The sequence below is a fragment of the Veillonella sp. genome (assembly GCF_032470285.1).
Classification (GTDB): Bacteria; Bacillota; Negativicutes; order Veillonellales; family Veillonellaceae; genus Veillonella.
In genome coordinates, this window is record NZ_JAWEKP010000005.1 from 57,672 (window position 1) to 115,342 (window position 57,671).

At 38.4% G+C, this 57,671-nt stretch carries 58 protein-coding genes and 3 tRNA genes (1 of these 61 only partly in view); 12 read left to right on the plus strand and 49 right to left on the minus strand.

Features of this window, described 5'->3' with window-relative positions:
• Positions 1-291: 291 nt before the first annotated feature.
• The 5 genes from E7B10_RS07200 to E7B10_RS07220 all read right to left on the minus strand — a co-directional run bounded on the left by E7B10_RS07200 (position 292) and on the right by E7B10_RS07220 (position 2,909).
• Positions 292-522: a hypothetical protein gene (locus E7B10_RS07200; RefSeq protein WP_024062174.1), complete on the minus strand. Its 231-nt coding sequence runs from the start codon at positions 520-522 to the stop codon at positions 292-294.
• A complete protein-coding gene (locus E7B10_RS07205) occupies positions 519-698 on the minus strand; it encodes a hypothetical protein (RefSeq protein ID WP_024062175.1) in 180 nt (59 codons plus the stop codon). The genes E7B10_RS07200 and E7B10_RS07205 overlap by 4 nt, the downstream gene beginning before the upstream one ends.
• Positions 699-955: 257 nt before the next feature.
• A complete protein-coding gene (locus E7B10_RS07210; protein ID WP_287510906.1) occupies positions 956-2,299 on the minus strand; it encodes a phage/plasmid primase, P4 family in 1,344 nt (447 codons plus the stop codon).
• Positions 2,300-2,360: 61 nt separating this feature from the next.
• Positions 2,361-2,600, minus strand: a complete 240-nt coding sequence (locus E7B10_RS07215; protein WP_024062177.1) for a hypothetical protein — start codon at positions 2,598-2,600, stop codon at positions 2,361-2,363.
• A gap of 96 nt (positions 2,601-2,696) precedes the next feature.
• Positions 2,697-2,909 carry a helix-turn-helix transcriptional regulator gene (locus E7B10_RS07220; RefSeq protein WP_101928970.1) on the minus strand — a complete coding sequence of 71 codons (213 nt, stop codon included), beginning with the start codon at positions 2,907-2,909 and terminating at the stop codon, positions 2,697-2,699.
• Positions 2,910-3,105: 196 nt separating this feature from the next.
• Between E7B10_RS07220 and E7B10_RS07225 the strand changes: the two genes are divergently transcribed.
• The 3 genes from E7B10_RS07225 (at position 3,106) to E7B10_RS07235 (ending at position 6,252) form a co-directional block, all read left to right on the plus strand.
• On the plus strand, positions 3,106-3,723 hold the full coding sequence (locus E7B10_RS07225; protein ID WP_024062179.1) for a helix-turn-helix transcriptional regulator: 618 nt from the start codon (positions 3,106-3,108) through the stop codon (positions 3,721-3,723).
• Positions 3,724-3,755: 32 nt separating this feature from the next.
• A complete protein-coding gene (locus E7B10_RS07230) occupies positions 3,756-4,913 on the plus strand; it encodes a site-specific integrase (protein WP_024062180.1) in 1,158 nt (385 codons plus the stop codon).
• A gap of 151 nt (positions 4,914-5,064) precedes the next feature.
• Positions 5,065-6,252, plus strand: a complete 1,188-nt coding sequence (locus E7B10_RS07235; RefSeq protein WP_227065429.1) for an MFS transporter — start codon at positions 5,065-5,067, stop codon at positions 6,250-6,252.
• Between the two features lie 111 nt (positions 6,253-6,363).
• Here E7B10_RS07235 and E7B10_RS07240 read toward each other — a convergent pair whose 3' ends face one another.
• The 4 genes from E7B10_RS07240 to E7B10_RS07255 form a co-directional block, all read right to left on the minus strand.
• Positions 6,364-7,611 carry a serine dehydratase subunit alpha family protein gene (locus tag E7B10_RS07240; RefSeq protein WP_287507453.1) on the minus strand — a complete coding sequence of 416 codons (1,248 nt, stop codon included), beginning with the start codon at positions 7,609-7,611 and terminating at the stop codon, positions 6,364-6,366.
• Between the two features lies 1 nt (position 7,612).
• On the minus strand, positions 7,613-7,984 hold the full coding sequence (locus E7B10_RS07245) for a RidA family protein (RefSeq protein WP_227065433.1): 372 nt from the start codon (positions 7,982-7,984) through the stop codon (positions 7,613-7,615).
• Positions 7,985-8,116: 132 nt separating this feature from the next.
• Positions 8,117-8,914 (minus strand): hypothetical protein, encoded by a 798-nt coding sequence (locus E7B10_RS07250; RefSeq protein ID WP_287507455.1) that lies wholly within the window; start codon positions 8,912-8,914, stop codon positions 8,117-8,119.
• Positions 8,914-9,858: a glutamyl-tRNA amidotransferase gene (locus E7B10_RS07255; protein WP_287507458.1), complete on the minus strand. Its 945-nt coding sequence runs from the start codon at positions 9,856-9,858 to the stop codon at positions 8,914-8,916. Before E7B10_RS07255 ends, E7B10_RS07250 begins: the two co-directional genes overlap by 1 nt.
• A 245-nt stretch (positions 9,859-10,103) precedes the next feature.
• On the opposite strand from E7B10_RS07255, the gene menA reads away from it, so the two are divergent.
• Entirely contained in the window at positions 10,104-11,006 is a 903-nt protein-coding gene (menA, locus tag E7B10_RS07260) for a 1,4-dihydroxy-2-naphthoate octaprenyltransferase (RefSeq protein ID WP_287510902.1), read from the plus strand.
• 142 nt (positions 11,007-11,148) lie between these two features.
• On the plus strand, positions 11,149-11,967 hold the full coding sequence (locus E7B10_RS07265) for a MetQ/NlpA family ABC transporter substrate-binding protein (RefSeq protein ID WP_004698373.1): 819 nt from the start codon (positions 11,149-11,151) through the stop codon (positions 11,965-11,967).
• A 39-nt stretch (positions 11,968-12,006) separates the two neighbouring features.
• Here the strand turns inward: E7B10_RS07265 and E7B10_RS07270 are convergent, their stop codons facing one another.
• The 4 genes from E7B10_RS07270 to E7B10_RS07285 are packed head-to-tail and all read right to left on the minus strand — an operon-like array spanning position 12,007 to position 15,074.
• Positions 12,007-12,402, minus strand: a complete 396-nt coding sequence (locus E7B10_RS07270) for a cytidine deaminase (RefSeq protein ID WP_004693640.1) — start codon at positions 12,400-12,402, stop codon at positions 12,007-12,009.
• A 10-nt stretch (positions 12,403-12,412) separates the two neighbouring features.
• Complete coding sequence (locus E7B10_RS07275) at positions 12,413-13,714, minus strand: pyrimidine-nucleoside phosphorylase (RefSeq protein WP_287510900.1); 1,302 nt, start codon at positions 13,712-13,714, stop codon at positions 12,413-12,415.
• A 53-nt stretch (positions 13,715-13,767) separates the two neighbouring features.
• On the minus strand, positions 13,768-14,430 hold the full coding sequence (gene deoC, locus E7B10_RS07280) for a deoxyribose-phosphate aldolase (RefSeq protein ID WP_004698377.1): 663 nt from the start codon (positions 14,428-14,430) through the stop codon (positions 13,768-13,770).
• 14 nt (positions 14,431-14,444) lie between these two features.
• Positions 14,445-15,074 (minus strand): 3'-5' exonuclease, encoded by a 630-nt coding sequence (locus E7B10_RS07285; protein WP_004693647.1) that lies wholly within the window; start codon positions 15,072-15,074, stop codon positions 14,445-14,447.
• Between the two features lie 187 nt (positions 15,075-15,261).
• Between E7B10_RS07285 and pyrF the strand changes: the two genes are divergently transcribed.
• Positions 15,262-15,981 (plus strand): orotidine-5'-phosphate decarboxylase, encoded by a 720-nt coding sequence (pyrF, locus tag E7B10_RS07290; protein WP_287510894.1) that lies wholly within the window; start codon positions 15,262-15,264, stop codon positions 15,979-15,981.
• The gene (gene pyrE / locus E7B10_RS07295; protein WP_077708189.1) at positions 15,978-16,565 is read left to right on the plus strand and encodes an orotate phosphoribosyltransferase; all 588 of its coding nucleotides are present in this window, start codon (positions 15,978-15,980) and stop codon (positions 16,563-16,565) included. The genes pyrF and pyrE overlap by 4 nt, the downstream gene beginning before the upstream one ends.
• A 184-nt stretch (positions 16,566-16,749) precedes the next feature.
• Here pyrE and E7B10_RS07300 read toward each other — a convergent pair whose 3' ends face one another.
• The 13 genes from E7B10_RS07300 to E7B10_RS07360 form a co-directional block, all read right to left on the minus strand.
• Complete coding sequence (locus E7B10_RS07300) at positions 16,750-17,112, minus strand: transcriptional regulator (RefSeq protein ID WP_077708188.1); 363 nt, start codon at positions 17,110-17,112, stop codon at positions 16,750-16,752.
• A 9-nt stretch (positions 17,113-17,121) separates the two neighbouring features.
• Positions 17,122-17,697, minus strand: a complete 576-nt coding sequence (locus tag E7B10_RS07305; RefSeq protein ID WP_008602778.1) for a DUF1700 domain-containing protein — start codon at positions 17,695-17,697, stop codon at positions 17,122-17,124.
• On the minus strand, positions 17,684-18,013 hold the full coding sequence (locus tag E7B10_RS07310) for a PadR family transcriptional regulator (RefSeq protein ID WP_077708187.1): 330 nt from the start codon (positions 18,011-18,013) through the stop codon (positions 17,684-17,686). Before E7B10_RS07310 ends, E7B10_RS07305 begins: the two co-directional genes overlap by 14 nt.
• 359 nt (positions 18,014-18,372) lie before the next feature.
• Positions 18,373-19,470: a S1C family serine protease gene (locus E7B10_RS07315; protein WP_004698370.1), complete on the minus strand. Its 1,098-nt coding sequence runs from the start codon at positions 19,468-19,470 to the stop codon at positions 18,373-18,375.
• Between the two features lie 666 nt (positions 19,471-20,136).
• Entirely contained in the window at positions 20,137-20,826 is a 690-nt protein-coding gene (locus tag E7B10_RS07320; RefSeq protein ID WP_004693664.1) for a response regulator transcription factor, read from the minus strand.
• Complete coding sequence (locus E7B10_RS07325; protein ID WP_077708186.1) at positions 20,823-22,163, minus strand: sensor histidine kinase KdpD; 1,341 nt, start codon at positions 22,161-22,163, stop codon at positions 20,823-20,825. The genes E7B10_RS07320 and E7B10_RS07325 overlap by 4 nt, the downstream gene beginning before the upstream one ends.
• A gap of 449 nt (positions 22,164-22,612) precedes the next feature.
• The gene (locus E7B10_RS07330) at positions 22,613-23,965 is read right to left on the minus strand and encodes a pyruvate carboxylase subunit B (protein WP_008602782.1); all 1,353 of its coding nucleotides are present in this window, start codon (positions 23,963-23,965) and stop codon (positions 22,613-22,615) included.
• 544 nt (positions 23,966-24,509) lie between these two features.
• Positions 24,510-24,836 (minus strand): hypothetical protein, encoded by a 327-nt coding sequence (locus E7B10_RS07335; protein ID WP_004698343.1) that lies wholly within the window; start codon positions 24,834-24,836, stop codon positions 24,510-24,512.
• Complete coding sequence (locus tag E7B10_RS07340; protein ID WP_278466870.1) at positions 24,823-25,998, minus strand: glycosyltransferase family 9 protein; 1,176 nt, start codon at positions 25,996-25,998, stop codon at positions 24,823-24,825. Before E7B10_RS07340 ends, E7B10_RS07335 begins: the two co-directional genes overlap by 14 nt.
• Positions 25,999-26,070: 72 nt before the next feature.
• The gene (locus E7B10_RS07345; protein WP_278466872.1) at positions 26,071-27,018 is read right to left on the minus strand and encodes a hypothetical protein; all 948 of its coding nucleotides are present in this window, start codon (positions 27,016-27,018) and stop codon (positions 26,071-26,073) included.
• 8 nt (positions 27,019-27,026) lie between these two features.
• Complete coding sequence (locus tag E7B10_RS07350; RefSeq protein WP_004693677.1) at positions 27,027-27,965, minus strand: phosphodiester glycosidase family protein; 939 nt, start codon at positions 27,963-27,965, stop codon at positions 27,027-27,029.
• A gap of 11 nt (positions 27,966-27,976) precedes the next feature.
• Entirely contained in the window at positions 27,977-28,780 is an 804-nt protein-coding gene (locus E7B10_RS07355) for a polysaccharide deacetylase family protein (protein ID WP_004693679.1), read from the minus strand.
• 68 nt (positions 28,781-28,848) lie between these two features.
• Positions 28,849-29,412 (minus strand): nitroreductase family protein, encoded by a 564-nt coding sequence (locus E7B10_RS07360; RefSeq protein ID WP_004698371.1) that lies wholly within the window; start codon positions 29,410-29,412, stop codon positions 28,849-28,851.
• A gap of 169 nt (positions 29,413-29,581) precedes the next feature.
• Between E7B10_RS07360 and E7B10_RS07365 the strand changes: the two genes are divergently transcribed.
• A complete protein-coding gene (locus E7B10_RS07365) occupies positions 29,582-30,373 on the plus strand; it encodes a carbon-nitrogen family hydrolase (RefSeq protein ID WP_004698326.1) in 792 nt (263 codons plus the stop codon).
• Between the two features lie 101 nt (positions 30,374-30,474).
• Here the strand turns inward: E7B10_RS07365 and E7B10_RS07370 are convergent, their stop codons facing one another.
• Complete coding sequence (locus tag E7B10_RS07370) at positions 30,475-30,687, minus strand: hypothetical protein (protein WP_008602789.1); 213 nt, start codon at positions 30,685-30,687, stop codon at positions 30,475-30,477.
• Positions 30,688-30,899: 212 nt separating this feature from the next.
• Here E7B10_RS07370 and E7B10_RS07375 point away from each other — a divergent pair, with 212 nt between their 5' ends.
• Positions 30,900-32,273: a phosphoglycerate transporter PgtP gene (locus tag E7B10_RS07375; RefSeq protein ID WP_004693689.1), complete on the plus strand. Its 1,374-nt coding sequence runs from the start codon at positions 30,900-30,902 to the stop codon at positions 32,271-32,273.
• Between the two features lie 110 nt (positions 32,274-32,383).
• Here E7B10_RS07375 and E7B10_RS07380 read toward each other — a convergent pair whose 3' ends face one another.
• The 4 genes from E7B10_RS07380 to E7B10_RS07395 form a co-directional block, all read right to left on the minus strand.
• Complete coding sequence (locus E7B10_RS07380) at positions 32,384-33,025, minus strand: hypothetical protein (protein ID WP_008602791.1); 642 nt, start codon at positions 33,023-33,025, stop codon at positions 32,384-32,386.
• Between the two features lie 183 nt (positions 33,026-33,208).
• Positions 33,209-33,294: transfer RNA gene (locus E7B10_RS07385), tRNA-Leu, on the minus strand.
• Between the two features lie 12 nt (positions 33,295-33,306).
• A tRNA-Phe gene (locus E7B10_RS07390) sits at positions 33,307-33,382 on the minus strand.
• A gap of 21 nt (positions 33,383-33,403) precedes the next feature.
• Positions 33,404-33,479, minus strand: a tRNA-Asp gene (locus tag E7B10_RS07395).
• 335 nt (positions 33,480-33,814) lie between these two features.
• On the opposite strand from E7B10_RS07395, the gene E7B10_RS07400 reads away from it, so the two are divergent.
• Positions 33,815-34,435 carry a DUF2939 domain-containing protein gene (locus E7B10_RS07400; protein ID WP_215676311.1) on the plus strand — a complete coding sequence of 207 codons (621 nt, stop codon included), beginning with the start codon at positions 33,815-33,817 and terminating at the stop codon, positions 34,433-34,435.
• Positions 34,436-34,672: 237 nt separating this feature from the next.
• Here E7B10_RS07400 and E7B10_RS07405 read toward each other — a convergent pair whose 3' ends face one another.
• The 18 genes from E7B10_RS07405 to E7B10_RS07490 form a co-directional block, all read right to left on the minus strand.
• A complete protein-coding gene (locus E7B10_RS07405) occupies positions 34,673-35,050 on the minus strand; it encodes a PaaI family thioesterase (protein ID WP_012863941.1) in 378 nt (125 codons plus the stop codon).
• Positions 35,047-36,198: an o-succinylbenzoate synthase gene (gene menC / locus E7B10_RS07410; RefSeq protein ID WP_012863940.1), complete on the minus strand. Its 1,152-nt coding sequence runs from the start codon at positions 36,196-36,198 to the stop codon at positions 35,047-35,049. The genes E7B10_RS07405 and menC overlap by 4 nt, the downstream gene beginning before the upstream one ends.
• A 7-nt stretch (positions 36,199-36,205) precedes the next feature.
• On the minus strand, positions 36,206-37,690 hold the full coding sequence (gene menE, locus E7B10_RS07415; protein ID WP_287507059.1) for an o-succinylbenzoate--CoA ligase: 1,485 nt from the start codon (positions 37,688-37,690) through the stop codon (positions 36,206-36,208).
• Between the two features lie 216 nt (positions 37,691-37,906).
• On the minus strand, positions 37,907-38,749 hold the full coding sequence (gene menB, locus E7B10_RS07420; protein WP_004693709.1) for a 1,4-dihydroxy-2-naphthoyl-CoA synthase: 843 nt from the start codon (positions 38,747-38,749) through the stop codon (positions 37,907-37,909).
• A gap of 4 nt (positions 38,750-38,753) precedes the next feature.
• Complete coding sequence (gene menH / locus E7B10_RS07425; RefSeq protein ID WP_118091010.1) at positions 38,754-39,614, minus strand: 2-succinyl-6-hydroxy-2,4-cyclohexadiene-1-carboxylate synthase; 861 nt, start codon at positions 39,612-39,614, stop codon at positions 38,754-38,756.
• Positions 39,611-41,500: a 2-succinyl-5-enolpyruvyl-6-hydroxy-3-cyclohexene-1-carboxylic-acid synthase gene (gene menD, locus E7B10_RS07430; protein ID WP_287511232.1), complete on the minus strand. Its 1,890-nt coding sequence runs from the start codon at positions 41,498-41,500 to the stop codon at positions 39,611-39,613. The genes menH and menD overlap by 4 nt, the downstream gene beginning before the upstream one ends.
• Before the next feature lie 40 nt (positions 41,501-41,540).
• Positions 41,541-42,683, minus strand: a complete 1,143-nt coding sequence (locus E7B10_RS07435; RefSeq protein ID WP_287511233.1) for an isochorismate synthase — start codon at positions 42,681-42,683, stop codon at positions 41,541-41,543.
• 262 nt (positions 42,684-42,945) lie between these two features.
• Positions 42,946-44,208, minus strand: coding sequence for a phosphoribosylamine--glycine ligase (gene purD, locus E7B10_RS07440; protein ID WP_287511235.1), 1,263 nt, complete (start codon positions 44,206-44,208; stop codon positions 42,946-42,948).
• Positions 44,209-44,353: 145 nt separating this feature from the next.
• On the minus strand, positions 44,354-45,883 hold the full coding sequence (gene purH / locus E7B10_RS07445; protein ID WP_287511236.1) for a bifunctional phosphoribosylaminoimidazolecarboxamide formyltransferase/IMP cyclohydrolase: 1,530 nt from the start codon (positions 45,881-45,883) through the stop codon (positions 44,354-44,356).
• 24 nt (positions 45,884-45,907) lie between these two features.
• Complete coding sequence (gene purN / locus E7B10_RS07450) at positions 45,908-46,531, minus strand: phosphoribosylglycinamide formyltransferase (RefSeq protein WP_004698011.1); 624 nt, start codon at positions 46,529-46,531, stop codon at positions 45,908-45,910.
• Positions 46,524-47,585: a phosphoribosylformylglycinamidine cyclo-ligase gene (gene purM / locus E7B10_RS07455; protein WP_287507592.1), complete on the minus strand. Its 1,062-nt coding sequence runs from the start codon at positions 47,583-47,585 to the stop codon at positions 46,524-46,526. The genes purN and purM overlap by 8 nt, the downstream gene beginning before the upstream one ends.
• Positions 47,572-48,990, minus strand: a complete 1,419-nt coding sequence (gene purF, locus E7B10_RS07460; RefSeq protein ID WP_008602814.1) for an amidophosphoribosyltransferase — start codon at positions 48,988-48,990, stop codon at positions 47,572-47,574. Before purF ends, purM begins: the two co-directional genes overlap by 14 nt.
• An 11-nt stretch (positions 48,991-49,001) precedes the next feature.
• Positions 49,002-49,730: a phosphoribosylaminoimidazolesuccinocarboxamide synthase gene (purC, locus tag E7B10_RS07465; RefSeq protein WP_004693728.1), complete on the minus strand. Its 729-nt coding sequence runs from the start codon at positions 49,728-49,730 to the stop codon at positions 49,002-49,004.
• Positions 49,731-49,849: 119 nt separating this feature from the next.
• Positions 49,850-50,341, minus strand: coding sequence for a 5-(carboxyamino)imidazole ribonucleotide mutase (gene purE, locus E7B10_RS07470; RefSeq protein WP_287507595.1), 492 nt, complete (start codon positions 50,339-50,341; stop codon positions 49,850-49,852).
• 433 nt (positions 50,342-50,774) lie between these two features.
• Positions 50,775-51,215 (minus strand): hypothetical protein, encoded by a 441-nt coding sequence (locus E7B10_RS07475; protein WP_004693734.1) that lies wholly within the window; start codon positions 51,213-51,215, stop codon positions 50,775-50,777.
• 11 nt (positions 51,216-51,226) lie between these two features.
• Entirely contained in the window at positions 51,227-51,673 is a 447-nt protein-coding gene (locus E7B10_RS07480) for a hypothetical protein (RefSeq protein WP_278466919.1), read from the minus strand.
• A gap of 27 nt (positions 51,674-51,700) precedes the next feature.
• Positions 51,701-52,276 (minus strand): xanthine phosphoribosyltransferase, encoded by a 576-nt coding sequence (locus tag E7B10_RS07485; RefSeq protein WP_004693737.1) that lies wholly within the window; start codon positions 52,274-52,276, stop codon positions 51,701-51,703.
• Positions 52,277-52,530: 254 nt separating this feature from the next.
• Positions 52,531-53,436, minus strand: coding sequence for a LysR family transcriptional regulator (locus E7B10_RS07490; protein ID WP_004693739.1), 906 nt, complete (start codon positions 53,434-53,436; stop codon positions 52,531-52,533).
• Between the two features lie 267 nt (positions 53,437-53,703).
• On the opposite strand from E7B10_RS07490, the gene E7B10_RS07495 reads away from it, so the two are divergent.
• Both E7B10_RS07495 and E7B10_RS07500 read left to right on the plus strand, forming a co-directional pair.
• Positions 53,704-57,444, plus strand: coding sequence for a phosphoribosylformylglycinamidine synthase (locus tag E7B10_RS07495; RefSeq protein ID WP_287511237.1), 3,741 nt, complete (start codon positions 53,704-53,706; stop codon positions 57,442-57,444).
• A 165-nt stretch (positions 57,445-57,609) separates the two neighbouring features.
• On the plus strand, positions 57,610-57,671 hold the 5' portion of the coding sequence (locus E7B10_RS07500; RefSeq protein WP_021147764.1) for an FprA family A-type flavoprotein. The gene runs 1,174 nt beyond the window's last position; only the first 62 of its 1,236 coding nucleotides appear in the window; its start codon is at positions 57,610-57,612; its stop codon lies beyond the right edge, outside the window.

Genomic DNA, 57,671 nt, shown 5'->3' on the forward strand with positions numbered 1-57,671 from the left:
TCTTATTTATTCCCATGCTGCTGAAGCGTTCAACCTTTACGATTGCGGTACTACTGTATTTGATTATCCTAATTATACCACATTTTACAAAAAATCAATAGAGGGGGTATATTTCTATAAACCTATACCTTACCTATGCTTGCGGCCTTTTTCTTGATACAAAATAAATCTGTTTTCGGCCTTGATTATCTATTTTTTCTTTATATTTTAGGGTTCTATCAGTCCTCAATAAATTAATGATAGGATTGAGGCGGACATATTCCGCCTCGTTGCTACACGAAAAATGTATCTTCATAACTCTTTCCTACTTAAAACAGCCGTTACAATCAACTGCTTATTATTAAAAATATGCTCACAAGTAACTGTAATATCTAGCATATTACCAAATTCATCTTGTATAATATTAAATTCTGCTTTAGTCAACGCTAACAAGGTTACTTTATTAGTATACCCATTCACAACCGCGCTGATCTTATCTAAGTGTTCTTTTTTAAGGCCTGTTATCTCATCAAACTCATTCATAATAATTCCCCCACATTTCGCTTTAACTCTTCAACAGCGTCATTATAACCAGTTCTATAACTCATTACTGCAATATGCGCGATTGCCTCAACAAGATCTATTTTATTGTTTTTTAAATTCTCAAATACACAATCAACAATTTTATTTAAACTATCGGATTCCATGTTATATTTCATGATATTTACCTCCTATTTGTCACTGGTTTGCAACTGGTAATGCAATAGCACAAACACAGCATTTATGCCTTTGTAACAAAGTAACTAGTTATTAGAGAAAACTTTATAATATATTTTGTAGAATATATTTAATAAAATATCCTATAAATATAAAAATATTAGTTACAATAGTTACACTATACTGTAAAAATAGATATTATCTATATTTACGATGTAATAGGTAAAATATTAAAACGTGTTATATACATATTACAGTTTTATTTTTTCTGATATGAGCGCTTACCACGTAATACACCAGCCCCAATCTGAATACTTTCATATCCTAAACGATATAATTCACGCCCAAATGTATTATTTGCCAACGGCTTATATCCATTCTCCTTACACCACTCTTTATAGAGGTTATAGACTTGTACTGTAGTCAAATCTGATATAGTTTTAATCGCTGCTAGCCACTCAAAATTACTACCCGTATCAATACGCCAACCGTTTTCATTCATTTCACTAACAAATAGCGCTACTGGGTTCGTATCAGTCATATGTTTTTGAGTTGCTGCTTGTATTAATTGTGGTATATGGATCCCATTAATAATATTAGGCGCCTCTTTCAGTACTCTATTCAGCAGCACTGATAAACCACCACTTTTAACAATTTCTTGCACTATATTAGGTACTGCCGTAGCCGTTCCCCTAATACGCTGCGTAAATGGTATAACAATAAGTCTATCGGCCATGCCTTGCGATGTATCTGTAATACGTGGTACTGAATTAGCTGAAAATAATAGTTTTTGTGTTACTACAAAGGCAAACATAAGGCCAAATTTAGGATTTGCATGCACAGGCTCGCCACTCACCACCTTTTTAAGAATAGCGCTTTCCAATAATGCACTGGCCTCTATATCGTCACCCAAATTAACCATTTTCCCGTAAAGACTACCGATATATTTATCATCACCAAATTTTACAAGCCCTAAAACACTAATATTTTTCCGGCCGTAAAATAACTTTAGCAGGCTAAGAAATGTACTTTTACCGTTGCCGCCCTCACCAAACAAAATAAAGAATTTTTGTAGATGATTGTCAGGCCATAAACCATATGCAATGATCTGATAAATAAATGTATGCATTTCTTTATTATCACCAAAGAGATTTTTCATAAATGTATCTAGCACATCATTTTCTAGGGCTTTAGAATCATACTTAACAGGTATGTAATTTCTTAATATCGTACCAGGCGTTTTCTGTAGTACTTCACCAGTCCTTATATTAAGAAGGCAATTCAAACACCCTACTATATGAGGATCAGTAATATAACAATCGCTAATTATACTTTTGATATACTCCCATACCTCTTTACGTGCATTGGTTTTCAATTCTTTATCTTCAAGAATGATAAGCCTATTACATTCCGATTTACTAAATGGTTCGTAATTATTATTTTTAGGGTTATAAAAATATATATCTACATCATCAGGCGGCGCACCGTCTAACAAATTTTCATTAATAATACGTTTTAAATGATATTTTTTAATTAAATAGTCCCCCATTTTATTATGTAAAAACTTCTTACCGTCATAAAACGATGATTTTTTAATACTCAAAAAAGCCGTCCCCCCTTTATGTTCCCTTATCAATTTGATATAATAATAGAAAGGTATTTTACTATACCTCTTTAGTTAAATATTGGTTATGAGTAGACTTGAAAAAGTCATCAAAATCATCTAATTTAACTAATTTACATTTAGGCCCAATATCAACGAATGATTTTTTGTATTTAGCGGTACGTTTCATTCGTTGAATTAGCCTATACACTTGCATGCGGCTTAAATCATAAGCCTTGCCAATATTCTTATACTGTATGTATCGTTGATCTATTGGCGTTACACTATCAACAATTTTCATATATTAACCTTTCCACGCTGCCTATTATGGCGGCGTTTTTCTTTTACCTTAATACAACGCTTTGAGATGATTATATGAGGTTTGATTTGCGTCATATTAAATATTAAATAATTCTGTAAAACTAATAGGTTCATTTAATTCAGTCTCAAGTACATTATGGAGTATTTTCATTTCATCTCTTGTAAATTGAGTTTCATGATTTTCTTTTCGGCCATATGCTTGTGCAGTAATTCCTATAAATTCCCCCATTGCCTTTTGAGATAAGCCACACCGATTACGATATCCGATCAGCTTATTAAATTCTTTCATCAATTCACCTCCTTTTTGATTTATATACAATTCTATTATTTTAATTTTAGAGTTATACATAACTCTAATTAGATACTACTAAAAATATCGTAAATTGTAAAGTACATATTTCTATTTTAACCAAATTTGCATTATATATAACTCAATTATTGATAAAACAATAATTAACATATATAATCAAAATAGAGGTGATTATATGATTATTAGCAATTTAAAAACAATACTAGCAAATAAAAATATATCTGCTACCGGCTTAGCTAAAATGTCAGGAGTCAGCCGTACTGCAATAAATCAGCTAGTAAATAATATTAGTGGTGGTATACAGTTTGAAACAGTAAATAAAATCTGCTCTGTTTTAAATATAGGACTAAATGACTTAATCTCTTTTGCTCCTTTTGACATTAATATAGAGGCAAGAAATCCCAGCTTTAATAATAGTTCTATACTAATTGACCTAGAGTTACATATGACAAAATACGGTAAAAGCAATATTCCTTTATTTATGGGTGATACATTTACACATATATTCTTTTTGAACGTAGAATATAAGGAATATGGTGATATTATGCCATTTTTTGAAATATCCTTTGACAAAAAAGAAGATATATTGCTATATCAAGAGTTAATGTCAACTGCACCTATACAAATCAATACTTATATTATTGAGCAATTAGAAAGTAAATTAAGATCTGCAATAGAAACCGTATATAATGATGAGTTTGATATTTCTATACCTATGGAATTCCAAACACTCTTTACAGACGGTAAAGTATCACCGGTAAATTTGTATACGCTATTGAGCCTTATAAAATAGTACTGTATTCCGCCCTATGAAAGGCGGTTATTATGTGGATAGAAGAAAGAGCCACAAACACAGGAACAAAATACATATATTATGAACGCTATAATTGCCCTATAACAGGCAAATTAAAACGTGTTAGTATTTCTTTAAATGGAAATAGTCCTACATACAAAAAACAAGCCTCTAAGCTGCTACATGAAAAAATAGCGCAAATATTAGACGGCTATGAACAAGACAAATATATAACGCTGCATGAGGTGGCGCATTTATGGCTAGATCATACCAGGCCCACTGTAAAACTAGCTACCCACGTAAACCATAATACCCACGTTAAAAAGATTTTTAAGTATATCCCTACTGATATACCAATCATCAAAGTAACGCCTATTATGATTGAGGAGCTAGCAAATAAAGTATATTATGTAGAAAATCGTAGCTATCACTATAGCAAGTCATTAATGACAACGGTTAGGGCTATTTTTCGTTATGCTAAGCGTAGAGGCCTAGTAAAAGATATTCAGGACATAGAGGACATCAAAATAATAAAAAAGCCTTTTAGCCGCGATGATGTGGCTAAAAAGCAAAATAAATTTCTTGATAATATGGAGTTAAAAGAGGTTCTAAGGCAATTAAACGATATAAGCCCTAGAATATCCCTATTAGTAGAATTTATAAGTCTTACAGGTCTAAGAATTGGCGAATTATTGGCCTTACGTCATTGCGACTATGACAAAGGAAAAGCTACTATTAATATTAATGGTACATTACAGTATCATTGTAATAATAGTAGCGAAATAAAGCGCGGAACGCCTAAAAACATTTATTCTGTTAGAGATGTAAAGCTATGCAATAGGGCCGTTCGCATACTAGAACGGATCACAATAGAAAATAAGCGCCGTTCTTTATGGTTCAATGGCTACCATGAACAAGGCTATATTTTCACTGCTAAGCGTGGCAATCCTTATGACATGCAATATATCAATAAAATATTAAAACGTGTATCTATAGGCGATAAACACATCACCACGCATATATTTAGACATACTCATATTAGTATCTTATCAGAATTAGGCGTACCACTAAAAGCAATAATGCAGCGTGTAGGACATAATGATCCTGCTACTACATTAAGCATATATACTCATGTAACACAGGCAATGAATGAGGACGTTATAAACAAGCTAAATGCTAGAAATGGCTAGGCTTGCCCCATAACTTGCCCCATAGAGATATTGAAAATCAAACAATGCAAGTATTTACGCGTTTTTTAGGTTCTACTCCCTAATTCTCTGCCATATAAAATATATAAAGCGCTAACCATGGTTAGCGCTTTTTTGCGAAGGGACCACTACTATGAAAAAATATTACCCTTATCTCATTACGGTGAGTCATATGATTAACGACTCCTGTCAAAGTGTATTACCTGCCCTCTTGCCATTATTTATCTACACTTATGGACTTAGTTTAGAGCAGGCAGGCTTTCTCATATTAGCCAATACAGCATTATCTTCATTGTTACAGCCATTATTAGGTTATGTCTCTGACAAGATCAATCAGCCACGGCTAATCGCCTTAGGTGTTCTGCTCTCAGCTTGTAGCACAGGTGCCATGGGTTTTGTAACCTCTTATGAAAGCTTGCTTGTTTGTGCTACCTTAGCTGGTGTAGGCTCCTCTATCTTCCACCCTGAAGGAGCGAAAATCATGAATCGCCTGGGAGGTGGTAAAAAAGGTAAAGCCATGGGTACCTTCGCCATCGGTGGTAGCTCTGGTTTTGCCATCGGTCCACTCTTTGCGGGCTCTATTGCCTATACAGTAGGACCTCACGGACTGGCAGCTTTCACCATAGTAGGTCTTATCATCTCAACGGTTTTATTCGCCCTCATGCCACGCATAGTAACTCACGCACGCACTATCGACCAAGCGGTAGCTATGGAAAACCCTACATTAGTGGCTAAGCCGCTAAAAAATTACTGGAAATACTTTGGTATCTTGTTTATTATCATCCTAAGCCAATCAGTAAACTTCCGCGTTATCAATGCATTTATTCCTATCTTCTGGACTCGTGAACTCGGCACTAGCCCAGAACAAGGTAGCTTTGCATTAACCATATTCTTTAGTATCGGCATCTTCATGACATATATTGGCGGTCTATTAGGCGACAAATATGGTCCCATCAAAATCATTAGACTATCCCTATTGATTTGGTTGCCAGCCATGTTCCTATTAACAGAAGTGCCAACCTTCTCCCCTGTTATCATGATGCCTATAGCCTATATGTTACTACTCATGATTGGCGCGGCTAAAGCTCTTAGCTACAGCCCAGTTATCGTACTAGGTCAAACCTACCTTGCTAAAAGCATCGGCTTTGCGTCCGGTATTACCCTCGGGGTGAGCCAAACTATCGGCGGTATCATCGCACCTGTAGTAGGTAACCTTGCGGATACCTATTCTTTACCTGCCGCTATGATGACACTCGTACCATTCCTAGTAGTAGGTCTTGGGGCTTCATTGATACTTAAAGATCCTAAAAAATTACAATAAACAAAAAAGAACCCTTCACGTGAACTGTACCCCAAAAATTGGACACAATTTTTGAAGGTACAGACCAACGAAGGGTTCTTTTTATATTCAGCTAACCACGTCACTTGCAGTTTAGTGTTTTAGCATTTCATTCAATATAACTACGTCCGTTTCTTTCATACCTTGTGCCACAGCACCAATACTGCGGATAGTTTCATCAACGGAGTATGCTACAAGGCCATCGCCTTTTTGGTAGTTTTTGTTAAGGCGAGCTTGTTTATATCCAATAAAAGCGCCATCAAGGGAGATTGCAATTTTTCCTGCACAGGATGGTTTCGCCCCATCACATACGATACCAGATAAACTTGCAAGACCATTTACAAGAGTGTTCTCGATTATATCTTTACTATCACCCTTCAAGAAGGCAATACCTGCTACACTTACCACACCAGCAGATACAACGCCACAGTATGCAGACAATTTACCAATACCAGATTTAACGTAAAGCGTTAGCAAGTTAGCAAAGACGAGAGCGCGATACAATTCATCTTCACTTTTACCAAGTTCCTCGGCAGTCGTAATGATTGGCACAGATACGGTTAAACCTTGGTTACCGGAGCCAGAGCAAATAACAACAGGCAATGGACAACCACTCATACGCGCATCAGAGCCAGCTGCGGCACGAGCCTTACATTTCGTTTCGAGAGATGGATTTTCTTCATCTAACAATAACAATTGTCCAATATTAGATCCATAATCATTGGATAGACCTTCCTTAGAAATTGCAGTATTATACTCAACTTGCTGTTTAATTTGAGGTAGGATACCAGAAATATCACCTGTTAAAGCAAATTCGTAAATGCTATCGAAGGTCATGGCATATTCTGTTTTAGCCGCTTTCTTAATTTCATTGACTGTTTCAGAGACAATCTCACCATCTACTGATACATAGGTTACATTCGTATGGTCATTTTCAATGCGAACAACCGCTGTATGTTCATCTGTTTCTGCAGTGATTTCTATATATAAATTATCTACGCCTTCAGCAAGTGAAACGGTACAGAAGTTGGCATCAAGCAATGTGCCAAGCCATTTGCGATCTTCGTCTGTAGCAGATTCCAATACTTCTAGTTCACGCTCTGGATGACCTACAATAGCACCTAGTGTAGCGGCCGCCGTTAGGCCTTTTCGACCCCCAGAATTTGGAATGACTACAGATTTTACATTTTTGATAATATTCGCGCTGCATCTTGCGTGAATATGGTTAGGAAACTCATCTAAAACAGAGACTGCCTTCGCAGCCGCATAAGCCAATGCAATTGGCTCAGTACAACCGAAGGCAGGACGCATCTCTGACTGTAACAAAGAAATATAATCCATCTTATACTTCCGCAATAATTTCCACTTCCACAATAACGCCTAATGGAAGGTCTTTTACTGCTACACATGAACGAGCTGGTTTAGAAGTGAAATATTTAGCATACACTTCATTAAATGCTTTGAAATCACCAATATCAGCTAAGAAGCAAGTTGTTTTAACAACCTTGGAAAAGTCTGTACCAGCTTCAGTCAATACGGCTTCAATATTTTTGCATACTTGTTCAGTTTGCTCTACAATGCCCCCTTCAACAATTGTACCAGTTGTAGGATTGAGTGGAATTTGACCAGAAGCAAATAATAAACCGCCAACCACTTTAGCTTGAGAGTAAGGGCCTACTGCTGCTGGTGCTTTGTCTGTAGAAATTGTTTTCATGATAAATCTCCTTTTATAAATAAATATAAATTAATATGACTATATTTAAGGCGCGAAACTCATGTTGATGCCTCGATATATATGACTTACCTCAATATATCACATATAAAATAAAAGTACGTATATAACCAATTATTTAATTGATTTGAATGCATTGTCAAATATTGGTTTGAAATAATCACGTTGTACATCAGTTGTTATACCTACATACAACACTGGCTTTCCTGGCTTCAACACAAATGCAGCATTTGCATAGAGTGGAGTTTGTACACTTCCATCTGCATATAACAAGCGAGAGCTTGCTGCATATGTTTGATATTTTGTGCCACCCACCGGATGTACTTGTTCTGCATTTTCTACGGTTAGAGTTTTAAGTGTTTTAGGCATAATCGTTGCTTTTTGGGGATCACGACTAGACACATTAATAGGTCCATTCAAAGGAACTACTGTTGTGCTAGTGGGAATCTGTTTATTTATTGTTCCTAATAGAAGTTGCTCTGTTACAGGATCAATTTGACCTTTATCAAGAGCGGCCATTGCCGCTATAAACATAGGGTCATTAGCCTTTTCTTTAGCCACTTGTTGCGCTATTTGTTTAACATCTACAGCTACTACGAATGCATCTTTTTGACCAGTTTTATCCTCACCTTGTAGCTGATATATGTCGTAGCTAATTCCCATCTGATCCAATATAGCTAAAGCTTGTTGATTACTTTGTCTTGTCATTTGATGCGTGTTTGGCTTTGCATTTTCTTTAGCAATTATATCTTTTACAATACCTAATGTATTAGTATTAGACGCCGTAGCTAGTGTAACATTATTAGGAATCGACATTGTTCCTGCCAAAGTGTTTACATCCTTAGCACTAGCAAAACTTGTAACAGCACCAACTAAACAAGTTGCTAACACGAGAGTTTTTAATGGTTTCATTATTTATTTCCTCCCTTTAGAGCTTTTAAGCTATACATTGATTCCAATTGTTTAGTCCAATAATCGTGACTTGTATCTTCTGTTACTAGTAATTGTATAGTGAGCCCTTCATCTTGTGGTAACATATACAATCCTAGAGAACCAGGTAGCATAAATCCATCATAATTTAAACTGCCACGTATAGACATCGCCTGCATTACACCAAATTTTGAAGTATATGGTCTAGCAGAAAAGTCTGTAGCTTGTACAGAAAAATTAGGAATAATCTTTTTTAGAACATCGACTACTTCTTGTGTAGCTAGCTGGTCCTTAGGAGATAACTTTTTACCTTCTATGGCCATTAGATTTAACTGTGTATTCATATCATGATTCACTCTAGTATTGAATTTTTCCATAACAGGTTTTAAGGACTTTTGATCTAAACTTATCGGCTTCAAACTAGTAATAAAATTTTCTGCATTAGATCTTGAATATGGTTTAGCATCAGGAAGTTTCTCCGCTTTTTTATCTGCCATAACGGAATTAACTATTTGTGTTGCTACATCACCAGAATAGTTAATAATATCTTTATTCACATTATAATTTACCAACCATGCTGTATGATGACCTAAAGCACTATCACCAGATAGTTGATACAAGTTGTATCCATCTATAACCTTCCCTTGGAATGGTGGCACCTCTGCATGGTACACTTCTTTTATATGCTCACCAAGCCTTTTTGCTGCTAGCGCATTAACTTCATTTACCATTACATTTTGTTCTTTTGTTCTCAAATTAGGATTTGTGGAAACTGAATCTATAACAGATGCTTTAACACCATTACGAGTCTCTACGTTCATACCATAACCTAAATCTACCGTATCAGCACATGCCACTGCCCCCATACCCACAGTTAAACAGGTGGCACAAGCCAATGTCATCAACTTTTTATTGAGAGTTCTCATAAGACACCTCACCTTTTTAACAATACACTATGTATAGATTGTTAGATAATCCGTGCAGTATATATTAAGAGTTTAAAAGATAATCATCTATACTGCATATATTAATTATTATACTATATCGACATATATAACTGTATAGTATAATTTACAAGCTTACCTTTCTGCTATACAATACATAAATAGACATGTAAAGATGATATATGTATGAGAAATGGAAAGGAGTGCACACTCGGTGTGCTTTTAACATGATACAAGAATTAATTCCCCTCACTAGGCCTCGCACATTAGCTGCTGCATTAGGGCCTACCATTTTAGGTGCCGCCTTTAGTTATTACGCATTTGGTGCTGCTCAGGGTACAGGTCTTGCCATTTTACATACAGTGCTCATATTTTTAGCTGTTGTAACAGCCCAAATTGTAGCTAATTTATGGAATGAATATAAAGACTTTAAATCTGGACTTGATGCTGGTCAAAAGGTAGGTAATGCTGGTTCTATCACACGTGGCGTTATAACACCAGAGCTCATTATAACGATGATTAAAGTACTCATGTTTGTACCCATTATTATTGGTCTTTATTTATCTGCTACTATAACTTGGTACTACATTCCTGTAGGCTTCTTATGTATTCTAATTAGTTTTCTTTACTCTGGCGGTCCAAAACCAATTTCTCGAACACCATTTGGAGAAATTTCCTCTGGTATCGCCATGGGTTTTGCTATCGTACTCATTACAGGCTATGCCTGGATACGAGAATTATCCTTAGCCCTGTTAATTCCTGCAATTCCATCTACATTGCTAGTTGGTTCCATCATGTTGACGAATAATATCCGAGATATTCGTAATGATGAAAGCCATGGACGTCACACGTTGCCAATCGTGCTTGGTCGTGAAAGAGCACTCAGCTTAATGAGTATCTCATATATTTTCAATTTTATTTGGATCATTGCTTGGATTATAGTAGGCCATATGACATGGTTCGCCTTATTAGCGTTCCTTGCAGCACCACTAGCTTTCAAAACAATTCATACATTATCTACCAATACAGATGAGTTCCAATTAGATAAGGCTATGGGTACTACCGCTGGGGCCGCTATGATTTATCAACTAATGTGGGCTATTGGACTTATCATGGGCAAATTATTTTAAAAAATGAACATACTTATATTATAGGTTCTCCATAGTTTTTAGTTATGGAGAACCTATAATAATTCCTTCTTGATAGATAGGAAATTATTTAGTACTATAGATTAATATTTTATATGTAATTATTGTATAAGGAGTGTGTCTAATGAGAAAATTTTTAGCATTGGCAGCTACTGTAATCCTTGGCGGCGCTTTATTAATCGCAGGCTGTGGTAACGACAACAAACAAGCTGCTAGCGATGGCAAACAAGTATTAAAAATTGGGGCAACAGCAGTACCTCACGCAGAAATTTTGGAACAAGTTAAACCAATCTTAGCAAAAGATGGTATCGAATTAAAAATCACGGAATTCACTGATTACAATACACCTAACTTGGCTTTAGGGGACAAAGAAATTGATGCCAACTTCTTCCAACACGTACCTTACATGGAGGAATTCGCAAAAGCTCACAAACTTGACTTAGTATCTGCCGGTGGTGTTCATCTTGAGCCAATGGGTTTATATTCCCGTAAAATCAAAGATTTAAAAGATCTTCCAAAAGGCGCTAAAATCGCTATTCCTAATGACCCTACAAACGGTGGTCGTGCATTATTGTTGTTACAAAAACAAGGTCTAATTACATTAAAAGACTCTACAAACATCTTATCTACCGTACAAGATATTACTGCGAACCCTAACGAATATCAATTCGTAGAATTAGAAGCAGCACAAGTACCTCGTTCCCTTGACGATGTAGCCTTAGCCGCTATCAACACTAACTTTGCATTAAACGCAGGTCTTAACCCTGGCAAAGATGCATTGGCAATTGAAAATAACGATTCCCCTTACGTAAATATCGTAACTGTACTTAAAGGCAATGAAAATGACCCTCGCATCAAAAAATTGATGGCTGCACTTCATAGTCCTGAAATTATCAAATTCATCCAAGAAAAATACCAAGGTGCTATTGTTCCTGCATTCTAAGGTATACCAAAAAGAGACCACATCAACGTGGTCTCTTTTTTATATGTTATCGGCCCCAAATCTAAAAGGTAATAAACCTTCTAATTCAACAACTGTATAGTCCCCTCTTAAATTCGCCATTATAATACGAGGTATTTCAAATTCAGAAATCACCTGACGACAAGCACCACATGGTGCACAAGGCCCTTCCGTATCAGCAACTACGGCAAGGGCTTTAAATTTTGTTTGCCCTTCCGACACAGCCTTAAATATAGCAGTTCTCTCCGCACAATTAGTTAATCCATAAGAAGCGTTTTCTATATTACACCCTTCATAGATGGTTCCATCTTCGCAAAGAAGGGCTGCGCCCACACCAAAATGTGAATAAGGACTATAGGTTTTGTCGCGAGCCACAATAGCACGATCGATGAGCTTTTGAATATCCTTTTCTTTCATATTGCACTCCTCACTCTACAACATCTAGTATAGTATCCACTACTTTAGGTGCAGTATTACCAATAGTAATCGCCGCTAAATAGGTCTGAGCCGCATTAGTGAATAAGCTTTCATCAGAAGCATATAGTGTAGCTATCCTTTCACTCATGCTAACGGCGTCCCCAGTTTTTTTGTGCATTACAATACCTGCACTATAATCGATGGGGCCATCTTTAACGGTCCGACCGGCTCCAAGCATAACGGATGCAATCCCGCATTGTTCTGTATTCATATGGATAATATAACCGTCTTGAGGCGCTGTAACATCATAGGTGAATTTGCCAATGGCTAATAGGCTTTCATCATCAATAACTCGGCTGTCGCCATCTTGAGCATCAATCATCATACGCAATCGTTCTAATGCGGCACCAGAGTCGAGTGCCTCTTGCACACGACTGAGAGCCGTTTCATAGTCGCATTTATGACTCAATACGAGCATGTGGGCAGCCATGATAATACATTCATGCGTTAAATCTTCTGGACCATGACCTTTCAACGTATCAATAACCTCGCGAATCTCCAAAGCATTTCCAATAGCATGGCCTAGCGGTCGATCCATATCCGTCAAAATAGCCTTAACTGAACGGCCATTTTCCTTTCCAATATCTACCATTGCTTTAGCCAATTCACGAGCATCCTCTATGTTTTTCATAAAGGCACCACTGCCAACCTTTACATCTAACAAAATTGCTTGCGCACCAGAAGCCAATTTTTTGCTCATAACAGAGGATGCAATAAGAGGGATACTATCAACAGTTCCCGTCACATCGCGCAAAGCATATAGCTTTTTATCAGCAGGTGCAAGCCCTTCCGACTGACCAATAACAGCAAGACCAATTTGATTAACTTGATTGATAAAAGCATCTTTCTCTAAAGATACCTTTAAATTTGGAATAGATTCCATCTTATCAATAGTGCCACCTGTATGACCAAGTCCACGTCCAGACATCTTAGCCACCTTACCGCCACAAGCGGCTACGAGAGGCGCAATAATAAGTGTTGTCTTATCTCCCACGCCACCTGTACTATGTTTATCTACGGTAATCCCATCAATATTTGACAAGTCTACCATATTACCTGATTGAGCCATAGCCAAGGTCAAAGTTCCTAGTTCTCGAGCGTTCATACCATTAAAAACTATGGTCATCAAGAGCGCACTCACTTGGTAATCAGGGATTTCTCCATTTACATAGCCATCTATAACAAAGCGGATTTCCTCATCTGTTAATGGCAAGTTCGCCCTTTTCTTCAGAATAATATCATACATACGCATAGTTACACCGCCATTCTAAGAAACCACCTAAGCATAGCCTAGGTGGTCTTCTATTATACTTCTTCATTCAAGTGATTCTTTAATAACTCTACAGCTGCACTGGCTCCAATTCTGCTACAACCTTCTGCAATATAGGCTTTCATATCCGTAATAGAGCGAATACCACCTGCAGCCTTAATCTGTACATTAGGACCAATATGCTTTTTAAAGAGTCTAATATCTTCAAGGCTTGCACCGCCGCTACCAAATCCAGTAGATGTTTTAATATAGTCTGCGCCACCATTTGTAATACATTTGCAAAGCGCCACCTTTTCAGAATCTGTAAGATAACAAGTTTCGATAATAACTTTTAAAATTTTATCACCACAAGCCTTCTTAAGCGCCTCAATTTCACTAGTTACCGCTTCAAAATCACCTTGCTTTACATCTCCAAGATTAATAACCATATCAATTTCGGAAGCGCCCTCTTCAATAGCCTGTTTCGTTTCTGCCACCTTTACCTCTGTTGTTTCATATCCTAAAGGGAAGCCGATAACGGTACATATGTTAAGTTCTGGATATGCTTCATGGGCAGATGCTACAAAATCTGGAGGAATACAAACAGATGCGGTTTTATACCTTATACCATCCTCACAAACTTCTTTAATATCATCCCATGTAGCTGTAGGACGCAATAATGTATGATCTACATAAGCTAATAATTCTTTCCCCAACATAGTACCTCTCCTTACTAAAAGAACGACATTTGTTCTGGTTCTGGCTCTTTATGTAATGCATCTTGAGCAGAGCGATTTTTATCATCAATGAATGGTTCTAACGGTACGCCTGTAGTCTTTAATAAATCTGGTAAACTATTAACGCCTTTCAACTTAGCAGCTTCTAATACAACCTTTGCACAAGTCTCTGCATCATCCAGTGCATAGTGATGTTTAAACTCAACTCCAATATATGCGGCCATTGTATTCAACTTATGATTAACTAAATCAGGCCATACCGCACGTGAAAGTTTAACTGTACATGCATAATCTAGTTCTGGCCAAGGGATTTTATAATAATCTAAAGTAGCACGCAATACGTTCATATCAAATTTCGCATTGTGAGCCACCATAATATTCCCTTTTAAATGGTTTTCATAAATGGCATTCCACAACTGATCAAAGGTCTTTTCATGAAGAACATCCTTCGGTTGGATACCATGAATTTCAATACACTCATCATCAAAACTCATAAACGGAGGCTTGATGAGGCTATATGCCTTTTTGGTAATTTGTCCGTCCTTTACGGTAATAACCGCCAAGGAGCACGCACTATTTTTAAATTTATTTGCTGTTTCAAAGTCTAATGCAACAAAATCTAACATAGGACTCCTTTCAAAATCTATATATAAGAATTATATTCATTTACTCTATTTATTATAGCACGAAATAACCTAGAATCTACTGTTCGAAGGTGACTAATAGTCACCGCTTTCACATCAATTCTAATTGACAGAACGCCCTCAGTATGTGAAAATTATTTAGATATATATGTAGTATGGAGGTTGCAACATGGCAGATGACAGATTAATCGTTGCCCTTGACGTATCCACGATGGAAGCAGTGAAAGAAATCGTATTATCCCTCGATGATTCGGTTAGCTTTTACAAGGTCGGAATGGAGCTATTCTACGCCGAAGGGGCTAAAACAGTTCGCTTTTTACAAGAGCAAAACAAACAAGTATTTCTTGATTTGAAATTGCACGACATTCCAAATACCGTAGCCCATGGCGTAGCTTCCTTAACACGTCTCGGCGCTAGTTTGATTACTTTGCACGGTCAAGGTGGTCCTGTTATGATGAAAGCTGCTGTAGAGGCGGCTCGTGAAAGTGGCAAAGAACTAGGCGTGGAACGCCCAAAGCTATTGGCAATCACCGCATTAACTAGCTTTGACGATGAATCTTGGACTGCTATCGGTGGTCAACTACCAATTTCCGACCAAGTCATTCGCCTTGCAAAACTCGCTAAAGACTGTGGTATGGATGGTGTTGTATGTTCCGCATTGGAAGCTAAAATGATTCGTGAAGCATGTGGCGATGATTTTCTTATCGTAACACCAGGTATTCGCCCATCATTTGCAACATCAGACGACCAAAAACGGGTTGCTACGCCTGCTAGCGCATTACAAGATGGCGCATCTCGCCTCGTTATCGGTCGACCTATTACACAAGCCGAAAACCCTCGCAAAGCGGTTCGTTTAATTATTGAAGAAATGGAGAAGGTATCCAAATGATGACAGAACAAGAAGTAAAACAATTACTTATCGACACTCAAGCTATTTTAGAAGGTCACTTCCTTTTGACATCTGGTCTCCACAGCCCAATGTACGTTGAAAAATTCAACGTATTGCAACATCCTAAATATACTGAAAAACTTTGTAAAGAATTAGCTGAACGCTTCCGCGATCAAAATGTGGAACTTGTTATTGGACCTATGACTGGCGGCATCTTACTTGCTCATGAAGTAGGTAAAGCGCTTGGCACTCGTGCTATCTTCACAGAACGCGAAAAAGGCGTTATGACATTGCGTCGTGGCTTTAAAATCGAGCCAGGCACAAGGGTACTTATCGTTGAAGACATCGTAACTACTGGTGGTTCTGTACAAGAAGTAGTAAATGTTGTAAACCAATCCGGTGGTGAAATCGTAGGTGTAGGCCTTCTTGTTAACCGTTCTGGTGGCAAAGCAGAATTCGGTGTTCCTCACGAAAAGGTACAAGCATTACTTAATCTTAAAGTTCCAACTTACAAACCTGAAGAATGCCCTCTTTGTAAAGATGGCATAGCTATGACAGAACGCGGTTCTAAACACATCAAATAAAATATACACAAAAAGAGCTCCTTCACTGAGGAGCTCTTTTTGTTTGTGTGTAGTTATTGTGTGTAAGAGAGAGATTCTGATACGAATGTATCACATAGAGTGTGTGACTCTATGGTGGCCATGAATGCACTTTCATGACCACGTTCTCTATATCTTATGAGAGAAATGGACTCATAAAGTATCGTTAGTTTTGTGTAGTTTGTGGTGCACCTTGATCAGTTTGTTGTTGTGGTGCATTGCCATTAGGTTGTTGAGGTGGTTGGCCTTGCATAGGCATTTGACCTTGCGGAGGCATTTGACCATTTGAGTGCATATGCTGACCATTATTTGGTCCCATGCCATCTTGAGGCATCATATGATTATTTCCATCCATCATATGTTTATCCATATACTGATTAGGACCATCATGTCTATGTGGTTTTCTAAACTGTTGTTCATTCGTTTTCATCCATTCACCGAAATTAGGTAAATCATTAACGGCAAAAGATGTACATGCCCCAACAGCACAAATTACGGTTAAAATCGCTGTTATTATAATTCGTCTCATAGGACCTCCTTAATCTACATTGCGGAAGTAACGTTCACGCACACCGCGAAGCTCTGTACCAACAAAGACGCATGTAAGTCCACCAAATAAACCTACACCACCAAGTGCCACTAAAGTTACAATGGACAATACTGGAAATGCAGTAACATTCTCAAATGGTTGCCATGAGCTACCTAGTAAGAACAAGATAGCCGGTGTAATAATGAATATAAGAGCACCTACAATATAGGATAAGGCACTTCCAATAGAGAGCAAAGTCTTAGATGCTTTTTTAGCCATCCCCGGTAATTGAGGTAAAAGACGCTCTTTATAATCATCAAATCGTGCATAAATTTCCTGCATATTAACGGATTTACTTTCACTACCATCTTGATTCATTGTGTCTGTAATGATACCTGCATCTACGTAGGATGCATATATTTCCTCTGGAGTCCCTAAGGATTTAATGATCTCACTATCGGTAAGCCCCTTTTCATAACCTACCGCAAAATGCTCTTCATAAACCTCTATAATACTCTCCACATCTGCAACACGCGCTTTTTTAAATATATTACGCAATGCATCCAAAAAGCTATTTTTGTTCATTATTATCGACTCCTTTCAACAGCATATTGATAACAACAGAAAAATCATCCCATTCTTGACGCATCTTGTTATATGCTGCACGGCCTTCGTTCGTGATATGATAGTATTTCCGTGATGGGCCTGTAGAAGACTCCTTTAAATACGTTTCAACATACTTTTCTTTTTTCAGTCTGTTAAACAATGGATATATCGTTCCTTCAGATATTTCAATATATTCTGAAATGGTGCTTACGATTTCGTATCCGTAGCGATCATTTTGTGTTAATAATGCTAGCACCAGCATGTCCATAACACCTTTTTTTAATTGAACTTGCATAGTTCCTCCCTTTTAGGCTGTGCTTGCCTGCCAATGTGAAAGCTCTCTTACGGTCACTATCATGTACTGACAAATATATAATAACATAAGGTACCTCGGAACGCAAGGTACCTTGTAAAAAAATATTGAAATTTAATATATTTTTTCTTATTTCTAATCTATAAACACAGTTAATTTCTGCGTTTATAGGGAAAAATTTTTTCAAAAAAATTTTCTTATTTATGGTATTTTTTATACAAAATCTATTAAAGTACCCTATTATAACTAAAAATCCTCATCTAAAAGATGAGGATTTTCTAACACTACAAAAGAAAGTAGTGCATTATTGGAATACTTAATTAAGTTTTATTTACTAGATTCTAATTTGAAGACGCTTCCCCTAATTTAAGCTGTGTACTCTTCATTTTGCCGTTATGAGTATAGGATACCAAAATTGTATCTCCCGGGCTCTTAGCATCAATTTGTTCTTTTAATTCAAGTAATGTAGTAATATCTTTACCATCAATTTGTGCAATCGTATCCCCTTCTACGAGACCAGCTTGTGCAGCAGGACCATTAGGATCAAGTTGAACAACAAGAAGTCCATCACCTTCATAGGTTACATTATTGCGCGCTGCAGTTTGACGGTCTACAGCCCACACCCCAATATAAGGGCGAATGACCTTACCATTTTTAATAATAGAATCAACAATTGTCATCGCAGAATTAATTGGAATAGCAAAGCCCATACCTTCAATTCCCTCTTTAGAGATTTTAGAGCTATTGATACCAATTAACTCACCATCTGCATTAATAAGCGCACCACCTGAGTTACCTGGATTAATGGCTGCATCAGTTTGAATCAATGGGAATCGTTGACCTTGATCATCAATTGTACGTGCTAAGGCACTAATAACACCAGAGGTAACTGAACCTTTAAACTCAAGACCTAAAGGATTGCCAATAGCAATAGCTGGCTCCCCTACTTGCAAGGAGTCAGAGTCACCAATTTTGATAGGTTTAATATCTTTTGGAGGTTTAATTTTTACAACTGCTAAGTCCGTCTGTGAATCTGAACCTATAACAGTCCCCGTCACCGTACTGCCATCAGACAATGATACTGTAACCTCCCCATTTCTAGCCCCCGCTACCACATGTTTATTTGTTATAATATGTCCGTCATTATCGATAAGCACACCAGATCCGACACCTTCTCCAGCATAGATAGTACGGTTAAAAATATCCTTTTGAAATACTTGTGTTGTAATCCCTACTACAGCTGGCCCAGATTCTTTAGCTGCTTGTACTACATAGGTATTACGCGTTTCAGTAATAGGCTTAGTCTGTTTAGTTTGTTCTCTCACGTTTGTTGGTTGCGTATTAACAGGGCTGCCAAAGAAATAGTATCCTCCGCCTACCCCAATACCCAAAGCAAGAATACACGCAATTACTGTTTTCTTATATTTTGAAAATGTCATGTAGATCTCCTTATATTCTTCTTAATATTCTTCTACATCACCCATAACGTCTTAATGATGATTATAAAAGGTAAAATAAGAACCAAATCATAAATCATATAATTATGATACTTTATAAATACGCCACGTCTCACAATAATTCAAATCATCTCAAAATCAATTTTATAAAATTGATTTTGATGAACCTATTATAGTACGCCTGCTTTTACAATGCAAGATATCAATTTATAACTTTTCTTATGAAAGTATAATTATTATAACCGTATATCCTCCACTAGATAAATACCTAGAATCCTGAAAGAAGCTGTATAGAATGTATTCAAATATCTAAAATCTAAAAAACATAAAGGGCATTTACTAGCCGTCGCTAGCAAATGCCCTTTATGCATATAGTTTGAGAGTGTAAGGACTGTTGAGAGAGAGTATATGTGATCTAGATAAGCTTTAGAGAGAACTTATTAAGAGAGAGAAGTTAAAATATTACTTATCTAGAGTCATAGTCAGCCTTACTTAAATAAGTATACATGGAATATCTAAACTATCAAAGTAACTATATAAACAATTCTTAAACCTTTGATTATATCTCTATAATAAAATCTCTATAAAGTCATATCTAATCAACAGCCACGAACAACGTGAGTATAATGTGAATGCATATTCTCGATACTAAACGAATTTATACCCTACACCCCACACTGTAATAATATGCTTACTATCGGATGGATTATCCTCAATTTCTTCACGTAAACGATTAATATGAACCGCTACAGTTGCATAATCACCATAGGAGTCAAGTCCCCATACACGAGAATACAATTCTTCTTTGCTAAATACAATATCACGGTTACGCATCAAGAACTCTAACAACTGGAATTCTTTCTTTTTGAGATGAACTTCTTTTTCATTCACCCATACTTTCATCATTTTAGGGTCGAGACGGATTTCACCGGATTGAATAGCGTTTGTTTCCATTGCATCGCGCTCTGTTAAACGTTTATATTGCGCCAACATAGCTTTGATCTTCGCAATCAATACAGATGGAGAGAATGGCTTTTCAATATAATCATCAGCGCCTACGCCTAAGCCACGGATTTTGTCGATATCATCAAGACGCGCAGTTACCATAACGATTGGCACACGAACTTTGTCACGAATTTGACGACAAACTTCAAAGCCATCCATTTCTGGCAACATAACATCAAGGATAATAAGGTCTACAGGAGTATTTAATGCTGCTTCAATGCCATCTGTACCATTAGTCATAATCGTTACATCATAGCCCGCCACCATTAAATAATCACGCTCAATATTGGCAATATCCAAATCGTCTTCAATAATTAAGATATGTTCACTCATGATTCTTCTCCTTGCTTAGGAAACTCTAATATAATACGTAGACCATGTGGCCTTACATTTTCAATCATAACTCGGCCTTCAAAGATTTCCATAATTCGACGGATAATCGACAATCCTAGGCCACTACCTTCTTGAGGATTCGTACGAGACGAATCTACACGATAGAATGGTCGCATCAGACGCTCTAGAGATTCTGGCGGTACACCTGGTCCATCATCACTGATGACACAGTATACAAAATCATCATCACTCGTTACATCTATGACGCAATGACCAATATCGGTCATTTTATACTTAGCACTATTGTTCAACACATTCTGCAAAACACGTTGTAACAATTGTGGGTTAGCATTGATAAAAGGTGTTTCCGTAGCTATACGGGCCTTAATCTCAAGCCCCTTCGATTGATACGGAGCTAAATGATCTTCTACAAAGTCACGTACAAACTGACCTAATTCAATTCGCTCAGATGGACGAGATTCTTTTTTATAATTCAATGTTGTTATGAGGAATAGTTCCTCTAACATAGAATCTAAATCATTGGCCCGTTTCAAAATAATCCCCATGTATCTTTTTTGTTGCTCTTCCGTTGGTGCAATACCGTCACGAACGCCTTCAGCATACGCTTTAATAGCCGTCAACGGAGTTCGTATATCATGGGATATACCAGCGAGTAACTCTTTTTGTTGCTCCTGTTCCATTTCAATCTGACGATTTGCCATTTCTAACGACTTTGTCATGTTCTTAACGTGAATCATGATAAATCGTGTAACAAATCGGTTAATAGCAAAAAATGTAACAATAAAGAGCAATATGGAAACTACGATAATATAGAAAGATACGGATTCCATTAAGCTATCACTACCATGAGTAGCACGCCTAATCGCAATATGGTATACATAGGAATGACGTCCATCGTACTTTCTCATTTCGTAAACGAAAGTATTATTGGATTGATATACGATGCCCTGTAATTCAGGGTTAACATCAATAAGACCAACAATGGCAGAAGCACTATAGATTTGTGGATTACCGTAGTTATACACCATACTTCCTTGATCAAGTACTTCAACATATACTTCCTTTGGATCAAGTAAGCTATAGCTAGGCTTAACCAAGCTATTAATTAGATCATTTTCTAACCCATAAAAGGTAATGGTTTCAGTTATTCGACTAACACTTTTAAACTGTTGTTCCTGCTCAATACGCAAATAGTAACCGGCATTGGCCAATATGCGCAAACCTGTAAAATATAGCAAAAATAAAATAATTGCTATTAAAATAGGTACAACAAACAGCACAACATTGGATATCCAAATTCGTATTTGTAAATTCACAGGATTACCTCAATATCATAAATAGTAGATACTCTCTATAGTTTACGCTATTTTTATAACTTAACGCAAGTAAAACACGCAAATATCCAACATATTTTTCACTATTCTTTCATACGTAGTTTATAATTGACCGATTATTAAAAGGTATCTCGACCCTTTTAATATCTAATACTTTTCGTAAAAATTATATTTTCACACGCACCCATGTATCTTATGGCGATATGAAAATTGGTAATATCTGATATTTCATAGTTCCTTAGTCTCCCCTTTTAATAGGAACTTGTCTATACTGTTTATAAAAAAGCTAAAATATAAAAAATGAAACAACTATTGAATCTCTTCATTTAATAAAACAAAATATATACTGAATTATACTATTTCTCTATGAGGATAGTTTAAATATGGTCAAAAAAAAGAGGATTCCTAAGAATCCTCTTTTAAAATTTGGATTAACGACGATTTGCATCGAAGAAGTTAATAGCAACTTCTGGGAACATAGCGTAAGTCAATACGTCTTCGTCAGTGATGCCATTGTAGCCTTTAGAAGCTAAATCTTGACGGTAACCTTCCAATTCAGGTTCGATAAGATCTGCTGGACGGCAAGTAATAGGTTGTTCATCACCAATGATAGTTTGACGAATTTCATCAGAAATTGTACCAGGTAATTGACCATATTTACCACGAACAAGATCTTTAACTTCGTTAGGAACCATTTTGTAACGGTCGCCCATCATAACGTTCATCATAGCCATTGTACCAACGATTTGGGATGTTGGAGTTACCAATGGAGGGTAACCCAAGTCTTCACGAACGCGTGGCATTTCATCCATAACGTCAAAGAAGCGATCACCCATACCCATTTCGTTCAATTGGTTTTGAGTATTGGACAACATACCGCCAGGAATTTGGTAACGACGAACAGCAGGGATTACATCACTAGCTGGTTTCAAGTTGAATTCTTCTGCGATTTGTTGTTTTACTTTACGGAAGTGGTCAACTAATGGAATGTATTTATCAAGGTCAAGACCAAGATCCCATTCAGTACCTTTGAACATTTCAATCATAGTTTCAGTAGCTGGTTGGCTAGTTGCATGAGCAAATGGAGAGATAGCAGTATCGATAATATCTACGCCAGCTTTAGCAGCTTCCCAGTATGTAGTACTAGCAAGACCGCAAGTGAAATGGCTATGCAAGTCGATTGGCAATTCGCCAAAACGTTTTTTGAAAGTAGAAACCAAATCATATGCATCAGCAGGTCCTAACAAACCAGACATATCTTTGATACAAAGAGAATCAGTACCCATTTCTACCAAAGTTTCAGCTACTTTCAAGAAGCTTTCAGTTGTGTGAACTGGAGAAATTGTGTATACCATAGCGGATTGAACGTGTGCACCAGCTTTTTTGGAATACTTAATAGCAGCTTCCATATTGCGTGGGTCATTCAATGCGTCGAAAATACGGATACGGTCGATACCATTTTTTACAGCCGCATTACAGAATGCTTCTACTACGTCGTCGGAGTAGTGTTTATAGCCCAACAAATTTTGACCGCGAAGCAACATTTGCAATGGGGTATTTTTCAAATTAGCTTTCAATTTGCGAAGGCGTTCCCATGGATCTTCATTCAAGAAACGAAGACAGCTGTCATAAGTAGCGCCGCCCCAACATTCAAGAGCTTCATAACCAATATCATCTAAAAGGCCGAGCACTGGTTCCATTTGTTCGTAGCGCATACGTGTTGCCAAAATAGATTGATGACCGTCACGAAGAACGGTTTCGCAAATTCTTAATTTTTTAGCCATGTTAATCCTCCAAATCGAAATAGTCTGTGTATGTAACTTTATACACTCATTAAACAACTATCTCATACCTATTTTTTTTACGATTTTTTCGATGTCTGCTCACACTAGCCAAACGCGCTAAAATCGTAATACATACTTATATTAGACTACTTATAAAATTCTTTGTCAACAACCACATTATGCTATTTACTCATAATCTCATGTATTCAAAGATGATTTTTTCGTGATGAATATCACAAAAAACTGCAGAGGAACTAGAGTTTAGCATGTATGTTTAATCAAATTAAATTTTCTGTAATTGCTCATTTTAATGAGAAACTAAAAATTATATCGTAATAATTTTTGGTTATTATTAAATACTTTTCAAAATATATCGGTATTTATAAATGTAGTAATTCGATAAACGTCGGTATGTTTATAAGCTCATCAATTTTATTAATAACTAAGCCGATATTTTTAAATGCATAAACATGCAAAAGAACCTGCCCATTTACGGACAGGTTCTGACCTAATCTTTAAAATTTGATAGTCTCCATTATACGGCTTACTTCTCAGGCTTAACCTTTTTAGGCGCAGTTTCAAGGACAATATTTTTACCTTCCCGTTTCACCTGAATAGAGAAAGCCCCTTCCCCTTCTTTAAAATACTCCATCTTGATATCAAGGAGCATTTTACCAATCATAGTCTCTACTTTTTCAGTTAAGAACTCACGGTAAAAAGCATCTTCTTTTTGCTTTGGACTTTGATGAACTACTGGTTTCTTAGCATCTCGCTCCATATTGAGCATAGTATCTTCGAAATTTTCTGTATCCTTAAAATTTTTCATCATATCCGCATCAGATAAACCTTTTTGAATTTTAAACTTTGCCATGTGTATCTCCTATCAGTTCAAAAATTGTTTTTTTTACGCGTACTGGATCAATACCAGACATACAATATTGATTAGGCTTAGGACAACGTCGTTTTCGGCAGCCCAAGCAATCTAATTCGTCATTTACGAGCACCTTAAAGGTCCCCGTCAGAGGGCCCCATAATTTAGGGTCCGTAGGGCCAAAGAGTGCTACTACAGGCTTATTTAAAGCTAATGCAATATGCAGAGCTCCCGTATCAGCAGTAACTACTACATCACAACTTTCAATTAAAGCCCCTAATTCTTGAAGTGTCGTTTTCCCTAACATATTCAGAACAATTTTATCAATACCCTCATCTGTCAAAGAGTCTAGCAAGGGTTTGTATTGAGCAGCCTCTTTAGGACCACCTAAGCAAACAAAATTCGCTCTATATTGAAGGGATTTAATGAGGGAGTACCATTTTTCCTGAGGCCACTCTTTCGTTGCCCAAGAGGTACCTAATACTAGTCCAACACGTAAAGGTGTATCTACTACTCCTCTATTTAAAGAAATATCTTTATTAATCGATTTCCATTGTTTTTCTGCCCAACTATGCAAATTTGATGGCACCTGAAAGTCCATGTGGTACAACGTATTAACATTAGATTCATTTAGTGAACAACTACTCTCAACACCGTCTTTAACAATGCTAAGCGATGTATCTAAATTTGTATGTTCAGTAACAGCCTTTGTTAACAACTGAGCTACCTCTACATAACGTTTAATCACGTGTTCCGAGCTAGGCTTCGTTTTATAGTTAGTAAACAGCCAATTCAACTCTTTTGTGCCACCAAGGCCAAGTCTAATGGGGGCTCCTGAAGCTAATAGTACTAGCCCTGTTATGAGTCGCCCTTGCACATCAACGGCTACATCAAATTTATAAGGCTCTAATTTGGCCTTAAGATCCCACCACATGCGCCACATTGTAGGAATATGTAGTTTTTTAGAATGTGCCTCATATATATCCCGTTCCCAGGGAATAATTTTATCTACATAGGGATTACCCTGTAAAAGCTCTGCCATACTAGGCGTTACAATCCAATGCAACTTAGCATCAGGATACTGTTCCTTAATCCACCGCGCAGCAGGTGTAGCATGCAAAACATCACCTATGTAACTAAGGCGTACAAATAATATATTCATAGATATCCTTAGGGTACATACTATTATAGGAATAAAGCCTTTATAATGAAAGAACATTATAAAGGCTTTTTCTTAAGATTTCTTTTTACTACCACTACTATTTAATGATTTAGAAGATGTAGTATCTTCTGTTACCTTAGTAGTTTCTTCACTACCATTCTTAATGATGTTTTTTACATCTGATAATGTCAACTCATTAAATGTAGTAGGGTGGTTGTATTTGTAAACTGGATTGAAGCCTACACCTAATTTACCAGTGTAAACAGTCAATGCATTATTGTCCTCATCAACACGGGCGATGTAGATGGTTTTGTCCATATCAACACCGATAAAGCGGAAACGCCCTTCAGGGTTGATAACACGCCATCCCCCTTCAATGCCGTTGAACATGAATACATCCCCAGTTCTCACATTATCGTAGAAGAAGTTATCTTCATCGTAGAATACACCGATATGACCGATATCAGTAGCTTGCATGTAAACGCGACGTGTATCGTAGTTAGCATCGGTACGATAAATGCGATATGTGTGTTCTTGAACTTTTACCTTCATATACACCACATTTGTCGCTTCAGAGTACGCAGCATCTACGATTTTACTGCCCCGAGGCAAGTCTTCAAGTTTTGTATCAACTTCGTGTTCGGGGTCATCCGCATTAAGACGAGCCATGACAACATCTCTTGAGTCATATAAACCCATGACAGCATAGTTACGGTCTGGCATCCAGTTGAAGTAACTAATCGAACGGCCCTTCAAATCGATATTTGTGGGCTTACTTTCATTAGCCTTGTAAATTTTTAGAGAGTTCTCTGTAACAACAGCCATAAATTGACGGTCATAGGATACATACTTAGTGCCTTCCTTCACATCAGGGAAGTTTTTCGTATCATCTTTTGATGCGCCTGCTACGTTAAATTCTGTAGTCGGTGCAAACATATATTGATCAAGGTATAGGTATACCCCACCTTGCAGAAGAATACCTACCGCAAAGGCGCTCAGTACACGCGTAAAAGGTTTCATCTGTCCTCCTATTTCACGATAAACGCCGTTGGGATCATGCGTTCCCCTAACAAATCGGCAGGTTTATTTACGACTTTACCATTTAGGTACAAAGTTGAACTAGAACCGCCATCTAAATTTGCTGCAATGTAGCAACCTTTTTCAAATAGAATATCTTGTACGTCACGCAAGGTAGCCCCAATAGAATACCCTGGTTGGCGACCATCGATTACGAGGAATAGAACTGTACCATCTTTCTTTTGACCGATAGCAGTACGAGGACCTACGCCCCAGCCACCATCACCTTCGGTAATCATCTTCTTACCATCAACGATAAGAGGTGGACCAAAGGTAATACCTTCCATGGCTTTCATATCACTGAGCTGAGTTTTATCATAGTTACCAGCGATAAGATTACCAGATTTAGAGAAACCTACAAAGTCTACGTCTTCATCAGGGCCTACATCCTTACCGATAACGTACTCACCATCATGCAAGATGAAACCATATGGCAAACGGCCTGTACCAGTACCATTAGGGTCGTGGAAACCACCGCCATTAATCGCTGCTACAGCATTATTCATTTTTGCAATATTACTTGTAGTATCGCCTTTTTCTTGAATATTAGCCGCTGTACCTACTTGAATACGACGAGGATCAGGAATTTCTAAAATATAGCCTACATAACGAGCAGACTGGATTTTTTCAAGATTTAAAGTCTTATCTTCACGAGCATTAAACTTGAACAAATCTTGGCTTTTAACAACCCCTACAGTCCCCAAAATAGATTGTAACTCGTCTTCATTAAACAACCATGTAATGTAATGAGGATGGCGAGATTGTAAGATAGCACCAATTACAGCGCGCTTTACATTATTAAATGGTCCAAAGAGCACCACGAAGGGTGATGTGACAACGGTAAATAAGAACACCATAATGATGAACTTTACCCAATTCTTTTTGAACAATGTATTTCTCCTTATAAATCAGTGAAATGTTCAGTGCTAATGCGTTCTTCAAAATGCTTGATATCCACCGCATTACCTACCCAAACACGCAAAATATTATATGGATTATCACCAGTATGAGCCCAGCCAGATTTCATAGCCATCCCCATTTTAATACCAGCTTTCTTAGATGCTGAGTCGGTGAATTCATTTTTATCTCCATATGGATAGCAGAACCAAGGATTATCCTTAATGCCTACTTCTTTAGCAAGTGCCTCTTGGGCCTTTGTAATATTTTCAATTTGTTTTGCTTCTGACAATTGGCCCATTTCTATATGTTGGAAACCATGGTTTGAAATAGTAATACCATTTTTGTGCATTTCACGCACCTGATCCCAAGTTAGACGCGTCCCAACATCGCCAGGATTGATAAATACAGTCGCCGGGAATCCATATTCTTTCATAATTGGATATACGATAGAATATGTATCTGCATAACCGTCATCAAAGGTTAAAACAACAGGTTTTTCAGGCACCGCAGCACCATTTACAACATAATCATACAATTGATCCATCGTCAATGGATTATAGCCATTATCCTTGAGGAACTTCATTTGTTCTCTAAACAAATCCTCCCGAATAACTGCATCATTATCTTTGTCGTCGCCGACTTTATGATACATAAGAACAGGAATACCCGTTGGATGTACCATCTTAACTTCTTTTGCAGGCGGTACTGAACTAGTAGGTTCTGTTTTTTGTGAAAGCAATCCACAACCTGCCACAACCATTGCCAATACCAAAACTAACAGTGTTACCAACGGAATCCGTTTCATAGGTCCTCCTCTATTAGAACACAATTATATACAGAATATTATAACATTTCCATGAAGAATAGTAAAAATTAACGCTTTATTAGTACTTCATCAATCGATTTTCGAGGTCTAGGATACATAGTTTCATCTGGAATACCTATAGCAATGATTGCCTGTACATCGTGAGGAATATTTAAAAAGGTTTTGCTTTCACACTGCATAAAATACACATCATTCATCCATAGTGTACCTAACCCAATTGCTTTTGCCCCCAATAAAATATGTTCTATAAAAGCGCCAATAGCTTGTAAGTCACTTTTCTCCCACACGCGAGTATAGTCAGGCAAGTGATCATAAGGATTAAACACAAATAGCAAGTCACTAGCAGTTTGCATAGCCTTAAGACTAATCTCTAAACTACCAAAATGTTCCTTATGTTCTTTATATTGCTCTAACACCTGAAAGCCTAAATTCACAAAATGTTCTTTCTCCACTGTCGTCACATGAATAACCTGCCAGGGCTGACGATTTTTAGGCGATGGAGCTCGCATACCAAGAGATACTAACTCCTGAATTATGTTGACCCCTACTGATTGAGTTTCTTTATATTTACGTACGCTAGTACGAGAGTTTATAACTTCTGTTAATTCCATAATATTTCACCATAACATCTAAATTCATATAAATCTTCGGTATCTAAAATCATTCAAAACTTCTACGATTATTTAGAGCTATATTGTAATCCGTTCAATAATGCTTTAATATTCTAATTATAATACATATTTCTAAAATTATGCTTATCCAATAGACAAAGGATTTCTTATGAAAAAACGCTTAAGCCTTATACAAATGGACGTCTATGTAAACGAAGTGGAATACAATTATGCGCGCGTCCAAGAATTACTTTCACAAGCCCTATCAGAAAAGCCTGACATTATCGTCTTGCCCGAAACATGGAATACAGGATTTCATCCATCTAAGGATTTAATCAATATTTCTGACAGAAATGGAGAAAGAACAAAAGCTTTATTAAGTACATTCGCAAAAGAACACAATGTAAACATTGTGGGCGGTTCTGTAGCCGTAGCAAAAGAGGATTTAGTATTTAATACATCCTATGCTTACAACCGTGAAGGCAAGCTCGTAGGAGAGTATTCCAAAATGCACGGATTTAGTCCTGCTAAAGAGGACCAATACTTCGCTAGCGGTACGCATACCACTCATTTTGAATTGGATGGCATTCCTTGTAGTACGGTTATCTGTTACGACATTCGCTTCCCTGAGCTCGTAAGAATGGCTGCATTATCAAATACAGAGCTATTATTTGTACCTGCTCAATGGCCTACTATGCGTTTACGCCACTGGCAAGTATTAAACGAAGTGCGAGCTATTGAAAACCAACTCTTCTTATGTGCTGTCAACGGCTGTGGTACAGTAGGTCGAGTTCAAAGCACTGGTCACTCCGCTGTATACGATCCATGGGGTACAAACCTCCTCGAAATGGACACTAGGGAGGGCATCTCATCTGTAGATATCGACCTCACCGTAGTAGAGGATATTCGCAATAAAATTAACATTTTTAGAGATCGCAAACCTGAACTCTACAAACTATAAAACAAAGGCACATTGTTTTTAACTACCATCTTAAACAATTCATTTATAGATGGTCTGCGCATAAAACAATGTGCCTTTTTATTGTATGGAATTCATATACATTAAAACTCAATAAGCTTCCACATATCCTCTGGAACCTGTTCTAGAGGTTTATTTTTTGCAATTGCTTCTTTTAGAATATCAATAGTATCTTGCACCTCTTGTTTATCCTTTGTATCAGGATCATGAAGGATGACACGATTTAAAGAATCTTCACCAAATTGTTTTACATATTCTTTTTCCACTTGATTAAGTTCACGGCGTAAATATTTCATAGATAATAACCTCCCAATATATTTAATCTAATATATTAAGAAGTACTTGTCTATAATTCAAATATTTTCTATACACATTTTCAGCTAATAATAAGCAATTTAAAGTTACAAATTAATATTTTTATCTCATAAATCATTTACATGAATTCTATAGAAATGGTAGTATTAACAATGCAATAGGATTTAGTTATTAAGAAAGAAAGGTAATAACTATGTTTTCATTTCTACAACCTAAAGAGGCAAAATCATCAGTTCCACAAAGCATGATTATGAATCTATATTATAAATATAGATTGCAATCATTAATTGGTATTTTTATAGGTTATGCTGCGTACTATATTGTTCGTAATAACTTTGCCTTATCAACACACTTTTTATCAGATATCCTCCATATGAGCAAAACAGAAATTGGTTTGCTATCTAGTGGTATGCTTATCGCTTATGGTTTAAGTAAAGGCTTTATGAGTAGTCTTGCGGACAAAGCAAGTCCTGCCAAGTTTATGGCTTTCGGTCTCATTTGCTGTGCAATTATCAATATCTTTATGAGCTTTGCCGATAGTCTCGCCTTCTTCTTAGTTTTAGTAGTACTAAATGGCTTTTTCCAAGGATTTGGTGTAGGACCATCCTTTATCACCTTAGCTAAATGGTACCCAAAACAGGAACGTGGCCGTTATGGAGCTATCTGGAATATTTCACACAATCTCGGTGGTGGTATCGTAGCACCAATCGTAGCCGCCGCATTATATTTCACTACTACAGATCACTGGCAATTAGGGAGTTATGGTGTACCAGCGCTTATTGCAGTTATCATAGCAATTGCCATTTCTTTCTTAATCAAAGAAAGCCCTGAACGTGAAGGCTTACCACCAACAAGTGAAATCATCGCCGACACAGCTCATAAGGCGCACAGAAGTTCTGAAGCACCGCATATGAGCACAAGAGAAATCTTTGTAAAATACGTATTAAAAAATAAAAACGCTTGGTATGTATCATTAGTTGACACCTTTGTTTACATGATTCGCTTTGGTATGCTTACTTGGCTTCCAATTTATTTATTACAAGTAAAGGGTTTCTCCAAAGCAGAAATGTCTGTTGCCTTTTTATTCTTTGAATGGGCGGCTATCCCTTCAACTATTTTTGCAGGTTACATTTCCGATAAATTCTTTAAAGGTTATCGCATGCCACCTGCAATCATTGCTATAAGTATTATCTTCTTCTGTATATTTGGTTATTGGCAAAGCGAGTCTCTCTTATGGGTTACTTTCTTCGCTGCTATTGTAGGTTGTTTAATCTACATTCCTCAATTCTTAGCTTCAGTACAAACTATGGATATTGTACCACCATTTGCAGTAGGTTCTGCTGTTGGTCTTCGTGGATTCATGAGTTACATTGTTGGTGCAAACTTAGGTACAACACTATTTGGTGTTTTAGCAGATAAATTTGGTTGGAATGCAGGTTTCTATCTTTTATTAGTAGCATGTGTTCTTTGTATTACATTCTGTGTATTGGCTCATTTTGGCGCCAAAGAATTAGATGCTAAAGAAGCTGAACTTGAACAACTTCAACCAGCTGAAGCTAATAGCTAACCCCTAACAAATAAATCCTATAGTAAAAAGGTCGTAATATGTATTAAATACATGTTACGACCTTTTATTTACCCCACGAAAGGGACTCCTATATAACCGATGTGTTTTCATCAACGCATAGTTCTGGAAATAATGAAAGCACAAACCACAATGATACCAAGGACTATACTCCCAGCTACTATATAAGGCCAGGTAAGTACATCCCGTACATCATTCAATATTTTTATATCAAAGATTGGCATATAAAGTAGTAAGTTCCCCAAAATCCAACCGATTGGTCCTATGAACTTTAGCTTCTTAATCGTATCCATTTTATCTAGAATAGACTCGGTTACCTCTGAATCCTTTTCGACAGATACGTATTCTTTATTAATGTAAAAGCCTTTTGAATATTCCGTTTCAAAAGCCCACTCTTGAACAGAAAACGTAGCAGTACCATCAGCATTTTCATACTCTTTATATTTAGCAGTATCAGTAGTACCTACGTCTACCTCACCCCAAGTGCCCGTTACCATCTCATAACCACTATCTATGAGTTTCATATCGGCTGGTAGTGCTTTTCCACACAACTTGGAAAACTGGTACGCATCTCGCTTCTTATCCCAACTGAGCCAAAACTCTGCATTATTCTTATGTCTAACTAACTTATACTCATACCCAATTTTTCCATGAGTATCAATATAGCGTATCTTGCCTAAAATCGTATATAGATCCCTTCGGATACGTAACGTCTCACCATAATTAAAAACCATAATCTTCTCTCATATTGAAAACTATATATATAAATGTATATTACTAATTACTATGATTGTACACGGATTGTGAAAACCTGCCAACACTTCTCAGGTTTAAAAGGAGAAGATAAACTCATTAAATATATTTTAATATCAAAATAACGAAAAAAAGACCTACAGTAAACTGTAGGTCCTTATATTTGGTGCGGTTGGCGGGACTTGAACCCGCACGAGCGTTAGCTCACCACCCCCTCAAGATGGCGTGTCTGCCATTCCACCACAACCGCATGGAATACAAATGGTGCCTCAGGACAGAATCGAACTGTCGACACACGGATTTTCAGTCCGTTGCTCTACCAACTGAGCTACCGAGGCATGATTTTTTGTAAAAAAAAATGGCGACCCCGATCAGATTTGAACTGACGATCTTCGCCGTGACAGGGCGACATGTTAACCGCTACACCACGGGGCCGCGTATCAACTCGCGTTGACTACTTGTACATAATATCATGGATTTTAGAGCAATGCAACTATTTTTTTAAAAAATATTATTACAAATCTATGAAAATAATTGATTATATTTGATAATCGTTATTTTATAGCTTTTATAAAAGTATCTCTATATTATATTACACGAATCCACCCTTTATCGTCATAATTCGTCAGTTTTCGCAATAGTACAATTTTCTCTATAAGCTATAATAGGTATACCCTTTACTAGAAATCATCCTATTCTTTACTCAATATGCTACAATATGTATATATTCAGTATGAAAATGCCTCTGTAGAAATATGAAAGGATTCGCTATGAATAAGTTCAATTCAAAAGGTGTTATTATCGCTCTTATCATAGCTATTGTAGGAGCGATGGCCGCCGCATGGTACTTCTTATGGTATGTACCACATACACCAGCCTACACATTAAAAATCATTCACCAAGCAGTACAAGATAAAGATGCAGACGAAGCATTACGCCACGTAGATATAAAATCCATTGTAAAAAACATTGTAGAACGAGAAGGCAATAAATATGTCGATACATCTACCCCACTTGGTAAAGCTACAATAGCAGCTACCAAAACATTTGGACCGGCTCTTATCGAAGACGTAATACGGACATATATCGAAGATCCTGATAGCTTTAAATCTGAATCGCCTACCAATAATACCACTACAGCAAATGATGATAATAAGTCTATGGTAGATCGTCTTGTAGAAGGTCGCCTATTTAAGGAACATGATGTAGAGGTTAAAAACCTAAAGTCAGAAGATAATGGTGATACGGCTACTGTGACTGTAACGATACAAAATAATAAAAAGAATATGACAAAAGATATAAAAGTTTTGATGCGTCATTTAGGAGATGGAACATGGGTAATTTACGATATTCCTAATATTGAAGACCTATATACTATCACTAGAAAATAAATATCTTTGTCTTTTCTAACATTTTAAATTTCAGATCTTAGAAAACGTAAAAAAGATCTATGTCGTTTTTCTAGACGAGCCATTTACATTGTAAAACCAACAAAGGACAGTATCTACCGAAAGGTATATACTGTCCTTTTATTATCCTATAATCTTAACAATCGTAAGTTCTCATGTAAGACGAAATTATACATAGCTTAATTAGCAAATATAACTAAATCCTTTAAAAATGGGATTTTATCTATCAAAATCTACAATAGCCAAGGTTACAGTCACTTGTGAGATAAGGCGTTGTGCATCATCTATCATATCAAAGCGCCACACATGGGATGTCTTGCCTTTTACTAGTAAAGTTCCTAACGCTGTTAAGGATCCTTCACACTTTACAGGGCGTAGATGGTTAGCAGTTACAGATTGTCCTACACCAAATTTATGAGAACCTACCAGTTCATTACTCATCATACCTGCAATAATTTCTGCAAAAGCTAATGTAGCACCACCGTTTAAATAGCCTTGTGGTTGTTTGTGAAACTCAGTTAAATTCATTTTTGCAATACATGTAGTATCGCTCGTCATACGAGGAGCATCAATTTGTAAGGATTCAATTAAATTCATAGTGTTCGTTTCTCCACACAATACGCCTCTAGTCTATCATCAAAGACTGTTACACCTAGTCCATCTCCATCGGGAACATGCATAACACCATCTTTAAATGTTAAATCTGGGAAAATAAGATCTTGTCCAAAATATCTATTTGAGTCAGATAAATCCCCTGCCATATAGGAATCTCCTAATGCGGATAGCTGAACATGAAGCATTTTAGAAACCCCTGACTCTACCATGCTACCAATCCAATATGGAATATGACGTTCTCTACATAGATTAATAGCCGCTTTTGTTGGGATAAGACCACCCATTCGCCCTACTTTTACATTCAACACATCGATTAAGTCATATTCAATAGCATAGGACAGATCATCATATCCTAAAATGGACTCATCTAAACAAATTGGCGTATAGATTTTCCAATCGTCATCATTAAGACATTCCCACTTCCAATCTCTATAAGATTGAAGGTTTGCCATCGCAAAGGGCTCTTCAATACAAGCTAGACCTAAATCATCATACTGACGCACCTTATCGATTTCTTGATACGAATAGCTTCGATTTGCATCAGCCGCTAAAACTAAATCCGGATAATGTTTGCGAACTAAAGCTACTCGTTCATAACCATCTACAGGATTTACCTTTAATTTAATCCGCTTACAACCACTTGTAACATGGCACTCTACAATATCGAGTAATTTGTCTATTGGTACATCACCGACAACGACACCACTTTCAATAGTATCTTGTAAAGCTTGTCCCATAATATAAGAAACAGAGTTTACACCTATTCGTTCGCAATGAAGATGAATGAGTGCATTTTCTAGAGCCGCAATGGCCATAGGCATATTATCTCGATTGAGCCAAAACTGTAATTGTCGTACATAGGTCATGAGCGGCTTAGGCCGCATCAAGCGCAGATTAAAGATATAATCATCTACTAAGGTTTTCCAACAGGTTTCTACTGTCTCAAATGTATAGAATGGCTCTGTGAAAGCTACGCATTCCCCATACCCTACATAACCTTGTTGATCCTCGATACGGATTACGATGGTTTCCCGCTCTTTTACCTCCCCCTTGGCGGTCTTGAAGTTAAAGTTCAGCGGCAATTTAAGGCGATATGTAGTTATACTTTTAAAGTTTAAAATATCATTCATAAGCGCCTCAGTTTTCTAATTTCAATTCATTGCGCAATATTTTGCCAGTTCCATTTCGAGGCAATGCGGTTAATGCTTTTACATATTTTGGAACCTTATATTTCGCTAAAGAGTTCGACATAAAAGCTAGAATATCCTCTGGTAGCAGACTTTTACCATCATGAAAGGCCACAAAGAGGGCTGGCACTTGTCCCCATTTAGCATCAGGTACAGGCACAACGGCACATTCCTTCACCGATGGCAACGTATAGACCAAATCCTCTAGCTCCTTAGGATAAACATTTTCACCCCCAGAAATGATGAGATCCTTACGACGATTCAAAATATAAATGAAACCGTCCTCATCGATGTAACCAATATCATCTGTATTAAAGTCTCCATCGATAGATTCCTTGTTGATATACCCAGACATAACCATCGGGCCCGTCAAATGAATTTCGCCTACCCCATCCGCATCAGGGTTATCGATGCGAACCTGCATGCCAGGCAATGGCTTACCTACAGATTCTCGTTTATGAGGATACTCCAATATCGAGAAGGTCACGCTTTGACTAAAGGTTTCCGTCATACCGTAGGTCTTATAGATAGGCAAAGATTTCTTTTCACAAGCTTCGATGAGAGCCATGGGAATGAATTCTCCACCGAGCAATATAACACGTAATGCATGGTGCGTAATATGTGGCTCTAATTGAGTCAAAATAGTGGGCACTAAGGACATCATATTGATTTGCTCAGATTCTATGAGTTTTAGAACTTGAGCTTCATCATATTTAGGTAAAATAGTGACAGCCGTCCCGTTGTAAAGAGACCTCATCAAGATAGATAAACCACTTACATGAAACAGAGGCAGTACCATTAGCCAATTATCCTGCTCCGTTTTTCCTAGTACCTCTTGAGAAGCTTGTACATGAGCTTTAATTTGCCCCCATCGAAGCGGTACAGACTTAAATTGCCCCGTAGTAGCGCTCGTATTCATGATAGCAGCTATGTCTGTGTCCACAAAGACCCAATCAAAGGAGTCCTCGACCGCTAAATCCGATAGAATTCTTTCTAGAGTTTCAAACTCAATTGTAACAATTGGATTAGAAGCCGCCTTCGAATCAACGAAATGAGATAATTGATTTTCAATAGAATCTGATGCTATAGGTTCAACTAAATTTAATACTTGAGTTTCGATAGTATCGGGCAATTGATTACGTCGTTCTTTACTATGTAGTACGGTGGTAACACCTAATTGATCCAATTGGTTTTCTATTTCCTTTGGCTTAAGATGTACATTGAGTAGAAGTACCTCTTTATGAACTAGCATAGCAGCCAACACATACATTGCCATGGTCACAGAGTTATCAGATAAGATAGCCACACGAGGTGCATCTAAAGGCACTAAATTACGAGCTACATGGAGTACACCACGATATATATCGTTATAAGTATATTCATTTATACATTTACGATTAGGGTAGTGCTGTGCACCATAACGTAACCACTCCATTATCTCACCTCGTATCTAAACTTAATCACTAATAAGTAATCACTAATTACCAATTACCAGTAAATAGTAAATAGTAAATAGTAAATAATAACTAAAAAATAATAATTGAAATATGATAAGTAAAGAGATATTACAAGAAAGGCGCCTCATGTAGAGGCGCACTTGTCGTTTTAACCGTTAATATAGTCCGTCATATAGGACTGTATCGACTCCCGATTAAGGGAATTTAGGGAATTGTTTGAAGTTAGGTTTGCGTTTTTCCTTGAACGCGTCGCGACCTTCTTTAGCTTCATCGATTGTGTAGTACATCAATGTAGCGTCTCCTGCGAATTGTTGTAACCCTGCAAGGCCATCTGTATCGGCATTGAAAGCGCCTTTCAACATGCGCAATGCCATTGGAGATAATTCAAGGATTTCGCTACACCATTGAACTGTTTCTTCTTCCAATTTGTCAAATGGTACCACAGTATTAACCATACCCATTTCATACGCTTGAGCTGCTGTGTATTGACGGCACAAGAACCATACTTCGCGAGCGCGTTTGTGACCGATCATACGAGCCAAGTAACCTGCGCCATAACCAGCGTCGAAGGAGCCTACACGAGGACCAGTTTGACCGAACTTAGCATTTTCAGAAGCGATTGTAAGGTCACATACGATGTGTAACACATGACCGCCACCGATAGCATAACCATTAACCATTGCAATAACAGGTTTAGGGATGACGCGAATTAAGCGTTGTAAATCGAGAACGTTCAAGCGAGGCACATTGTCTTCACCTACATAACCACCGTGACCACGTACGCTTTGGTCACCACCAGAGCAAAACGCCTCTTTATCTTCGCCCTTACCGTGGTTAGCACCAGTCAATACGATTACGCCTACTTCGTTATCTTCACGAGCTACTGTGAAAGCATCAATTAACTCCATTACCGTTTTAGGACGAAACGCGTTGCGCACTTCTGGACGGTTAATAGTAATCTTTGCAATGCCATTATATGTTTCGTAAATTACATCTTCATAATTACGATCCAATACTTTCCAATCAAATTTGCTCATGGACTTAACCTTTCTTCTGTAAAAAATCCAATACCGCTTGTTCAAAAATCTGCGGTTTTTCTATATGTACATTATGCCCCGCCCCTTCAACGATGACATGATTAAAACTTGGCAACTTGCCAAATACATCTCTTCCTATTGTAGTATATTTTGTATCTAATGCGCCACTCACATATAAACCTTTAACAGAAAATTTTTCTAATTTATCCCCTACATAAGGCATTACGCCCTGCCCTGAGCCACGCAACGTACAAGCTAATGCGTACGTACTATTATTGGATCGACGTAGATAGATTAATTCCTCTACCCCTTCTGAAAGTTGTTTTTGACTTTCAAAAATAGGAACCTCCGCCCATCGTGTAGCAAACCAAGCACCATCATGTTCTTCGATATTAACTGCTAAGTCTTCATCCGCCTTGCGGCGTTTTGCTCGCTCAGCATCAGAAGCGATGCCTACCGAGCCACTTTCAAGAATGAGACCTTTGATTTCACGTTCATACTCCAACGCATAGGAAAGTGCAATACGAGCACCCATGGAATAGCCCATGAGGTAATAGCTTTCACCAACCATATGATAGATAACTGTATGCAAGTCCTCTATCATTTGAGGAATGGTATAGGCCTTATCCTCATCAGGAATATCTGAATCACCATGGCCGATCAAATCGATACGGACCACGCGATACCCCGGCAGATTAATAGCATCCCAAGTATAGCTCGATTCAGAGAAGCCGTGTAAACATACAATAGGTTCCCCTTCACCTACCACAGTCAAACCGTAGCGGTACTCGCCCAAGTCAAAATACATACGCTGAGCTGGATTACATAAAGCATTATCTACAATACTGCAAAAATACTGACTCATAGTAATGCCTCCATATCAACTGAAACTTTTGTATATTTCTTATGTAACTGTCGACTATATTCCCGGTCTGTAGGTATTTCAATGATATGAACGCCAGATTCCGTGCTAACTTTAGCTAATACACGACTCAATTCATCAGGATTAATAATCTTAGTATAACCACAGCCATATAATTTAGCTGCTCCACTATAATCTAAGCCTTGTGACGTAGAGAACAAATAATCAAAATGCTTTGTTCCCTTTTGCGGTAAATATTCAAAAATACCGCCTCCATCGTTATTATGCAAAATAATCGTCAAATTTAGATTTTGCGTTTTAGCGACCGCTAAGCCGTTTAGATCATGGAACAAAGACAAATCTCCCGTTACAAGATATGTAGACTTACCATTTGTGGCAAGACCTAGTGCAGTTGAAACGGTGCCATCGATACCATTAACACCACGATTACCGTAAAGAACGGCATCGGACTCACCAGAGAACCAGAAGTAATCAAAGTCGCGAATGGTCATACTATTTGCCACTAGCACTTGGCTATTATCAGGAATATGCTGTTGCAACTCGCGTATCGTGCGACCTTCAAAAGAACTTGGTTCTTCTATGGCTGTACTTAGTTGAGCTTTACCAGCTACTTCTAAACGTTGCCATCTATTAAGATATGCATTAGATTCGTTCTTTACAGCGAACAAATGCGTAAACATATCTATGCTTGCTTGCATATGCATGGTGGTTTTCCCCGTTGGATTCATAGAGTCCATTGTGGGATTTACCTCAATATACTCCACATTATCCCAACTTGCTACCATTTGCTGTACCCGTTTCGACACAACGATTTGGCCAAACTGAATCACACAATCCGGCTTTAGTACAGGCCATAATTCTTTATCCGCTAAAAATGCATCATATGTGGAAATCACAACATCAGAGACTTGTTTATCCTGAGTCATATTTGTATCATTACTACGATTGCTAGCAACTTCATGATTGTCATCAATAGCACCAGCCTTATGACAGCGTCTTACATTAGACAATGGGTCCGCCAAGATAGGAGCTTGTAAATTCTCCGCAAAGGAATGAATAGACTCAACTTCATCTACATTAATTTGTGGACCAGCTAAAATAAGGACTCTCTTATACTGTGCAAGCAATAGATTAAAGTTATTAGCGTTATTAGCACTATTATCAGTAGTATTTTTAGTATAACTTACGTCACTTACATTACTTACATTACTTGCATTACTTGCATTACTTGTATTACTTGCATTACTTGTATTATTACTTCTATTCTGGTAGCTGAATACATCACCGTAATTAGGTTTAAACACTTTGTAAGTACTACGTCCCACTTCAAAGTGCTTACGATCTAGTTCAGGCACTAATGGCTCAAAGAGCGGTACATTGATATGCACTGGCCCCTTTTTGATGTCCATAGCTTTCATATACGCCTTGCGAGCTACTTGGCGTGGATATGTGTAGTAATGGTCCTCTTGCGGCACCGCTAATTCTTCGTAATAGTTTACGGCTGTACCAAAAATCTTTTGTTGATCTACTGTCTGTGGAGCCCCTACATGCAACAAGGTATGAGGTCGATCAGCAGACAATACGATAAGAGGTACCCCACTATATTGAGCCTCTAAAATAGCGGGCAAATAATGAGCCACTGCCGAACCAGATGTACAAACTAACACAGTTGGTTCTTTATAAGCCTTTGCAATGCCAAGTGCCATAAAGCTAGCAGAGCGCTCATCTATATTCATATATGTTTCAAAGCCTTCATACTCCGTGAAAAGCATAGCCATCGTCGTAGAACGAGAACCAGGGCTAAACACAGCATTCCGGACGCCGAGTTGGTAAAACTCATCTACCAAGGCAGCAATATATTCGTTCATTATATTCCCTTTCAACAATTCCTAAGGGTTTGGAAATTTATTATAACGCATCCAAAATGGTGCGCATTTTATTATTAGTTTCTGCGTACTCTTCATCCGCATCAGAATCGGCTACGACGCCACATCCTGCATAGGCATAAAGAACATTATCCATAATGAGGGCAGATCGAATAGCAACGATGACGATGCCGTCCCCCATATCTTTCATAAAGCCAAAAGGTGCTGCATACATGCCGCGCTCATGAGCTTCGTACTTTTGTAGCAATGCCAACGCCTTTTCTCGCGGTTCACCACCGAGAGCCGGTGTAGGATGGAGCAACTTTGCCCATTCTACGAGGGATTTTGTGCTATCCTTAGCAGTAATAATGGTGCGCAAGTGATAGAGATGAGCTAACTCCATGATGCCCGTTTCACCTATGGTAACATCAGGTGTTATAGTCTCCATTGTTTTCACGATACGATCGCGCACAATATTATGTTCAAAGAGATTTTTCTTATCTGTTAACAGTTGTTCCTTAGTCCACGCATTTGGTCCATGTTTAGGAGCTGTACCCGCTAAAGCATAACTAAGAATTTCACTACCTCGATGGCGAACTAGAATCTCTGGCGATGCGCCCACAAAGGTACGTCCATTCTTTTCGTAACCAAAGATAAAGCAATTGGGATTATTATCTACTAAATTTGCCAAAATACTTGCTACATTGTATGGTGTTTTACTAGTAAACTGTACCTCTCGAGAAGAAACGACCTTCGTCATTTCACCACTACTAATGCTTTCAGAAATAGCATTCATCAATCTATTCCAAGCAGCCTTATCATCACTGGTTTCCTTGTAGTTATGGCGAACTCGAGGCACCTCGAAATCCGTAATAGGGACGCTTTCACCAGCGTGCAAGTAGAAAGACTCCCCATTTTCTACGATGTAATAATGGGTGAAAGCAATCATTTCATGACCCATGCCAGCCCATTTAGGGTCCTTAGAGTTCTCAAAAAAAGTATCTCCATAAAACACGTAAGCGTAATTATGGCGAGCTTCATCATCTTTGACCGTCGCCAAACGTTTAGCGCCTACAACGATGCGGTCACTTTGACGATCCACCCAAAATACGCGTTCTTCGTTTGGAAAATTCAGCCAAAAGGCTACCGGACTATTCAGTTCTAACGGTTCTTTATTATATATCATAGTTGTATATCACTATTAAGAAATAAAATAGACTATAGTAAAAACACCTAACGTGTAGAAGATTTACTTCTACACGTCAGGCGTCATCAATAAGTTTCCAAATTTTTGAGATGAGCCTAACGCCATCACACGTCGATGGGCCCTCTTTATATCTAATTTATTATATCATAGGTAACAGTTAAAAGGTAGAAAATAAAACCTCTACACCGCATGCGTCGTGCATGAATGTAGAGGTTTTCATTATATTCAAAATGTTGTTACTTTATTTAAAAGCCTTAGCCCCAATATCTGTACGATATTGCATGCCTTCAAAGTCGATATGCTCTATACGTTCATAGGCTCTATCAAGTGCCGTTCTAAGGTCTTTGCCAAGTCCGACAACACCAAGCACACGACCGCCATTAGTGACATAATTTTCACCAACAAGCTTTGTACCAGAGTGGAATACAATGGTTGTGTCATATTGTTTAATATCCCCACTGATGACATCGCCCTTAGATGAAGTTTCAGGATAGCCCTTAGAAGCAAGGATAACGCAAGCCGCTGAGGAATCTTTCCATTTCACCATATTAGAGGTTAATGTGCCCTTAGCACAGGCCATCATAATCTCACCTAAATCACTATCGAGCAGCGGCAATACAACTTGTGTTTCAGGATCACCAAAGCGCGCATTGAATTCTACCACCTTAGGACCTTCGTCAGTAATCATAAGCCCCGCGTAAAGGCAGCCTACATACGGCATGCCTTCTTTTTCCATAGCCGCTACCATAGGTTCTAAGATGGTTTTCATCGCTGCGTCCCGCAATGCATCTGTAAGAACGGGGGCCGGTGCATAGGTCCCCATGCCACCTGTATTAGGCCCTTTATCACCATCAAAGATACGTTTATGATCTTGAGAGGCAATCATAGGAACTACGGTCTTGCCATCTACAAAAGCTAATAAACTAGCCTCTTCGCCTTCCATAAACTCTTCGATAACAACGGTGCTGCCTGCATCACCGAATCGATTACCACTGAGCATATCTTCTACGGCTGCATTCGCTTCATCGATGGTCATGGCTACTACAACACCCTTCCCTGCCGCCAATCCGTCAGCTTTAACAACAATAGGAGCTCCTGTTTGAGCAATAAAAGCTTTCGCTTCATCTACCTTATGGAATACACCATACGCAGCAGTGGGAATATTGTATTTTTTCATGAGGTCTTTAGCAAACACCTTTGATCCCTCTAGTTGAGCTGCTGCTTTGGATGGACCAAAAACTGGAATCCCCGCCTTAGTAAGTACATCTGCTAAGCCCGCTACTAAAGGAGCCTCAGGCCCAACAACAACTAAATCAACTTGATTATCTTTCAAAAAGCTAATTAAATGATCGCTTTGTTGCCAATCGATGCCAACTAGCTCTGCACAATCTGACATAGCCGCACTACCAGGAATAGCATATACCTTTGTTACGCTAGGGCTGATGGACAATCGCCACGCCAATGCATGTTCACGGCCGCCGCTACCGATTACACATACTTTCATAAGTCCTCCATCGGCGCCTAAACGCCATCAAATTCATAATAATATAAACACATAACGGGGCCACTCCAAACATCAATAATTGTTGACCGTTCAATAGATATTTTGCCCTAATCGTGCTTAACAATCCGCTAAAATTCTTAACTAGTTAATGTTTAAAGTGACGAATGTTTGTAAATACCATAGCGATGCCCGCTTCATCAGCCGCTTTGATGGACTCTTCGTCGCGAATAGAGCCACCTGGTTGAATAATAGCTGCAATGCCATGCTTTGCCGCTGTTTCTACGGTATCTCCAAATGGGAAGAATGCATCGGATGCTAATACAGCGCCTTTAGCGGCTTCCCCGGCTTGTTCAAGAGCAATTTTTGCAGAACCTACGCGATTCATTTGACCGGCCCCAACTCCAAGAGTACGCTTTTCATTAGAAATCAAAATCGCATTGGATTTTACATGTTTTACGAGTTTCCATGCAAATTCAAGAGCTTTCCATTGTTCCTCTGTCGGTTGTACCTTCGTAACAACTTTATAATTGGCGCGGTCTTCTACCAGATCGTCTTCTGTTTGCACTAATAAACCACCAGACACCTTTTTCACTGTCACTTGGCCAGATTCCGGCTTAGATAGCTCGATGAGGCGAATATTCTTCTTAGCTTCAAGGATTTCTAATGCTTCTTTTGTGAAAGCAGGTGCCATAATAACTTCTAAGAAAATTTTGCTCATTTCCTCCGCTGTACTTGCATCTACTTCACGATTTAAGGCTACGATGCCACCAAAGGCAGATACGGAGTCCGCTTCATAAGCATTTACATATGCATCATGTAATGTAGCTGCAGTAGCTGCACCACATGGGTTCGTATGCTTAATGATACATGCAGCTGGATCAGTAAATTCCCATACCATATTCCATGCCGCTTCCATGTCTACAATATTGTTATAGGAAAGCTCTTTGCCATGTAATTGTTTCAAGGCCCCCATGCCATGAGCTGTACCAATTTCTTTATAGAATGCGGCTTGTTGATGCGGATTTTCCCCATATCTAAGATCTGTTACCTTCTCATAAGCACTCAAATATTCTGGAGGTGTAGGGCCTTCATTCAAGATTCCACTCATATAATTAGCGATGGCCACATCGTAAGCCGCCGTATGAGCAAAGGCTTCTTTGGCAAGTCCAAAGCGATATTCCTTAGTCAATTCACCTTGATCCTTGAGCATCTCTAAGATTTCATCGTAATGATTTGGATTTACTACGATACCCACAAAGGCATGATTCTTTGCTGCAGAACGAACCATCGTAGGACCACCAATATCGATATTTTCGATGGCCTCTTCTAAGGATACATTAGGTTTTGCAATGGTTTCGCGAAACGGGTAAAGATTGACTACAACAAGGTCGATTGGTTCAATACCATGTTCTGCCATAGCTTGTTGATGCTCCGCATTATCACGGATCGCCAAAATACCACCATGCACCTTAGGATGTAATGTCTTTACGCGGCCATCCATCATTTCAGGAAAATCAGTCAAAGACTCTACCGATTTTGCCGGAATACCTGCTTCGGTTATGGCTTTAAGGGTCCCACCTGTGGAATAAATGGTTACCCCTAAATCAACTAAACCTTTCGCAAAGTCTACAATACCTGTTTTATCAGAAACACTAAGTAATGCATTTTTAATCATCTAACGTCTTCCTTTGCTTACACATCAATCTTCAATATATACAACACGACCTTTTATAGTGAGCTTATCCTCACAAAATAGTCGTAATACCTCTTTATATGTTTTATGTTCAATAGGCAATAATCTATCACTCAGAGTATCCTCTGTATCCTCCGGTAATAAAGGAACCGTATTCTGCATAATGATAGGTCCTGTATCCATTCCGGCATCAACAAAGTGTACCGTACAACCGGTTACCTTTACGCCCGCATCAATAGCTTGTTGATGTCCATGTAGTCCCGGAAAGGATGGCAACAAGGCAGGATGGATATTTAAAATTCTATGCTCATAGTGCTCAATCAATGGAGCCCCTACAATGCGCATATATCCGGCCAAAACGATACCATCTACCTTATAGGGCTCTAACGCATCTAACTGAGCCTGTTCAAAGCTAGCTTTAGAATCATAGTCACTACGCTCGATGACAATGAGTGGAATATTCCAAGGTTTAGAACGTTCAACAATCCCTGCATCACTGTGATCTGTAATGATAACTACAAACTCACCATTAATATATCCTTCTTGCATGGCTTTATAAAGGGCTTCCCCATTGGATCCTCTACCGCTTGCGAATAGAGCTAGACGCTTTTTAGCTACGGAACTAGTCATTAAATACCGCCCCTTTTACAACAACTGGACCTTCGCCTTTAACGATATGACCAATTTCATATACCGCTTCATTACGACTTTCAAGATTTGCCTTTACTCGATCCACATCCGCAGCGTCCACTATGAGAATCATGCCAATACCCATGTTAAAAGTACGGTACATTTCATGCCAATCTACATTGCCCCATTCTTGTAGCTTTTCGAATACAGGAAGACGAGGCCATGTATCACAATCGACCTCTGCCGTTACTCCTGCCGGTAAAACGCGAGGAATATTTTCATAGAAGCCCCCACCCGTAATATGAACCATACCTTTAAGTAGGCTTTCTTTAATCAACGGCAATACAGCTTTAGGGTATAAGCGCGTTGGCGTTAATAATTCTTCTCCCAGTGTTTTGCCAAATTCAGGAATATCTTGACCAATGGAGAAACCCTTGTGATCAAATACAATTTTACGAACTAACGAGAAACCATTAGAATGAACCCCAGAAGATGGTAACCCAAGAATAACGTCTCCTGCCTTGATACTTTCACCAGTAATCAATTTAGGACGATCTACGATACCAACGGCAAAACCAGCTACATCATAATCCTCATCATCGTAGAAACCTGCCATCTCAGCAGTTTCACCGCCTAGTAAAGCGCAGCCTGATTCTTCGCACGCCTCAGCTACACCGCGTACGATATCCGCCACTTTTACAGGCTCTAGTTTGCCAACCGCAATATAATCAAGGAAGAATAAAGGTGTAGCACCTTGTACAAGGATATCATTAACACTCATAGCTACACAGTCTTGACCGATAGTATCATGTTTATCCATCATGATAGCGAGACGTAATTTGGTGCCCACCCCATCTGTACCAGATACGAGCATAGGATCAGACATAGCATGACCAGCTAAGGAATAGAGTCCCCCAAAACCACCTAAATCACCAACAACACCCGGTGTATACGTCCGTTTAACAGATTCTTTCATCAATTCTACGGCGCGATTACCTGCATCGATATCAACACCTGCATCGCGATAGGTTAAACTAGTTTTATTCGAGCACATATTTGACCCCTTCCTCTTGGTCCGCAGGAACCGCTACACTATAATCACCATTGAAACATGCAAAACATAAATCATCTGGCTTTACATCAGATACAGCACGACATAGGCCTTCACGAGACAAGTAATGTAATTTATCAGCCTTGATAAAATCTCTAATTTCATCCACTGTATGAGTAGCTGCTATAAGTTCTTTACGCACCGATGTATCAATGCCATAGTGACAGGAATACTCAATAGTTGGAGAACTAATACACATATAAATCTCTTTAGCACCAGCCTCTTTTAGCATTTTTACAATGATACCACTCGTAGTACCACGCACAATAGAATCATCAATAAGGACGATACGCTTACCTCCAACAATATGTGGCAATGCATTTAGCTTCATACGAACGGCTAATTCTCGTTCCTCTTGATTTGGTTTAATAAAGGTACGGCCGCTATAACGGTTCTTAACTAAACCTTCCGCAAAAGGGATACCCGATGCGCGAGCATAACCTAATGCAGCTGTTGTGCCGGAATCCGGAATGGACATGACGATATCCGCATCATACTTAGTTTCGTTATATAGTTCGCGACCCATATTTAGCCGAGATTGATATACGGATTGACCATCGATATGACTATCGCCACGTGCAAAATAGATGTATTCAAAGACGCAAAGTTTTTTGTCGATTTTTTCTGGTTCCGCATACATAGTACTACGCACACCAGAGTCATCGATGATAACCATTTCACCAGGATCTATATGACGAATAAACTCTGCCTTAATCGCATCAAAAGCACAACTTTCACTAGAGAGCACATAACCATTTTCAGTTTTACCTAAACAAAGTGGTCTAAATCCTTGAGGGTCTCGTACACCTACTAAAGAGTCGTTCGTAGTAATGACTAAAGAGAACGCCCCTTCAATTTGACGCGCCGCATCGGCAATCCGTTCCGCTTGTGTTTCTGCTTTAGAACGGGCTATCAAGTTCACGATAACCTCAGAATCCATCGTCGTTTGAAAGATGGAACCATCGGCTTCGAGACGTTTTCGAATAGATAAGGCATTCGTTAAGTTTCCATTGTGAGCCACCGCAATTTGACCGCCTTGGTAGTGAATAACCAAAGGCTGGATATTACGCGGATTATTGGACCCAGTCGTAGAGTACCGCACATGACCAGTCCCCATATAGCTTGGCAAAGATGGTAATTCTTTGATAGCCTCGGTCAACAAGCCCATGCCTTTTTTCAGTTCAACATCATGACCATCGGTAACAGCAATGCCCGCACTTTCTTGACCACGATGTTGGAGAGCAAATAACCCCCAATATACATAGCGTGCTACATCAACGGTCCTATCATAGATGCCGAATACACCACACTCTTCGTGCCATTTGTCAAAAACAGAATCGTAGTTCATCTTCCCCCCTATTAGGCACGCTCACCTGTAAGACGGAATAACATTTCCTTATATGCTTCTTCAATATTACCAAGATCTCGACGGAAACGGTCTTTGTCAAGTTTTTCACCAGTTGTAGCATCCCAGAAACGGCATGTATCAGGAGAAATTTCATCACCCAATAAAACTTCACCATTATGGGTACCAAATTCTACCTTGAAATCTACAAGGGTCACATTTTTAGTAGCCAAAAATTTCTTCAATATATCATTTACCTTTAAAGTAATTGTAGAAATTACATCAAGTTGTTCTTGAGTAGCCCAACCAAGTGCTGTGATTTGGGATTCATTGGCAAATGGATCGCCTAATTCATCATTTTTGTAGCAGAATTCAAGGATTGGATGTTTAAGTGGTGTACCTTCTTCAATGCCAAAGCGTTTAGCCATAGAGCCAGCCGCAATATTACGAACAATAACTTCAAGAGGAACTATTTTCAATGCAAGTACTGTTTGGTTGCGATCATCTTCACGACGAACAAAATGAGTTGGTACGCCTTCTTTTTTCAACAATTCAAAGAAGAAAGAGGAAATTTTATTGTTCAAAACACCTTTTCCAAGAATGGTATCATGTTTCTCGCCATTAAATGCAGTGGCATCATCTTTGTAATGAACGATGTACTCATCTTTGTTATCTGTTGCATATACTTGTTTTGCTTTGCCTTCGTATAATAATGTTAATTTTTCCAAATCGATGTTAGCCATGATCTTTCTCCTTTATCATAAATTAATGATACAAACTAATTAATGATACAAACTATGTAATAGATATCTAAATAAACTGTTTTTCTTAACCAATATTTAATCGCCGATGATTTACATGATTAAATATGAATAGCACCTTGTAATTCTACATTGTCTGCTAAGACTTTTTCAGCCATATCTTTACGATATTGTTGATATTGTTCTTTCAGGTCTTTATTGAAAGCTGCTCCAATTTGTACTGCAAAGAGCGCTGCATTTTTAGCACCATCTACAGCCATAGTTGCTACAGGCATACCAGATGGCATTTGAACGATAGCAAGCAAAGAATCAATGCCTTTTAGAGCCGTTGCATTAAGAGGAATGCCGATAACAGGTAATGTAGTGAAGCTCGCCACCACACCAGGTAAATGAGCCGCCGCGCCAGCACCAGCAATAAAAGCGATAGCCCCTTCATCTTCAAGTCGTGTGACAAAGTTCTTCACAGCCTCTGGGGTACGATGAGCTGAGGCAATAACCATTTCATAAGGGATTTTGAATTCATCAAGTACGGCAGATGCCTTTTTCATTGTGTCTAGGTCAGACTTGCTGCCCATGATAATACCGACCTTCATAGATCCTCCTAATAAAAAAGCCCAGCCAAAACAGACTGGGACAAATACGCGCAAATAGCCTCCGTAGACTTGCTTTGAGTTTGTTGATTTGCATAGTTCACGGTGCTACCTCCTTCTTGTACTCAAATTGTAACACCTAACATTTACAAAATCAATACTATTTTCGAATATTTTTTTATTAAATATTTTTATCATTCGTTATATTCCGAACTATCGAAATAATATAGATTGCATCATATAAAATAATTTTAAATAAATCTGTAAAATAAAATACTGCCTTTTCAATCTTATAATAACACAAACTTACTCTATCAATTAAAATATTTATATATTTTTTCTTATCCATACAAAAAGAGGATAACCCATTTATAAACAGGTTATCCTCTTTTCATAATTCCGAACATTAGATCACTTAACTTGTATCTATTATTGATTAGTGAGTACCACTTTCAAAGGCAGCTTTCAATTCACCTACAGATTCAGGAATATAATCTACGATAGAAGACATCAACGCATACATCAATGCAGGCTCGAACGCATCATCACCACACATATATACGCAATCCAAGTATAGGCTAGAATCTTGTTCATCAATATATAGTTTGTAATTTTTATATGTCGCATTGTCTCGATTAATTAATGCATTCAAGGCATTCATATTTTGTGCCGTTACCTTTTCAGGACCTAACACTAAACGAACTACACTATAAATACTGTTATCGAGAATGACGAATAAAGGCATATCCCATAAAGGAGACTTGATATAAGAACGATATACTACTGTACCGTCTTCATCATCAAAATCCTTCCGTTCAAAAGATATGATTTCTTCTTCTTTCAAAAACTTATCAAATAATAAGGATTTAGGATTCATAACAACCTCTATTAAGCTAAGCCAGCTACTTTAAGAATATCTTTATGTACAGCATCTAAATGCGGTTGAATAACTTCAAGCATAAGATTCACTACTACAGTAGGATCAAATTGTTCATTCAAACATGGTATAGACACATCCATATAAATGTTATTGTCTTCATTGCTCACGTAATATTTAGATATCTTGTAATCTTGATTTAACGTGTTAAGTTCTTTCAATACCGCAGGAATCACTTTTCTATCAATAGATGTTGTTGTGATAGCGATGCGTACATAGGTGAACGCAGAATCGTCTACAACGATGAACACAGGCAAGCTATGCTCATGAACATCCAAACGACCATGATATACAACTGTGTTAAGATCGTCTGTCATTTCTTCCTTTGTAAACCAAGTGTTACCGCCTTTATTAAGGTCAGCAACGAGTAAGTCGAATTTTTCTGCTTTTTTATTCATAATTCCCTCTAACAATAATCAGACTAATTAGTCTTCGATAAACACACAACCATTATCTTTGAATTCTTTAATGCGAACTAAAGACTCTACACGGTAGCCCGCATTTTCCAAGCGTTCACGACCAGGTTGGAAGGACTTTTCGATAGCAATCGCCATGCCAACTACTTCATCACCTGCGTCTTGAACCAACTTAGCAAGGCCCATAGCCGCCTCACCAGACGCCAAGAAATCGTCGATAATCAACACTTTTTCACCAGCTGGCAAGAATTTTTTAGAAATAGTGATATCATAATTCTCTTCTTTTGTATAAGAGTACACAACACTATGATATACATCATCTACCATAAGGATGGATTTTTTCTTACGCGCAAATACCAATGGTACGTCTAGTTCAAGCGCGGCCATCAACGCCAACGCAATACCAGATGCTTCGATGGTAACAATACGTTGTACACCTGCATCACGGTAACGATCCGCGATTTCTTTACCAATCGCCTTAAACAATTGTGGATCGATTTGATGGTTTAAGAACCCATCTACTTTCAGCACTCGATTATTGAGGACAATCCCCTCTTCACGAATGCGTTCTTTTAATAATTCCATGTGCTCATACCTCCGCATAACTATCTTTAAATTTTAACGTAAACAACCCCTTAGGGTCAACCTATATCTAGTAAAAGTCTTATAATATAACCCATAAATATCATTGCAAATAAGACTTAAATATTTCATATATGAATTATATAACTCAACTGCTTTATAGGAATATAATATAGCACGGTAAAACTCACACTAATATATAAAAAGACACACTTTAAGAAAGTTTCCTAAAGTATGTCTTTAAACATGTCTTTTTCTTATAAAACTTTATCTCGAGTACTTTCACGATTAACTAGTAAGGACGTAAATCTTGCAGCCCCTTCAGATTGAGGAACCAAACGTGAACGCACAAGCACAATGTCGCGTGTTGGTACCGGAATATCTGTATCGATGCGCACAATAGTCCCTTCTTGCATTTTTTGTTGTACCACATGATTAGGCAACATGGAAATACCCATATTGATTTCTACAAGATCTAGTAATACATCGACGCTACCCAATTCAAAGCGAGGCTTACGACAAGCACCATGTGTTACATCGTCAAAGAATGTACGACTAGCAGAGCCTTTATGCAAGAGTAAAATAGGCTCGTTAAGAAGGCGCCCTTGATCAAAGAATCCTGCCCCTTTATAGTCAGGGCCCCCAACAAAGACGTCTTGAATGGTAGCTAACGTAGTTACCTCTAGCTGAGGATTATCTCTCAAGCCCTCATAATCATTAACCACAGCTAATTGCGCCTCTTTATTGAGTACTAATTCTACACAATCAGGAGACGGACGATTGATAATATGTAAGCCAATTTCACTTTCTTGTAATTGCCATTTGTGGAAATAAGGCAATAGGAAATGGCGACACAAAGTATCTGTGGCAGCCAAATTTAAACTTTCATAAGCTTGGCTAACCCGTTCTTGTAATTGGGTAACACCATTATCAAGAATAGAGAAAGCTTTAGCTACCGTATCAAACAATTCTTTACCTTCTGGCGTGAACCCTACAGATTTTGTAGTACGCACGAAGAGAGGCATATTAAGTTCTCCTTCTAATTGTTTAATACTTTGACTGATGGCGGATTGGGACACGCCTAATTCTTTTGCGGCACGGGAAAAAGATAAATATAAGCCTACCCCTAGAAAGGTTCTATATAAATCTGCAGATACTGCCATTTTATTCACCTCTGTTATATACTAATAGTAACGTCTTACTTTTAAATACACATATCATTACCTTATTATAACTATAGACTCTCAATATATAATGAATATGTAGAAATCTTCATGAAAGTTAGGTCTTATGACCTTCATGAACTTTTCATATTTATTAGTATTTCTAATCTTTTCATTAGTAAGATTATCTTTACTTATAAGTCTAGACCGACTATACTTAATTTGTCAATATCCCATAGGGAATTATATACATTACAGGAGGCTACAATGGCTATACAACGATTATTCGTAACAAAACGAGAATCTTTCAACCTAGAAGCGCAACGCATGTTACAAACCTTACAACAGGAATTATCTATGCCTGCTACAGATGTGACAATCTATGAGCGATACGACATCGAAAATTTAGATGCAAAAGATCTAGAGTCTGCTAAAAATTTAATTTTTTCTGAACCTCCTGTAGATACTGTATTAGAAGAAATTCCAAGTGTACAAGGCTTTGTATTTGCTGTTGAATATGTGCCAGGTCAATACGATCAACGTGCTGATAGCGCAGAGCAATGTATTTCTATGCTCACCCTTACATCTGGCCACATCGTACGTTGCGCTCGCGTATATGCTATCGACGGCACTTTCACAAAAGAACAGGAAAATGTCATCAAATCATACTACATTAACCCTGTTGATTCCCGCGAAGCGAGCCTTGACGTGCCAAACACCTTAGCTCTCGATTTAGAAGATCCAAAACCGGTGGCAACAATCGATGGATTTACTACGATGAGCGATGATGATTTAGAAGCTCTCATCAAGAACTATAGCCTTGCTATGACATTGGCAGACCTTCAAATGATTAGACAACAATACGCAGAGGTGGAGCACCGCGATCCTACGATTACAGAAATTCGCCTCTTTGATACATATTGGTCTGACCACTGCCGTCACACTACCTTTATGACAGAATTGACGGATATCACTATTGAAGACAGTCGCTTTACAGGCTCTATAAAGGAAGCCCTCGAAGAATATATGGAAGGCCGTGCTGAGCTCTACACGACTAAGAAAAAAGCTCGCTCCCTCATGGACATGGCTACATTGGCTGTAAAAGAATTGCGCCACGCTGGAGGACTTACAAATCTCGATGAATCTGATGAAATCAATGCATGTACAATCATCGTCCCTGTCGATGTAAATGGCAAGACTGAAGAATGGTTGTTACTATTCAAAAACGAAACCCATAACCACCCTACTGAAATCGAGCCATTTGGTGGCGCAGCTACCTGCTTAGGTGGTTGCATTCGCGACCCATTGAGTGGTCGCGCTTATGTATACCAAGCTATGCGCATCACAGGCTCTGGCGATCCACATACAAAACTTGAAGATACATTGGAAGGCAAATTACCACAAAGAAAGATCACCCAAGAAGCAGCTCGTGGTTACTCCTCTTACGGCAACCAAATCGGCCTTGCTACAGGTGAAGTAAAAGAATATTACCATCCTGGCTACGTAGCAAAGCGCATGGAAATCGGCGCAGTTATCGGTGCTGCACCTCGCAACCAAGTTCGCCGTGAGGTACCAGTTGCAGGCGATGTGGTAGTATTGCTAGGTGGTAAAACTGGCCGTGATGGCTGTGGTGGCGCTACAGGTTCCTCTAAAGAACATACCGTTGAATCTCTCTCCACATGCGGTGCAGAAGTCCAAAAAGGCAATGCTCTTACAGAGCGCAAAATCCAACGCTTATTCCGTCGTGGCGAAGTAACGACACTTATCAAACGTTGTAATGACTTCGGTGCAGGTGGTGTATCTGTTGCTATCGGTGAACTAACTGATGGTGTATCAATCAATCTCGACTTAGTCCCTAAAAAATATGCTGGCCTCGATGGTACAGAGTTAGCCATCTCTGAATCCCAAGAGCGCATGGCCTGTGTCATCGATGCTTCTGATGTAGAGGCATTCAAAGCATACTGCGACGAAGAAAACTTGGAGTGTACAGTTGTGGCAGAGGTAACTGATACAAATCGCCTTGTTATGAACTGGAATGGCGAAGCAATTGTAGATATTAGCCGCGACTTTTTAAATACAAATGGTGCTAGTCAACAACAAGAAGCTATCGTAAAAGCACCTACAGATCGATCCTACTTCTTACGTGGTTCAGCTAGTGCAGATAACTTCAAGGAAAAATGGATCGCAGCCGTATCCGATTTAAATGCAGCATCCCAACAAGGCTTAGCAGAACGCTTTGACAGCACTGTGGGCGCCAATACAGTCCTCATGCCATTCGGTGGCAAATTCCAAAAAACGCCTACCCAAGGCATGGTTGCTAAATTACCGGTTCTAAACGGTGAAACTACAACGGCTAGTATTATGACTCATGGTTTTGTGCCTGAGTTATCTGCATGGAGCCCTTATCATGGTGCGCAATATGCAGTACTTTTATCTGTAGCAAAATTAGTAGCTCTTGGCGGTCGCCGAGAAGACGCATACTTAACATTACAAGAATATTTTGAACGCCTCAACTCTAAAGAATCTTGGGGTAAGCCAGTAGCAGCTTTACTTGGTGCTTATAAAGCACAAAAAGAACTTGAAATCGGCGCTATCGGCGGCAAGGACTCTATGAGCGGTACATTTATGGATCTTACCGTTCCCCCTACCCTCGTATCCTTTGCAGTTGGTACAGCTCATGTAGATAATATCGTGAGCCAAGACCTTAAAGGCGTAGATCACCGCCTCGTATTCTTCGATGTACCTCGTACATACGATGACACCCCTGATTGGGATCGATTCAAAGAAAACTGCGATACACTACAAGAACAAATTGAAAAAGGTCGCGTTTACTCTGCCTATGTAGTTGATCAAGGCGGCATTCCTGAAGCAGTCACAAAAATGGCCCTTGGCAACAATATCGGTGTTAAATTCGATAAATACGCTGAACGTGGTATCTTCCAACCAGCCCTTGGTTCCTTCATCGTTGAAGTAGATATTACGGCTGTTAATTATCTTTTAGAATTACCTGATGTGAAAGTTATCGGTGTAACCCAAGCCACACCTGTTATCGAATGGGAAGGACAATCTGTTTCTCTCAAAGAAATACAAGCTGCTTATGAAGCACCTCTAAACGATATTTTCCCAATGCATGCACCAAACGGCTTTGGTGAAGCAGTCGCTTACATTCATGATCAACACGCTAAACCTCGCAGCACCTCCCTAGGTGCCAAACCAAAAGTTCTTATTCCAGTATTCCCTGGTACAAACTGCGAATTTGACTCTGCTCGCGCCTTTGAACGGGCTGGTGCAGAAACAGATATCGTGCTTATCCGCAACCAAACTCCAGAACAATTAAAAGAATCTATCGACGTAATCAAAGCTAAATTAGCAGAGTCTCAAATTCTTATGTTTCCAGGAGGTTTCAGTGCCGGTGATGAGCCAGATGGTTCTGGTAAATTCATAGCCACCCTCTTCCGCAACCCATACCTTGCAGAAGGTTTAGAAAACCTCTTGTACAAACAAGATGGCCTTGTATTAGGTATTTGTAACGGCTTCCAAGCGCTCATCAAGTTAGGCTTATTACCTGGTGGACATATTGAAACGTTAACTGCAGATCATCCTACATTGACATACAATACCATTGGTCGTCACTTATCTCGCATGGTTAATACGAAAGTTATTTCCACAAAATCCCCTTGGATGAGTGATGCTAAAGCTGGAGAAATTTACACAGTACCAATTTCTCACGGCGAAGGTCGCTTTATAGCGTCTCCTCAACAAGTGTTGGAGTTCAATAAAACTGGCCAAATTGCTACACAATATGTAGACTTTGATGGTATCGCCTCCATGGATAGTCGCTTCAATCCTAACCAATCTGTAGCTGCTATCGAAGGTATTTATAGCCCTGATGGTCGCGTATTCGGCAAAATGGCACACTCCGAACGCTGTGGCGCCGGTATTAGCAAAAATATTCCTGGCCAATTAGAAATGCCAATCTTTACATCTGGTGTAAAATACTTCAAATAATTGGTCACTATGAACTTTCATGTGAAAGCCTACTTCTTCAAGTAGGCTTTTTCAATATTGATTTTTTTCGAAAATATTAGTATTATAAATTGATACTATATTTACAGACATGAGTTCTCATGTAAAGCTATACATACCTAGTGTGGGTTAAGAAAGGATTTTATTATGCATTGTGCTCAGAAAATGACTCATAATATCTACTGGATTGGTAGTAATGACTGGACAAC

Coding starts and splice junctions, on each gene's coding strand:
- E7B10_RS07200 (WP_024062174.1), bottom strand. CDS start 522: ATGAATGAGTTTGATGAGATAACAGGCCTTAAAAAAGAACACTTAGAT.
- E7B10_RS07205 (WP_024062175.1), bottom strand. CDS start 698: ATGAAATATAACATGGAATCCGATAGTTTAAATAAAATTGTTGATTGT.
- E7B10_RS07215 (WP_024062177.1), bottom strand. CDS start 2,600: ATGAAAATTGTTGATAGTGTAACGCCAATAGATCAACGATACATACAG.
- E7B10_RS07220 (WP_101928970.1), bottom strand. CDS start 2,909: ATGAAAGAATTTAATAAGCTGATCGGATATCGTAATCGGTGTGGCTTA.
- E7B10_RS07225 (WP_024062179.1), top strand. CDS start 3,106: ATGATTATTAGCAATTTAAAAACAATACTAGCAAATAAAAATATATCT.
- E7B10_RS07230 (WP_024062180.1), top strand. CDS start 3,756: ATGTGGATAGAAGAAAGAGCCACAAACACAGGAACAAAATACATATAT.
- E7B10_RS07235 (WP_227065429.1), top strand. CDS start 5,065: ATGAAAAAATATTACCCTTATCTCATTACGGTGAGTCATATGATTAAC.
- E7B10_RS07240 (WP_287507453.1), bottom strand. CDS start 7,611: ATGGATTATATTTCTTTGTTACAGTCAGAGATGCGTCCTGCCTTCGGT.
- E7B10_RS07245 (WP_227065433.1), bottom strand. CDS start 7,984: ATGAAAACAATTTCTACAGACAAAGCACCAGCAGCAGTAGGCCCTTAC.
- E7B10_RS07250 (WP_287507455.1), bottom strand. CDS start 8,914: ATGAAACCATTAAAAACTCTCGTGTTAGCAACTTGTTTAGTTGGTGCT.
- E7B10_RS07255 (WP_287507458.1), bottom strand. CDS start 9,858: ATGAGAACTCTCAATAAAAAGTTGATGACATTGGCTTGTGCCACCTGT.
- menA (WP_287510902.1), top strand. CDS start 10,104: ATGATACAAGAATTAATTCCCCTCACTAGGCCTCGCACATTAGCTGCT.
- E7B10_RS07265 (WP_004698373.1), top strand. CDS start 11,149: ATGAGAAAATTTTTAGCATTGGCAGCTACTGTAATCCTTGGCGGCGCT.
- E7B10_RS07270 (WP_004693640.1), bottom strand. CDS start 12,402: ATGAAAGAAAAGGATATTCAAAAGCTCATCGATCGTGCTATTGTGGCT.
- E7B10_RS07275 (WP_287510900.1), bottom strand. CDS start 13,714: ATGCGTATGTATGATATTATTCTGAAGAAAAGGGCGAACTTGCCATTA.
- deoC (WP_004698377.1), bottom strand. CDS start 14,430: ATGTTGGGGAAAGAATTATTAGCTTATGTAGATCATACATTATTGCGT.
- E7B10_RS07285 (WP_004693647.1), bottom strand. CDS start 15,074: ATGTTAGATTTTGTTGCATTAGACTTTGAAACAGCAAATAAATTTAAA.
- pyrF (WP_287510894.1), top strand. CDS start 15,262: ATGGCAGATGACAGATTAATCGTTGCCCTTGACGTATCCACGATGGAA.
- pyrE (WP_077708189.1), top strand. CDS start 15,978: ATGATGACAGAACAAGAAGTAAAACAATTACTTATCGACACTCAAGCT.
- E7B10_RS07300 (WP_077708188.1), bottom strand. CDS start 17,112: ATGAGACGAATTATAATAACAGCGATTTTAACCGTAATTTGTGCTGTT.
- E7B10_RS07305 (WP_008602778.1), bottom strand. CDS start 17,697: ATGAACAAAAATAGCTTTTTGGATGCATTGCGTAATATATTTAAAAAA.
- E7B10_RS07310 (WP_077708187.1), bottom strand. CDS start 18,013: ATGCAAGTTCAATTAAAAAAAGGTGTTATGGACATGCTGGTGCTAGCA.
- E7B10_RS07315 (WP_004698370.1), bottom strand. CDS start 19,470: ATGACATTTTCAAAATATAAGAAAACAGTAATTGCGTGTATTCTTGCT.
- E7B10_RS07320 (WP_004693664.1), bottom strand. CDS start 20,826: ATGAGTGAACATATCTTAATTATTGAAGACGATTTGGATATTGCCAAT.
- E7B10_RS07330 (WP_008602782.1), bottom strand. CDS start 23,965: ATGGCTAAAAAATTAAGAATTTGCGAAACCGTTCTTCGTGACGGTCAT.
- E7B10_RS07335 (WP_004698343.1), bottom strand. CDS start 24,836: ATGGCAAAGTTTAAAATTCAAAAAGGTTTATCTGATGCGGATATGATG.
- E7B10_RS07340 (WP_278466870.1), bottom strand. CDS start 25,998: ATGAATATATTATTTGTACGCCTTAGTTACATAGGTGATGTTTTGCAT.
- E7B10_RS07345 (WP_278466872.1), bottom strand. CDS start 27,018: ATGAAACCTTTTACGCGTGTACTGAGCGCCTTTGCGGTAGGTATTCTT.
- E7B10_RS07355 (WP_004693679.1), bottom strand. CDS start 28,780: ATGAAACGGATTCCGTTGGTAACACTGTTAGTTTTGGTATTGGCAATG.
- E7B10_RS07360 (WP_004698371.1), bottom strand. CDS start 29,412: ATGGAATTAACAGAAGTTATAAACTCTCGTACTAGCGTACGTAAATAT.
- E7B10_RS07365 (WP_004698326.1), top strand. CDS start 29,582: ATGAAAAAACGCTTAAGCCTTATACAAATGGACGTCTATGTAAACGAA.
- E7B10_RS07370 (WP_008602789.1), bottom strand. CDS start 30,687: ATGAAATATTTACGCCGTGAACTTAATCAAGTGGAAAAAGAATATGTA.
- E7B10_RS07375 (WP_004693689.1), top strand. CDS start 30,900: ATGTTTTCATTTCTACAACCTAAAGAGGCAAAATCATCAGTTCCACAA.
- E7B10_RS07380 (WP_008602791.1), bottom strand. CDS start 33,025: ATGGTTTTTAATTATGGTGAGACGTTACGTATCCGAAGGGATCTATAT.
- E7B10_RS07400 (WP_215676311.1), top strand. CDS start 33,815: ATGAATAAGTTCAATTCAAAAGGTGTTATTATCGCTCTTATCATAGCT.
- E7B10_RS07405 (WP_012863941.1), bottom strand. CDS start 35,050: ATGAATTTAATTGAATCCTTACAAATTGATGCTCCTCGTATGACGAGC.
- menC (WP_012863940.1), bottom strand. CDS start 36,198: ATGAATGATATTTTAAACTTTAAAAGTATAACTACATATCGCCTTAAA.
- menE (WP_287507059.1), bottom strand. CDS start 37,690: ATGGAGTGGTTACGTTATGGTGCACAGCACTACCCTAATCGTAAATGT.
- menB (WP_004693709.1), bottom strand. CDS start 38,749: ATGAGCAAATTTGATTGGAAAGTATTGGATCGTAATTATGAAGATGTA.
- menH (WP_118091010.1), bottom strand. CDS start 39,614: ATGAGTCAGTATTTTTGCAGTATTGTAGATAATGCTTTATGTAATCCA.
- menD (WP_287511232.1), bottom strand. CDS start 41,500: ATGAACGAATATATTGCTGCCTTGGTAGATGAGTTTTACCAACTCGGC.
- E7B10_RS07435 (WP_287511233.1), bottom strand. CDS start 42,683: ATGATATATAATAAAGAACCGTTAGAACTGAATAGTCCGGTAGCCTTT.
- purD (WP_287511235.1), bottom strand. CDS start 44,208: ATGAAAGTATGTGTAATCGGTAGCGGCGGCCGTGAACATGCATTGGCG.
- purH (WP_287511236.1), bottom strand. CDS start 45,883: ATGATTAAAAATGCATTACTTAGTGTTTCTGATAAAACAGGTATTGTA.
- purN (WP_004698011.1), bottom strand. CDS start 46,531: ATGACTAGTTCCGTAGCTAAAAAGCGTCTAGCTCTATTCGCAAGCGGT.
- purM (WP_287507592.1), bottom strand. CDS start 47,585: ATGTGCTCGAATAAAACTAGTTTAACCTATCGCGATGCAGGTGTTGAT.
- purF (WP_008602814.1), bottom strand. CDS start 48,990: ATGAACTACGATTCTGTTTTTGACAAATGGCACGAAGAGTGTGGTGTA.
- purC (WP_004693728.1), bottom strand. CDS start 49,730: ATGGCTAACATCGATTTGGAAAAATTAACATTATTATACGAAGGCAAA.
- purE (WP_287507595.1), bottom strand. CDS start 50,341: ATGAAGGTCGGTATTATCATGGGCAGCAAGTCTGACCTAGACACAATG.
- E7B10_RS07475 (WP_004693734.1), bottom strand. CDS start 51,215: ATGAATCCTAAATCCTTATTATTTGATAAGTTTTTGAAAGAAGAAGAA.
- E7B10_RS07480 (WP_278466919.1), bottom strand. CDS start 51,673: ATGAATAAAAAAGCAGAAAAATTCGACTTACTCGTTGCTGACCTTAAT.
- E7B10_RS07485 (WP_004693737.1), bottom strand. CDS start 52,276: ATGGAATTATTAAAAGAACGCATTCGTGAAGAGGGGATTGTCCTCAAT.
- E7B10_RS07490 (WP_004693739.1), bottom strand. CDS start 53,436: ATGGCAGTATCTGCAGATTTATATAGAACCTTTCTAGGGGTAGGCTTA.
- E7B10_RS07495 (WP_287511237.1), top strand. CDS start 53,704: ATGGCTATACAACGATTATTCGTAACAAAACGAGAATCTTTCAACCTA.